38 protein-coding genes and 1 tRNA gene (2 of these 39 cut by a window edge) are annotated in these 57,671 nt (G+C 73.4%); 19 read left to right on the forward strand and 20 right to left on the reverse strand.

The window, feature by feature from the left end:
• On the forward strand, positions 1-804 hold the 3' portion of the coding sequence (locus FXF65_RS06370) for a class I SAM-dependent methyltransferase (protein WP_148348749.1). 9 nt of this gene lie to the left of the window's left edge; the window shows 804 of its 813 coding nt (coding positions 10-813); its start codon lies beyond the left edge, outside the window; the stop codon is at positions 802-804.
• A 1-nt stretch (position 805) separates the two neighbouring features.
• Here FXF65_RS06370 and FXF65_RS06375 read toward each other — a convergent pair whose 3' ends face one another.
• Together FXF65_RS06375 and FXF65_RS06380 are read right to left on the reverse strand one after the other, a co-directional pair.
• Positions 806-10,915 (reverse strand): Tc toxin subunit A-related protein, encoded by a 10,110-nt coding sequence (locus tag FXF65_RS06375; protein WP_148348750.1) that lies wholly within the window; start codon positions 10,913-10,915, stop codon positions 806-808.
• A gap of 11 nt (positions 10,916-10,926) precedes the next feature.
• Positions 10,927-18,675, reverse strand: a complete 7,749-nt coding sequence (locus tag FXF65_RS06380) for a SpvB/TcaC N-terminal domain-containing protein (RefSeq protein WP_222868398.1) — start codon at positions 18,673-18,675, stop codon at positions 10,927-10,929.
• Positions 18,676-19,172: 497 nt separating this feature from the next.
• Between FXF65_RS06380 and FXF65_RS06385 the strand changes: the two genes are divergently transcribed.
• Positions 19,173-21,026, forward strand: coding sequence for a sensor histidine kinase (locus FXF65_RS06385; RefSeq protein ID WP_148348751.1), 1,854 nt, complete (start codon positions 19,173-19,175; stop codon positions 21,024-21,026).
• Here FXF65_RS06385 and FXF65_RS06390 read toward each other — a convergent pair.
• Both FXF65_RS06390 and FXF65_RS06395 read right to left on the reverse strand, forming a co-directional pair.
• Positions 21,008-22,390, reverse strand: a complete 1,383-nt coding sequence (locus tag FXF65_RS06390) for a serine/threonine-protein kinase (RefSeq protein WP_148348752.1) — start codon at positions 22,388-22,390, stop codon at positions 21,008-21,010. The genes FXF65_RS06385 and FXF65_RS06390 overlap by 19 nt on opposite strands.
• 25 nt (positions 22,391-22,415) lie before the next feature.
• Positions 22,416-24,992: a protein kinase domain-containing protein gene (locus FXF65_RS06395; RefSeq protein ID WP_148348753.1), complete on the reverse strand. Its 2,577-nt coding sequence runs from the start codon at positions 24,990-24,992 to the stop codon at positions 22,416-22,418.
• Positions 24,993-25,192: 200 nt separating this feature from the next.
• Between FXF65_RS06395 and FXF65_RS06400 the strand changes: the two genes are divergently transcribed.
• Positions 25,193-25,837: a LuxR C-terminal-related transcriptional regulator gene (locus FXF65_RS06400; RefSeq protein WP_148348754.1), complete on the forward strand. Its 645-nt coding sequence runs from the start codon at positions 25,193-25,195 to the stop codon at positions 25,835-25,837.
• Here the strand turns inward: FXF65_RS06400 and FXF65_RS06405 are convergent.
• The 3 genes from FXF65_RS06405 to FXF65_RS06415 all read right to left on the reverse strand — a co-directional run bounded on the left by FXF65_RS06405 (position 25,834) and on the right by FXF65_RS06415 (position 28,322).
• Positions 25,834-26,265, reverse strand: coding sequence for a universal stress protein (locus FXF65_RS06405; RefSeq protein ID WP_148348755.1), 432 nt, complete (start codon positions 26,263-26,265; stop codon positions 25,834-25,836). The two genes, FXF65_RS06400 and FXF65_RS06405, sit on opposite strands and share 4 nt — an antisense overlap.
• 119 nt (positions 26,266-26,384) lie before the next feature.
• Positions 26,385-27,212, reverse strand: coding sequence for an SAM-dependent methyltransferase (locus tag FXF65_RS06410; protein WP_246198382.1), 828 nt, complete (start codon positions 27,210-27,212; stop codon positions 26,385-26,387).
• Between the two features lie 96 nt (positions 27,213-27,308).
• Positions 27,309-28,322: a DUF5753 domain-containing protein gene (locus tag FXF65_RS06415; RefSeq protein WP_148348757.1), complete on the reverse strand. Its 1,014-nt coding sequence runs from the start codon at positions 28,320-28,322 to the stop codon at positions 27,309-27,311.
• A gap of 502 nt (positions 28,323-28,824) precedes the next feature.
• On the opposite strand from FXF65_RS06415, the gene FXF65_RS06420 reads away from it, so the two are divergent.
• Positions 28,825-29,406, forward strand: coding sequence for a hypothetical protein (locus tag FXF65_RS06420; protein ID WP_148348758.1), 582 nt, complete (start codon positions 28,825-28,827; stop codon positions 29,404-29,406).
• Positions 29,407-29,424: 18 nt separating this feature from the next.
• Here FXF65_RS06420 and FXF65_RS06425 read toward each other — a convergent pair whose 3' ends face one another.
• On the reverse strand, positions 29,425-30,165 hold the full coding sequence (locus FXF65_RS06425) for a DUF2306 domain-containing protein (protein WP_148348759.1): 741 nt from the start codon (positions 30,163-30,165) through the stop codon (positions 29,425-29,427).
• A gap of 104 nt (positions 30,166-30,269) precedes the next feature.
• On the opposite strand from FXF65_RS06425, the gene FXF65_RS06430 reads away from it, so the two are divergent.
• Positions 30,270-31,007 (forward strand): TetR/AcrR family transcriptional regulator, encoded by a 738-nt coding sequence (locus FXF65_RS06430; RefSeq protein ID WP_148348760.1) that lies wholly within the window; start codon positions 30,270-30,272, stop codon positions 31,005-31,007.
• Positions 31,008-31,072: 65 nt separating this feature from the next.
• Positions 31,073-32,065: a zinc-binding dehydrogenase gene (locus tag FXF65_RS06435; protein WP_148348761.1), complete on the forward strand. Its 993-nt coding sequence runs from the start codon at positions 31,073-31,075 to the stop codon at positions 32,063-32,065.
• Between the two features lie 31 nt (positions 32,066-32,096).
• Here the strand turns inward: FXF65_RS06435 and FXF65_RS06440 are convergent, their stop codons facing one another.
• From FXF65_RS06440 to FXF65_RS06450, 3 genes are read right to left on the reverse strand one after another with little or no spacing between them, the layout of a single operon-like run.
• A complete protein-coding gene (locus tag FXF65_RS06440; RefSeq protein ID WP_148348762.1) occupies positions 32,097-32,468 on the reverse strand; it encodes a nuclear transport factor 2 family protein in 372 nt (123 codons plus the stop codon).
• Positions 32,469-32,513: 45 nt separating this feature from the next.
• Positions 32,514-33,161 carry a response regulator gene (locus tag FXF65_RS06445; protein WP_148348763.1) on the reverse strand — a complete coding sequence of 216 codons (648 nt, stop codon included), beginning with the start codon at positions 33,159-33,161 and terminating at the stop codon, positions 32,514-32,516.
• Positions 33,158-35,281, reverse strand: coding sequence for a sensor histidine kinase (locus FXF65_RS06450; protein WP_148348764.1), 2,124 nt, complete (start codon positions 35,279-35,281; stop codon positions 33,158-33,160). The genes FXF65_RS06445 and FXF65_RS06450 overlap by 4 nt, the downstream gene beginning before the upstream one ends.
• A gap of 197 nt (positions 35,282-35,478) precedes the next feature.
• Here FXF65_RS06450 and FXF65_RS06455 point away from each other — a divergent pair, with 197 nt between their 5' ends.
• From FXF65_RS06455 to FXF65_RS06475, 5 genes are all read left to right on the forward strand, one after another.
• Positions 35,479-36,111, forward strand: coding sequence for a hypothetical protein (locus FXF65_RS06455; protein ID WP_148348765.1), 633 nt, complete (start codon positions 35,479-35,481; stop codon positions 36,109-36,111).
• A gap of 350 nt (positions 36,112-36,461) precedes the next feature.
• Positions 36,462-36,773: a hypothetical protein gene (locus FXF65_RS06460; protein ID WP_187412130.1), complete on the forward strand. Its 312-nt coding sequence runs from the start codon at positions 36,462-36,464 to the stop codon at positions 36,771-36,773.
• 14 nt (positions 36,774-36,787) lie between these two features.
• Complete coding sequence (locus FXF65_RS06465; protein ID WP_187412131.1) at positions 36,788-37,741, forward strand: LLM class flavin-dependent oxidoreductase; 954 nt, start codon at positions 36,788-36,790, stop codon at positions 37,739-37,741.
• Entirely contained in the window at positions 37,738-39,123 is a 1,386-nt protein-coding gene (locus FXF65_RS06470; RefSeq protein WP_187412132.1) for a transaminase, read from the forward strand. Before FXF65_RS06465 ends, FXF65_RS06470 begins: the two co-directional genes overlap by 4 nt.
• Positions 39,124-39,125: 2 nt before the next feature.
• On the forward strand, positions 39,126-40,391 hold the full coding sequence (locus FXF65_RS06475) for a hypothetical protein (protein ID WP_148348769.1): 1,266 nt from the start codon (positions 39,126-39,128) through the stop codon (positions 40,389-40,391).
• A 10-nt stretch (positions 40,392-40,401) separates the two neighbouring features.
• Here FXF65_RS06475 and FXF65_RS06480 read toward each other — a convergent pair whose 3' ends face one another.
• The 3 genes from FXF65_RS06480 to FXF65_RS06490 all read right to left on the reverse strand — a co-directional run bounded on the left by FXF65_RS06480 (position 40,402) and on the right by FXF65_RS06490 (position 44,593).
• A complete protein-coding gene (locus FXF65_RS06480; protein ID WP_148348770.1) occupies positions 40,402-40,791 on the reverse strand; it encodes a RidA family protein in 390 nt (129 codons plus the stop codon).
• A 13-nt stretch (positions 40,792-40,804) separates the two neighbouring features.
• Positions 40,805-41,230 carry a VOC family protein gene (locus FXF65_RS06485; protein ID WP_148348771.1) on the reverse strand — a complete coding sequence of 142 codons (426 nt, stop codon included), beginning with the start codon at positions 41,228-41,230 and terminating at the stop codon, positions 40,805-40,807.
• 99 nt (positions 41,231-41,329) lie between these two features.
• Positions 41,330-44,593, reverse strand: a complete 3,264-nt coding sequence (locus tag FXF65_RS06490) for an ATP-binding protein (protein ID WP_148348772.1) — start codon at positions 44,591-44,593, stop codon at positions 41,330-41,332.
• Between the two features lie 106 nt (positions 44,594-44,699).
• Here FXF65_RS06490 and FXF65_RS06495 point away from each other — a divergent pair, with 106 nt between their 5' ends.
• The 7 genes from FXF65_RS06495 to cydC all read left to right on the forward strand — a co-directional run bounded on the left by FXF65_RS06495 (position 44,700) and on the right by cydC (position 53,029).
• Positions 44,700-45,968: an SGNH/GDSL hydrolase family protein gene (locus tag FXF65_RS06495; RefSeq protein WP_148348773.1), complete on the forward strand. Its 1,269-nt coding sequence runs from the start codon at positions 44,700-44,702 to the stop codon at positions 45,966-45,968.
• A gap of 11 nt (positions 45,969-45,979) precedes the next feature.
• On the forward strand, positions 45,980-46,324 hold the full coding sequence (locus FXF65_RS06500) for a DUF1801 domain-containing protein (RefSeq protein WP_148348774.1): 345 nt from the start codon (positions 45,980-45,982) through the stop codon (positions 46,322-46,324).
• Positions 46,325-46,355: 31 nt separating this feature from the next.
• Positions 46,356-46,754 (forward strand): hypothetical protein, encoded by a 399-nt coding sequence (locus FXF65_RS06505; RefSeq protein WP_148348775.1) that lies wholly within the window; start codon positions 46,356-46,358, stop codon positions 46,752-46,754.
• Between the two features lie 317 nt (positions 46,755-47,071).
• Positions 47,072-48,469, forward strand: a complete 1,398-nt coding sequence (locus tag FXF65_RS06510; protein ID WP_148348776.1) for a cytochrome ubiquinol oxidase subunit I — start codon at positions 47,072-47,074, stop codon at positions 48,467-48,469.
• Between the two features lie 21 nt (positions 48,470-48,490).
• A complete protein-coding gene (cydB, locus tag FXF65_RS06515) occupies positions 48,491-49,609 on the forward strand; it encodes a cytochrome d ubiquinol oxidase subunit II (protein WP_148348777.1) in 1,119 nt (372 codons plus the stop codon).
• A 7-nt stretch (positions 49,610-49,616) separates the two neighbouring features.
• A complete protein-coding gene (gene cydD / locus FXF65_RS06520) occupies positions 49,617-51,242 on the forward strand; it encodes a thiol reductant ABC exporter subunit CydD (RefSeq protein ID WP_148348778.1) in 1,626 nt (541 codons plus the stop codon).
• A gap of 56 nt (positions 51,243-51,298) precedes the next feature.
• Entirely contained in the window at positions 51,299-53,029 is a 1,731-nt protein-coding gene (gene cydC, locus FXF65_RS06525) for a thiol reductant ABC exporter subunit CydC (RefSeq protein WP_187412133.1), read from the forward strand.
• Between the two features lie 70 nt (positions 53,030-53,099).
• On the opposite strand, the gene FXF65_RS06530 is transcribed toward cydC, so the two are convergent.
• The 6 genes from FXF65_RS06530 to FXF65_RS06555 all read right to left on the reverse strand — a co-directional run bounded on the left by FXF65_RS06530 (position 53,100) and on the right by FXF65_RS06555 (position 57,275).
• Positions 53,100-53,282, reverse strand: coding sequence for a hypothetical protein (locus FXF65_RS06530; RefSeq protein ID WP_148348780.1), 183 nt, complete (start codon positions 53,280-53,282; stop codon positions 53,100-53,102).
• A 129-nt stretch (positions 53,283-53,411) separates the two neighbouring features.
• Positions 53,412-53,484, reverse strand: a tRNA-Lys gene (locus tag FXF65_RS06535).
• A gap of 74 nt (positions 53,485-53,558) precedes the next feature.
• Positions 53,559-54,128 carry a response regulator transcription factor gene (locus FXF65_RS06540; protein ID WP_148348781.1) on the reverse strand — a complete coding sequence of 190 codons (570 nt, stop codon included), beginning with the start codon at positions 54,126-54,128 and terminating at the stop codon, positions 53,559-53,561.
• 192 nt (positions 54,129-54,320) lie between these two features.
• Positions 54,321-54,518: a hypothetical protein gene (locus FXF65_RS06545; protein ID WP_148348782.1), complete on the reverse strand. Its 198-nt coding sequence runs from the start codon at positions 54,516-54,518 to the stop codon at positions 54,321-54,323.
• A 64-nt stretch (positions 54,519-54,582) separates the two neighbouring features.
• Positions 54,583-55,368, reverse strand: coding sequence for a GTPase family protein (locus FXF65_RS06550; RefSeq protein ID WP_148348783.1), 786 nt, complete (start codon positions 55,366-55,368; stop codon positions 54,583-54,585).
• Positions 55,369-55,670: 302 nt separating this feature from the next.
• Positions 55,671-57,275 carry an MFS transporter gene (locus tag FXF65_RS06555; RefSeq protein WP_148348784.1) on the reverse strand — a complete coding sequence of 535 codons (1,605 nt, stop codon included), beginning with the start codon at positions 57,273-57,275 and terminating at the stop codon, positions 55,671-55,673.
• Positions 57,276-57,543: 268 nt separating this feature from the next.
• Here FXF65_RS06555 and FXF65_RS06560 point away from each other — a divergent pair, with 268 nt between their 5' ends.
• On the forward strand, positions 57,544-57,671 hold the 5' portion of the coding sequence (locus tag FXF65_RS06560; protein ID WP_148348912.1) for an RNA polymerase sigma-70 factor. It continues 787 nt past the right edge of the window; the window shows 128 of its 915 coding nt (coding positions 1-128); it begins with the start codon at positions 57,544-57,546; its stop codon lies beyond the right edge, outside the window.

The following is a 57,671-nucleotide window of genomic DNA, read 5'->3' on the forward strand; positions in this document are numbered from 1 at the left end:
CCCGACCACAATTCCATCAACAAGGCGCTCTGGGACGAGCTGGTCCCCATACACGTCGCCAGCGACTTCTACGACGTGCCCGGCTTCAAGGCGGGCAACCAGACGCTGCGGGACTTCGAGCTGGACGAGGTCGGCGACGTCAAAGGCCGCAGCCTCGTCCACCTGCAATGCCATTTCGGATTGGACACCCTCTCCTGGGCCCGCCAGGGCGCCGAGGTCACCGGGCTGGACTTCTCCGGCAAGGCCGTCGAGGCGGCTCGCGCCGTTGCCGAGGAGGCGGGGCTCCCCGCGCGTTTCGTCACGTCCGACGTCTACGACGCGGCGGCCGCCCTCGGGGAGACCTACGACATCGTCTACACGGGCCTCGGCGCTTTGTGCTGGCTGCCCGACCTCGACCGGTGGGCCGATGTCGTCGCGTCGCTGCTGCGCCCCGGCGGGTTCCTTTATCTCGCCGAATTCCATCCTTTCGCCGACACCCTCGACGACGCGGAAGGCCGGACGGTCGTCCTCGACTATTTCCTCGACGGCCCGCGGATCTGGGACGAGCCCGAGACCGGCAGTTACGCCGACCCGGACACGCCCGTCCAGAACAGCCGGTCGGTCGAGTTCGTCCACGGGCTGGGCGAGGTCGTCTCGGCCCTCACCGGCGCCGGGCTCCGCATCGAATTCCTCCATGAGCACGACTACACGCTCTGGCAGCGGTTCGCCGTGCTGGAACGGCACGGCACCGTTTACCGTCTTCCCGAAGGCCACCCCCGGCTGCCGCTGATGTATTCGATCCGGGCCACGAAACCCTCTCCCTGATCTAGTGCCTCCCGGCGTGTTGCTCGGTCGTGTAGGTGCAGAGGAGGTGAAGGGCGGTGATGCCGCCCGGGACGTCCGGGAAGACCAGTTCGGCGGACGGGTGCGGCCGCACCGGAAGGTCGACGTCGACGACGCCGTGGAAGAGGCACGGCCATTCCGCGCTCGCCACGCAGTCGACCGGGACTCCGGAGCACGAGCACGGCTCGTCCGGACGGTGCCCGTGATGGGCGTGGAACACGGCGGGCAGGAGAGACCGGCAGCCCGGCTCGTCCAGCTCAGCGAACAGCTCGACCCGGGTGACGCGCAGGTCGCAGCCGCCGGGGACGTACGGGAACAGCTCCCTGGTCAGCCGCAGCGGCAGCCGGTGCCCCGGCCGCTGGAGGCGGTACCAGTCGTCGGGCAGGTCGCGCCGGACGTCCACGAGTCGGACCCCGGCGCCGGGGAGTCGGTGCGCGGCGGCGGCGCGGGCGGCGGTGCGCAGGACGTCGCCGCCCTCCCGTGACGTGTAGTTGAGCAGCATGACGACGTCGCTGACGCTGGCGAGCGGGAACCGGTTGTCCTCCGGCGGAAGCTCGACCCGCCACCGGCTGACCGCGCCGCGGAACTCGAACGGCAGGTACCGCTCGTCGCGGAAGTTCAGCTCGAACATCCCCGAGTCGTTCTGCCCGCTGGACGTGGCGATGGCCTCCGTCGCGTCGTAGGCGTGGACGATCCGCGGGTCGTCCGGCCCGGCGTCGTACCCCGCGGCCGGAGCAGGCCCCGAGGCGCAGCACTCCCCGCAGGCGCACGGGCAGGCGCGCGGCGTCCCCCCGCCGGTGCACCGGCACGGGACCGGCGCGCCCGGAGCACGGGCGGCGTCGCAGCACGGGGCGGGCGCGTCGCGCAGGGACGGTTCGACGCGGGTCTGGCTGCTGAGCAGGGTCAGGCGGCAGTTGACGCTCGTGTACGGCCCGACGACGCACGGGATCGTCAGCGTGACGTTCCTGATCCGCCGCATGTAATGGCCGGGATGGTCGAGGTCGAGGAGCCATTCCGGGATCTCGATCTCGCAGTACCCGGTCTGCTGGAGCTGGAGGAACGCCACCGGGAATTCGGCGCGCAGCGACAGATGGCGGGCCAGCTCGTACTCGCGGCAGTTCTCCTCGACGTAGGCGGTCTCGATCTCGCGCAGCGCCAGGTGCAGGCGGTCACCGGCGAGGAGCCCCTCGCGCAGCGTGTCCCAACCGGGGGAGGGCAGCTCGGGCGCCGGGGTGCCGCGCTCGTGGACGAAGGCCCGCCGCGCCCGCCGGGCGAGCCGCAGCGCGAGGTCGTAGTGCCGCCGGTGCAGCGCCGCCGTCTCCCGTTGCAGGTGCAGGTACAGCTCGGCGCTGGAGAACCGGTCGCGCAGGTAGTCCTGGACCTCGCGGGTGTTCTCGATCTGCCGCTCCTGGACCTCCAGGTCGCGGAGCGCCGCGTCGCGGTGCCGCTCGGCCGCGAGGATCTGCCGCTCGATCTGCTGGAGCTCGACGCCGATCACCTGGACCTGGTGGCGCCACTCGTCCTCGCGGCGCTGCCAGCCGCCCTCGGTCAGGCTGAGGCCGCCGGTCGTGTTCGCGTTCTCCGCGACCTGGGCGAGGATCCGCGCGGCCGTGCTGAACCCCGCCGCGAGCTTGTTGCCCAGCGGGAACTGGTTGAACTGGAGCGGGGTGCCCGCGATCCCGGCGACGCCGAGCCAGAAGTCGGGCGTCATGCCGAGGCCCTGCGCGACGGCCTCGGAGACGTTCCCCGCGATCCGCGACGCCGTCGACACCACCGTCATCGCCTCGTACCCCAGCTCGCCCGCGTTGTTGCCCGCCCGCAGCAGCGCCTGGTTGTAGGCCAGCCGGGTCAGCGCGCCCTGCTTCGTCTTCTGCAGCGCCTGCACCTGCCAGTCGGCCTCCCGCCACTGGAGCTGCCGCGTCCGCAGGCCCAGCTCGGCGAGCTGCCGCTCGTGCGCGGTGCGGAGCGAGGCGAGGGCCTCGGCGTCCCCCTTCTCGTAGGCGGTGAGCAGGGACGCGCCGAGCCCGCGGACCTCGCCCGCGAGGTCCAGCGCCTTCTGCATCAGGTAGGTGAACCGGTACGGGCCGATCGGGCCGTGGCAGGCCGTCCCGTCGCAGCCGTCCGCGCACGGGTCGGCCGGGTCGGCGGTCACGTCCGGGCCGCGGCGCAGCCGGTGCGCGTCGATGTCGTGCCGGACGAGCGCGAGCCGGTCGCCGACCCGCTCGTACAGGGCGAGCAGGCGGGGGTTCAGCGGCGCGGGCCGCGGCACGAAGTCCGCGAGCCCGACGTGGGCGCCGCCGGGCTCGCCGGAGATCCGGCGCGGTGACGGGCCGAGCAGCCGGGCCAGCACGTCGAACAGGACGCGGGCCTGCCGCGCGCTCTCCAGGTCGCCGCGCGCGAACGCGGCGTCCGCGGCCTGCGCGAGTGTCTCCGCGAAGGACAGCAGCACGTCCCGGCGGCGCGCCGCTTCGGAGTCGGAGTCGCCCGGACGCCACGTGTTGTCGGCGTCCAGCGGCCGGTGCGCGAGGCCGTACCAGGCGAGCGCCGCCTCGTGCCGGCAGTGCGCGCGCAGCGCGCCCGCGACGGCCGTCGCGACCGGGAACGGCGACAGCGGCAGCAGCGGCGCTCCCGGCGGGCGCATCGTGAAGTACGGGTAGGCGGCCATCCCGCCCGGCAGCGGAATGGGGGGCGTGTCGGGCGCGGTGACCAGGGGCAGGACGACCGCGTCGTCCAGGGGCAGGTCGTAGCGGAAGCCCGGCGCCGTGGGGTCGGTGTGGCCGACCGGCGGCGTGGCGTCGGGGACGGAGAAGCGGAGGGCGTCGTCCGTCCGGCCCTCGAACACGAGCCGCGCGACGCCCCGGCCGGGACGCAGCCGCACCGCCTCGGCGCTGCGCCGGGGCGGCTCGAACCGCCCGTCCCGGACCCGGCACCAGTGCAGGTGCGCGACCCGCGCCGGGGGCCAGCGCAGCAGGGCGGGCAGCTTGTCGCGGCGGTGCCAGTCGGACGTCTGGTCGGCCGGGTGCTCCGGCGTCGAGACGACGACCCCGGCGTCGGCGTCCTGCGCGGCGTCCGCGTCGTCGTACCCGGTGGCGGCGACGAGCCAGAAGTAGTACTCGTCGATCCCCTCCTCGGGACGGTCGTCGGCGCAGTCGCGGCAGCAGCCCGCGGCGTGCCCGTACGGCATGAGGTGCGCCGACGCGGGCGGGATCCCGGCCGCCGCGACCCGGACGAACGCGACGCCGAGCGTCATCGCCGCCGTCAGCCACAGCGGCAGCTCCCGCCCCTGCGCGGCCGGTACGACCTCGGTGGAGACGTCCCGCGCGGGCCCGTCGTCGGTCGCGGCGGCGACGGTCGCGGCGGGCAGCGCGATCGGTGCCAGCCACGACGGCTGCGCGGACGGCACCGGCCTGCCGAGCAGCCCGAGCCCCTCCGGCGCGGGCGTCAGCAGCCGCTCCACGGCGAGCGTCGCGTCCTGGACGAGGGCGAGCGACGGGTGCTCCGGCGGACGGGCCGCGCGCCACCAGGCCAGCCCGCCCGGGACCGGGACGGTCAGCTCGTCCTCGCGGAGCCGCGCGTCCAGCATCCGGAACGCCTCGGACCGGCGTGCCTCGCGCAGGTCGTCCCACTCGATCCAGTTCTCCGGGTACGCCTCGCGCCGCGCGCACGCGCGCCACTGGGCGAAGGTCGCGAACCGGTTCCGCCACAGCTTGCGCAGCCCGTAGGGGATGGTCAGGGACGGTTCGAGGCCGAGCAGCGCGCGCTGCACGAACGCCTGCACGGCGGCCGCGCCGTCCTCGATCCGGGTGACGCGCTGGCCGGGGCCCGCCTCGACGTCCTGGAGGAGCAGGTCGGAAAGGTCGCCGGGCGCGGCGACGAACCGCCCGGGACCGCAAAGGTAGGCGAGCAGGGCGTGGCGGGCGCGGGCGCGGAGCCCGTCGTTCAGGCGCTGGAGGTCGGTGTAGCGGCGCGGCCGTCCGTTCTCGATGAAGGCGTCCTCGACGAACCGGACGAGGTCGGCGGCGCCGGGCCGCGGCGGCGTCCCGACCGGCGCGGCGGGGTCGTCGGCCGCCCACAGGTAGGGGTGGGCGGCGCCGATGTCGCGCGGGACGAGGCGCCCGGTGATCCGGTCCAGGAGCCGCGAGGCGAGCCAGGCGCGGATCGCCCAGCGCTCGTCCTCCAGGTCGTGCGGGCCGAGCCGGTACGGGTCGGGCGGGACGTCGAGGTACACGCTGACGAGGGGCGCGTGCCGGGCGTCGACGCCGAGGTACCGCAGCATGTTGACCGGGTCGTCCGGCTGCTGCTCGGTCACCTCGGCGAACAGGATCCAGGCGGGGCGCTCGCGCGCCGTCCGGGTGTCGCGCCGCAGGTCGCGGTAGTCGTAGAGGCGTTCCCACACGTCGAAGAGCGCGGCCTGCCGGGGGCGTCCGGGATGGCTGCGCTGGTCGACGGCGAAGTCGGTGAGGTACGGGTCGCCGACCGGCAGCAGGTCGTTGGAGAGCCAGGCGTGGTGCGTGCCGAACGCCGCCGCCCCGGTGCGCGGATGGGACGTGCCCGCGAACGTCGCGCCGTGCGCGAGCAGGTACCCGAGCTCGGACTGCCGGTATCCCGCCACCGGTCGCGCGGACAGCCCGAACCGCCGCGCCACCAGCAGAGCCTTGAACGCGCGCTGGTAGGTGCGCCGGATGTCGCGCAGGCTGCTCGTGTAGAGGCCGTTCAGCCACGCGGCGGCGTTCTCGCCGGGGCGGATGGGGGAGAACGTCCGCCCGGCCGCGTCCAGGGTCGGGTTGCGGACCACGCCGTCGCCGAGCGTCGCGTCCTTCGCCGGACGGAACAGCCGGTCGAACGGGAGGGTGGCGACGGCGTCGCCGGTGTCGGGCCCCGCGTAGGCGAACCGGAACCCGGTGCGCGCGGCCTCGGTGTCGGCGCGGTCCGCGAACCGGGGCTTGTCCTGCTTGGCCTCGATCGTGATCTCGTAGGCGCCGCGCCGCAGCCGCAGCGGCCCCGACCGGTGGCCGGGCGCCTCGTCGCCGGGCAGCCCGTGGTTGAGGACGGTCCACACCCGCTGCCCTCGGCGCAGGACGACGCGCCAGCGCCGTCCCTCGCACCAGTCCCCGTGCTCATCGTGCTCGTGCTCATCGTGCTCGTGCCCATCGTGCTCGTGCTCGTCGTTGTCGGGGACGTGGCCCGCGTGGAATCGGTACGTGCCCTCGTGCTCCACCAGCAGGACGCCCTCCCAGCGCGCCGCGAACGGCTCCGCGCCGCCGAGCGGTTCGCCGGTCGCGTCCAGCAGGGCGAGGCCGTTCCGGACGCTGACGTACCGCTCCTGCTCGTCGGTCAGCTCCAGGTCCATCGCCGGGAGGACGGTCGGCACCGGCGCGTTCGTCGCGTTGCGGACGTCCCCGAACGGGTCGAGCGGCCCGCGCACCTCGCGCCAGCGCAGCGCCGCGCGGGGCTCGTCGGGACGGAACTCGCCCACGAGGCCGGTTCCGCGGAGGCCGAGCAGCGCGGCGAACGCGCCCGCGCCCGGACGCCACGGGTAGGCGACGTCCGGTGGGGCGCCGGAGTCGTCCTCCCAGGGGGTGAGGCCGAAGTTCTCGTCCGCCCACAGGCCGCGCAGGATCAGCCACGCCGCCTCGTCCGCGCCCTCGGAGTCGCCGTCGGTCGCGGCGGCGACGTGCCGGGCGAGATGCCCGGCGACGACATGGGCGCGTTGCACGAACAGCGCGTACGCCTTCTGGAACAGCGCGAACCGGGAGTCGTCGTCCCCTTCCTGGACGAGCGACTCGATCGCCTGCACCGGGTTCTCGAACAGCGCGGCGAACGGCGCCCACGCGGCGCGCGGCGCGAAGTACAGGTCGCGGACCGCGCGCCGCTCGGTCGGGTTGAGCGGACGCATCCGCAGCAGCCGTTCGAGGACGTCGGCGTCCCGCAGCGGCAGCAGGCAGTACAGCTCCTCGGTGGCGCGGTCGTAGGCGAAGCCGCCCTCCGGCGGGCCGCCCGCCCACATGTCCGGCGAGGTGTCGGCGGCGGCCAGCGGCACCGCGAACCGGGTCTCGGCGGCGGTCACCGGGATGCCGCGGCGGCGCAGCTCGGCGGCGAGGAAGCGGCGTCCGAGCAGGTCGAGCGGGTCGGGGACGCCGGTCGGCGCGGTGTACCCGAAGTCGGCGCGCAGCGACGCGGCGATCCGCGTCCAGGGCCAGGACGCGGCCTCCTCGTCGGTGACCGCGACGTCGCCGAGGGCGTCGCGGAGCGTCCAGAGCGAGTGCGGGCCCTGGCCGTCGAACGGCTCGGTGTCGCCCAGCATCAGCGGGTCGTCGGCGGCCTCGTTGCGGTCCTGGAGCGGGAACGGGTCGTCGCCGTCGAGATGGTCGCCGGTCGTGAACAGGAACAGCAGCTCCCCGACCGTGAACGGGGACAGGTACACCTTGAGCAGCACCTCGGCGAACCGCAGGGTCGCGGCGGGCCGGGAGTGCCAGGTGTCGGACGGGGTGTCCGGGTCGAACCCGGCCAGCACCGACAGCGGGTCGAGGTTCGCCGCGATGACCTTGAGAAGTTCGGGGCCGGCCTCCAAGGCGGGGTCGGCGCGTTCGGCGGTCTCCTCGACGCCGTCCAGGAGGAGGGCGACGGCGCGCTCCCGCTCGCGGGGCGTGGCGTCGCCGCCCGCCCAGAGGGCGAGCAGCGCGACCCGTCCGAGCGGGCCCGACTCGTCGCCGCCGCCGAGCGGGAGGCGCAGGTCGTCGCACAGGATGAGCAGCGCCGCGAGCTGGCGCGGGAAGTCGGGGTTCACCGCGCCGTCCGCGGTGAACAGGCGCAGGACGGCGTCGACGTCCGCGAGCGTCTGGAACGACAGGCCGCCGCCGCGGCGCGAGCGCAGCGCCCGCCACAGCCGCACGACCAGCATGAGCCGGACGAGCGCCGCCGCCCGGTCGGTGTCGCCCTCGCCGGGGAACCGGGCCCGGTACTCCTCCGGATCGCACGGCGGGCAGACCGGGAGGCGGCCGTCGCCCTCGTCCCGGCGGCGCCGCGCGATCTTCACCACGTCGAACGGGACGATCCCGCTCAGCTGCAGCTCGGCGAGCTCGCAGTACTCCAGGCCGGTGCGGGCGAGCAGCTCGGGCAGCCGCGCCGCGACCCGCGACCAGTGCGTCCGGCCGACGGTGGAGCGCGGGAACCCGTAGAGCCGCCACCCCGCCGGGACGTCCCCGGACGGCTCCTCGCCGGGCGTGCCCGCGAAGAACATCGCGTACTCGTGCGCGGTCAGGCACAGGTATTCGAGCGCCGTCTCCAGCCGGACGGGGTAGCGCCAGCGGTGCGCGGCGAAGCCGTCCGGCTCGTGGGCGGGGTCGAGCGCGAACTCGGTGATCCGCTTCCGGAACCGGCGCATGACCTCGTACCGGCTCGTGCCCGCCGCCCGCAGGTAGGAGCGGACGGTGTCGATGCCCTGGTCGTAGGGCAGCGGCGGCGCCCCGGGCTCGGCCCGCAGCGCGGCGTAGGCGGCGGGCAGCGGCGCGGACGGCGCCGAGTGCTCCGGGACGGCCGCGAGCAGCGTGCCCGCGTCGTGCCCGTCCGGGCCGCCGATCCGGTGCCCGCCGACCTCCTCGGACGCGGTGTCGAACACGACGCCGGACGGCGTCCCGCCCGACGCCACCGCCGCCGCGAGGTGCTCCAGGCTCTCGTTCACCAGGTCGCCGGACGGGACGGGCGTCGCCAGGTTCGCCGCCGACGCGGCCAGCCCGCCGAGCGTCCCGCGCCGGTCGGCGAGGAGGTCGCCGAGGTCCGCCGACTCCTCGGACGGGAACGGGTTCGCGCAGGTGCTCACCGCCGACAGCCGCAGCAGCTCGCTCAGGTACGCGACCAGCCCGAACGGGGACAGGTGCTCGGGCGGCAGGCAGTCGGTGAGCGTCCCGCGGTTGACGGGGGAGAACAGGTCCTCGCCGCCCGGCTCGGAGCCCGACCCGCCCGCCGCCTCCTGGATCTCGGGCGCGAACCGGTGGGCGACCGTCCCCTCCAGGGCGTGCTCGAACGCGTCCGGGGTGAGCCCGGCGACCGCCGCGACCGTGCTGAAGCCGCGCGCGTACAGCGCCTCCATCAGCGAGAACCGCAGCTCCGCGTGCGGCTGGCCCGGCGCGGCGAACGCGGTCAGGACGTGCAGCGCGTCGAGCGCGTCGAGCGCCGCGAGCAGCCACGCCCGCGCGTGCGGGTCGCCGGGGAACACGTCGAGGGCGGCCGACCGCGTCGCGTCCGGGTCGCGCGGCGTGCCCGGCGTGTACGTGCCGCCGCCGTGCGCCGAGTACGCCACCTCGAACGCGGCGAAGATGTTGGGCCTCGGCCGGGGCAGCGCGGACGGCGACTCCTCCTCCGGCGCCTCGCCCGCCGCCGTGGAGAACGGGACGGTCAGGAACTGCCGCAGATGCCGCAGGAACGCGTCGACCCTGTCCTGCGGCGTGCTGGACGTGCCCGCCTCGGTGAACGGCGGCAGCAGGTCGAGGCGCGGCGGCGCGCCCGGCGGCAGGAACAGCGCGCGCCACCGGTCCTCGGTGACCGCCCGCAGCTCGGCCGCCGTGCTCACCCCGAGGTCGGTGGCGACCGCCGCGATGAGCGGCGCGAAGCCGCCGGTCACGGCGTGCAGCAGCAGGCTCAGGTACGCGGCCGCGCCCGGCCCGGACGCCGTCGCGGGCACCCAGAAGTCGGCGTCGACGGTCGCGGTCGGGCCGGTGTGCGCGAGCCACGACACGATGAGCGGGCGGACCGCCGCGTTCACCGCGACCTCCGGTGCGGGCGCCGCCGCCTGCCCGATCGCGCGCAGCCGCCGCGCCGCCTGCGCGGGGACGAGCGCGCCGCCCGTCCCGCCGGGCCCGGTCGCGGGCGGCTCGGCGGCGCCGACCACGCCAGCCTCGACCGCCGTCTCGATCGTCACGAGCACCTTCGACTCGGCGTCGGCGCTCGCCATCGCGAACCGCTGCGCCACGTCCACCTGCGGGGGGAGCTGCGCGCCGAGCGCGTAGAAGTAGGCCGCCGGGACGACGAACGGCGGGTCGAGCACCGCGTGCGCCGGATCGCCGGTGAGCGTGACCGAGACGTGCCGGAGGGTCGTGCCGTCCCCGGCGCCGCGCGGCAGCGGCAGGGTCAGCAGCGCGGCGCGGGCCCCGTCCACCGGTCCCTGCGCGGGGCCGGGGCCGGTGAGGTTCTCGCCCGTGCTGAGCCGCTCGCACATCATCGCGGCCCAGACCGCGTACACGTACCCGCTGAGCCGCAGCGCGTTCCCGTCGTGGGTCGCGTAGTAGCCGTCGAGCTCGGCCTCGAACCGGCGGCGGTCGTTGTCGGCGCGGTCCGCGTCGACCGTGATGTCCGGCTGCGGGGTGGTGTACATCTGCGCGAGCGGGCGCGGCTCGGGCGGCGCCGGGTGGACCTTCCGGTCCCATTCGATCTCCGCCGCGACGTGCTTGGCCTGGGCCCCGCTCAGCGTGGTGCGCTGCGCGATGGTGCCGCCGTCCGCCGGGTCGAGCGCGAGCACCGCGTTCACGGCCTTGACCAGGGACGCGAAGTCCGGCGGGGTGCCGTCCTCCGGCAGTTCCAGGTGCGCGCCCGCGCCGGACGCGGCGGCGGGCAGCACCGCGTACGCGCTCGGCTGGAGCCCCACCACGTCGGTCAGCAGGATGGGCAGCGCGTCCACGGTCGTGACGACGGCGTTGAAGTCGATCCGCCGGTCGGCGATCGGGGCGCCGTCGCGGGTGAGCTTCAACCGCAGGTCGAACGACGTGCCCGTCGGATACTCGGGCCCGGTGGGCGGCGGGTCGACCACGATCACGGCGGTCGCCGCCGCGGCGGGGTTGCGTATGGTCGGCGGGGTCACCGGGCCTCCCCCGGTGTCGATGTAGTGCTGGACGATCGCCGTCCGCGTGAGATCGACGCCGAGTTCCGCGACCGAGACCGAGGTGAACACACCGCTCGCCGTGCCGAGGGACCTGCCCTCGGCGGTCGAGCCGAAGCCGAGGTCGAACGCCTCGACGGTCAGCCCCGACAGCGCGGCCGTGAACGCCTCGCCGCTCACCGGCCTGGTGGGGCGCAGCCTCACGACGATGAGAGTGGGCATGGGTCCTCCCCCTAGTTCCAGTACGACTTGATGAATCCGCCGATGGCGCCTGCGGCCGCTCCGACGACCGCGCCGGTGGCGGTGCCGAGGACCGGCACGACGGAGCCGACGACGGCGCCGATCGCGGCGCCCGTCGCGGCGCCCGCGATGGTGCCCGCGGCGACGCTCCCCTCGCGGCTCCACCCGGCCTCGGACGCCGCGGTCGCGGCCTTCCCGCCGACGAAGCCGCCCGCGACGAGGCCCGCCGCCGCGACACCGGTGACCGGGTTGGCGGACAGCCCCAGCACGCCGCTGGACAGGCCCACCGACGCGTCGGCCTTCTCCCCGGTCGTCTTCGCGGTCGCGGCCTGGTGGACGGCGGCCACCACGGCCACCGGCCCGGCGACCTTCCCCACCACCTTGAGCGCGGGCGCCGCGGCGCGCAGCACCCGGCCGCCGGTCTCGGCCGCGGCGGCGAACGCGCCGGCCTCCTCCGCGGCGGGGGCCACCGCCTCCGCCGCCTTGGCCACCGAGTCCGCCACCCTGACCTTGGCCCCGGCCTGGGCCGCGGCGAGGGCCGACTCGGTCTCCGTCGCGACGCGGACGCCCGCCTCCTCCACGCGCACATACAGCGGGAGCTCCAGTTGCGCGCTCGCCTCGGCCAGCGCCCCGGCCTCGGCGGCCGCCGCGCCGCCCGTCTCGGCGGCGGTCGCCGCCGTCCCGGACGCGCCCGCGCTCGACTTCCACGACTTGAGGAAGGACCTGAACGAGGGGTCGTCCCGCCAGGCGGCGCGGACGGCCCGGCCGAAGCGCGACCCGGCGGACACGCCCTCGTCGACGCCCTCGGCGTTGCGGGCGAACTTCCCGAGCAGCCGCGCGGCGCCCGCCCTGGCCCGTTCGAGGACGCCGAGCGACCGGTTCTCCGCGAGCGGCTGCGCGGCGACGAGCCCGCGCTCGCCCGCGCGCAGCTCCCACTGCGCCTTGCCGACGTGCCCGGCGTCGACCTTGCCCTGCCCGCCCCACCATTCCCAGACGGCCTGGAGGTCGCGGCGCAGGCTCTGGCTGATGCCGCGTCCGGCGCGGGTCGCGACGACCTCCTGCTTGAGCGTCTCGGCCAGGTTGAGCTGGCGCGGCTCGCCCTCGTGGCCGGACGGGTCGACGAGCCGGACCGGGTTCCCCGCGACGTAGACGTACGGGGACGGCGAGTCCTTCGTCCCCGCCGGGTCGGGGCTGGTCCAGCGGCCGAGCCAGGGCGCGTAGAACCGGGCTCCGTGGTACTGGAGGCCGCTCTCCCGGTCGCGTTCGCGTCCGGTGAACCGGTACCGCTTCGGCGCGGCCCGCGCGCCCCGCGACACGGACTCGTAGGCCGTGCTCCCGTACGGGTGGAACTCCTCCTTCGTGAGTATGCGGCCGAGCTGGTCGAGCTCCAGCGTCGGCGAGCCGAGATGGTCGTCGAACTGGTGCCGGACGAGCAGTTCCGGGCCCTTGTCGTCGCCGCGGGTGCGCCGCTCGACGAGCGCGACGCGGCGGTCCTCGTCGACGACGTGGAGGGTCGTCCGCTCGACGGTGGCCTCGCCGTCCGGCGCGTACTCGCGGAACACCTCGAACGGGCCGAGGTAGAGGCGCTCGCGGACGCGGATCCGCTCGCCGTCCGGGCCCGGCCGGTCGGTGACCTTCCGGATCCGGGTGCCGGACGAGTCGTACAGCGACCACGTCGCCTCGCCGAGCCCGGCCGCGTCCGTGTCCGTGTCCGTGTCCGTGTCCGCGTCCGTGTCCGCGTCCGTGTCCGCCTCGGCGGCCGGGTTCGGCGGACGGTGCGCGGTGACGTGCAGGCGGTCCTCCGGGTCCCAGCCGAGATGGGCCAGGCCCGGCAGCGCGGTGACGTTGCCCTGCGGGTCGTGGTCGAAGCGCTCGCCGTCGACCGTCCCGACCCGGTTCCCGACGACGCCCGGTTCGAGCAGGCTCTCCTGGTCGTAGTCGTAGGTCCGGGTCCAGCCCGGCGTAGCGGAGTCGGCCACCGCGTGCACGATTTCGAGGAGGTTCCCGACCGGGTCGTAGGCGTACCGCTCGGTGTACCGGCTCATCGCGCCGCCGTCGTGCGGGTGGTGCGGCGGCGGGCCGCCCCGGCACGGCCCCGGCGGGCGGACGCCGTCGGCCTGCGCGAGGTGTTCGCGCCCGGTCGCCTCGGCCAGCCGGTACAGCGCGTCGTACCGGTACCGCCCGCCCGGACGGACGACCTGGTTGCGGAAGAACAGCGTCTGCTGCGACTCGTCCTGGACGGACGTCACGTTCCCGGACGGGTCGTACACGTGCCGCAGATCCTGCAACCGCTCGCCGTCCCGCACGGTGACGATGCCGCGCAGTAGGAATGTGAACGGGTCGTAGGCGTAGTCGGTGCGCGTCCCGTTGCCGTGCTCGACCGTGACGCGCTGCCCGCGCGCGTTGTAGTCGATCCCGGTCACGACCGGGACGGGATCCTCGCCCGAGGGCTGCGCGTCCAGCCGTTCGAGCAGGCCCGCCGGGTTGTAGAACGCGGTGATCGTCGCCCCGTCCGGCGTGGTGACGCGGACGGGACGCCCCCGCGCGTCGAACACGGACCGTCCCGTGTACCGCTCCGGTTCGAGGTCGACCGGGCCCGCCCAGTCGGGATGCCCCCGGAAGTCGCGGGCGACCTGCCGCGTCGCCTCGGCGAGGTTCCCGTCCGCGTCGTAGCGGTCGTTGGTGACGACGCCCGCCCCGTCGAACGTCCGGTGGACGCGCGTGCGCAGGTTGCGGGCGGCGGCGTCCGGGACGTCCTCCCCGTACTCGACGCGCTGGTGCTCCCGCTCGCCCTCGATGCCGGGACCGGCCACGAACGAGCGGGTCGGGCGGTGCAGCGGGTCGTACTCGGTGCGGAGCGCGTAGCCGCGCGCCGACCAGGACCCGCAGGGCGCGCCGAGCACGTCGCGCAGCACGTGCCCCGGCCCGATGTCGATCGCGGCGTTGCGGACCAGCCCGCCCGCCAGGTCGTAGCCCATCCGGGTGACGGCCCGGCCGAGCGGGTCGCGGACCTCCCGGGTGCGGCCCTGCACGTCCAGCCGGACGAGCGTCCGGTCGTGGCGGTCGCCCGCCGTCCCGTCCGCGCCCCGGTCGTGCCGGACGGTCAGGAACGACCGGCCGAGCGTGTCCGACCAGGCGCGGGACGGGGTGCCCGCGTGCGCGAGGGTCTGCGTCGCGGCGTCCCGCTCCGCCGGGCCGAGTTCGCCTCCGGCGCGCGCCTCGTACCAGGTCCGCCACGGGGTCCCGGCGGCGTCGAGCCCGGCGAGGTAGCGCCCGGCGAGGCCGCGCGCGTCGGGGTCGGTGTCCGGGCGCAGCGCGACCGTGTCGTTGGCGTCCCAGGTGGCGAGCCGCCACGGGTCGAAGACGACCTTGCCGTAGCCGCCGTCCGGGTGCAGCGTGACGACGGCCCGGCCGATCGGGTCGTAGAACACGATGGCGCTCACCCCGGCCACGCGGGCGAACTCGAACGCCGGGGTGGCGCTGAAGAACGGCTCGTACTTGCGGACCGGGAGGCCCTTGTTGTTGTAGATCGTCCAGCCGGTGCCGCTCCAGCGGGGCTTGCCGTCGGCGCCGGGCTCGGCCTGCGCCTTGTGCTGGGCCTCGCGTCCGCTGCCGTCCGAGTAGGTGATGAGCTGCTGCGGGTCGGCGGGACGGCCCGTCGCGACGTGGTCGGTCCGGGTGAGGAGCGCCGTCGCGGGCGGGCGCGGCTCCGCGTCGCCGCGCGTGCGGTAGAACGCGCCGGGGTCGTAGAGGGTGCGGGTGGTCGCCCGGCCGAGCAGGCGTTCCGCGAGGCCGGGCGCGTGCGGGTCGGCGAAGTAGGCGAGGAGGTCGGCGTCGTCCGGGTCGAGGTCGAGGCCGCCGACGGTGTCGCCGAGGTCGTCGCGGGCGTCGCCCGGCTTGCCGCGGACGGCGATCGCGGTGAGCCGTCCGAGCGCGTCGTAGGCCGCCTCGGACAGGTTGCCGTTGGCGTCGCAGGTGACCGCGGGCTGGAGCACCCGGTAGTCGTAGCCGCCCGGCAGGACGCGGTCGCCGTCGCGCGCCCCGACGCTGACGACGTTGCCGACCGCGTCCGTGGAGGACAGGACGAGCAGGTCGTACCGGTCGTAGCGGAGCCGGGTCTTCGCGCCGAACGGATCGACGAAGCCGTGCGGGACGTAGAAGTGCGCCGCGGCCGGGCTCCCGTCCTCGGGCGCGAACAGGACCCGTCCGGACGGCGACCACCAGGCCCCGTCCTCCCGCACGTACCCGGCGGACGCCAGCCGGGCCGCGTCCACCAGGCCGCCGTACTCGGCGGCGATCAGCTCGTCGGTGAGCACCTGCCGGACCGTCTCGTACGGCAGGGCGAGCGGCTCCAGCGCACCGAACGGCAGCGGGCCGCTCAGGTCGTCGCGCAGGAACACCGACCGCTCCAGCTCCAGCAGCCGCCGGGCCGGACCGGACGCGCCCTCGTCGTCCCAGGCCGTGACGGGCAGGTCGGCGGTGACGCCGTCGAGCGCGTCCCGGATCTCGTCCGCGTCGAACCGGAGCCCGGACGGCCGTAGCCCGACGACCTCCGTTGAGCGCTTCTCGCACTGCATCGGCGTCCGGTACGCGGTGTCGGTGTCGACCGGTTGGGTGTACCGGCTCTCGGTGACCACGACGCGGATGCGCGACTGCTCGGCGCGGTCGGCGGCGGTCAGCACCGGGTCGGGGTCGGGGAACCGCCGCCCGTACGCGATGTCGACCGTCCGCAGGACGTCGCCGAACTCGTCGACGTCGAGGACGAAGTCGTCCGTGACGCGCGGGTCAGGGACCTCGCGCCCGTCCACGTTGTAGAGGGCCCGCTCGTGGTGCTCCCCATGGGACCCGGTCCGGTAGGACGTGAAGACGGCGGGAAGGAAGCCGTCCTCGCGCGGGGAGCCGTGGCCCGCCTGCCGCAGCTCCACCGTGTAGGCGTGCTCGGTGACGGCGTAGGGCCGCACGCTCTCGGGAGTGTCGTCGAGCCCGTACGTCTCCTGGCGCAGCAGGCTTCCGCGCAGGACGCGGGCGGCCTGCCGCTCCTCGTCGGCGGTGAGCCGCGCCGGGCGCGTCTCCGCGTGCCCGGGGTCGCGCGCCACGACCCGCGCTGTGTCCCGCTCCGTGTCCCCGCCGGGGACTCCGGTGTGGAACCAGGACCGGCTGAGGACGGGGGCGAGGAACGTCGCCGGGTCGTGGTTCGCGGCGGACGCGGCCAGCGCGCCGATCTCCTGCGTGTCCCACTGCTCGACCACGCCGAACCCGCCGAACTCGCGCTCGACGCCGTCGTAGTGGCCGTCGTGGTAGGCGTACCGGGTGGTGAACACGTTCCGCGAGACGGCGTCGCGGGCCTCCACCTCCTCCACCACGTGGACGGGGAACGGGATCTTCGTGGGCCACGGCCGCCCGGCCGCCCGGTCGGCCGCGTAGAACTTCGTGGACGTCGTGTAGCGGACCGACGTCTCCGCCCCCAGGTTGTTGCGCATCCGGGTGAGCAGGTACGGCTTGCCCGCGCGCATCAGGTCGACGTACCGCAGCGGCGAGGAGGCGTCGTCCGGGAGGGGCGACGACCAGACGAGGCACAGCGTCCCGGTGCCGAGCAGGTCGATCGCGCTCACCTGGATCGCCGAGTCGATGTGCGGGAACCGGACGGGCAGTTCCCCGGCGTGCGCCCACCCGTTGCCCGACCGGTTCGCGTACATGGTCACGCCGTCCGCGCCGAGGTAGACCAGGTCGCTCGTGCCGGACCCGTCCACGTCGGCGAGGATCACCCGGCGGACGTCGAACTCGTCGGGGCCCGCCGGGAGGGGGCCGCCGTCCATCACGACGCGGCGGCCGAAGCGCCCGTGCCCGAGGCTCGGCCAGTAGCTGACCTCGCCCCGCCTGATACGGACCAGGTCGGCCAGGCCGTCCCCGGTCATGTCGGCGAACTGGACGCTCTCGGCGGGGTCGCCCGTCCGGACCCACGCGTCCGCGCGGGTCGGACCCAGCGGAGGCGGCGCGGGCCGGGTCGCCTCGTCGAAGCCCTCCTCGCCCAGCGACCGGTACCAGGTGAGGTCGTCGTCGCCGAGGACGAGGACGTCGGCGAGGCCGTCGCCGGAGAGGTCGACCAGCCGGGTGCGCGCGTCCTGCCAGTCGATGACGGGACGGGACCCGAACGTCCGCCATGACGTCCAGGCGCCGTCCGTACGCTCGCTGAACCCCGGGACCGGGCCGTCGAGGGCGACCAGGTCGAGGTTGCCGTCGCCGTCGAGGTCGAGCAGCTCGCGCCGCCCGCCCCCGCCGCTCAGGCCGGACGGCACGGGCCGCGTCCCGACGAGGCGGGTCGGGCCGAACCGGCCGGAGCCGAGGTTGGGCTTGTAGAACAGCTCCCCGGCCTGCTCGGTGAGGACGCCCGGCAGCCCCTCGCCGTCGAGGTCCGTCCAGCGGTAGGCGGGCGAGGTGAGCCCGGCGGGGAGGTTCTCGACGTCGTCCAGGCGGCGCACCTCGCGGTCGAGTAGCGCGGGCGCGTAGCCGAACTCGATCGGCGGCATGGCGCGGGAGGTCAGCGTTCCGCCGGGCGCGCGGCGGAACCCGCGCTTCGTCACCGCCGCCAGCGTGGACAGCCCGGACGGCCGCTGCACGTCGTAGGCCAGGTCGAGCGACTGGACGAGGCAGTCGGCGCCGGTCTCGGGCTCGTCCGGGAAATGGTGCAGCAGCATGATGCGGCGGCAGAGCCGGTACGTGCGGACCTCGAACCCGGAGCGGTACGTCGAGAACGGGTCGGAGCGGCACGTCCAGGGGCGCTCCTCCGCGCTCCCGTCGCCGTGCTCCCCGTAGTCGAGGACCAGCTCGAACATCCATCCGGAGGGGTGCGGAGCGTCGTCCGGGCCCTGCGGCGCCAGGTTGCCGTAGCGGACGCGCTTGAGGTGGCGCGCCGTCGTCCGGGCGGCCGGGTCGCGGCCGTGCTCGTGCGGCGCGGTCAGGTCGACGCCCGCCGCGTCCTCGGCCTTGTACTCGTAGCGGATCGCGTTGCCGCGCCCGTCGAAGCTCGCGTCCGCCAGCCAGGTGAACACGCGGGACGGGTCGTCCGGGTCGGCGATCCGGTCGGCGGGCGCGCGGCCGAGGACGGTGGTGACGTTCTCGCGGTCGGTGATGCGCCAGTGGATGTCGCCGTGCGCGCCGGGGGTCTCGTCCGTCCAGCGCTCGATCCGGGAGAAGGCGTGGTCGGCCCGGGGGCGGTAGCGGCGGACGGTGTAGCGGCGGCCCGCGCGGCGCGCCCGCCGCGTCCCGGGGACGGGGACCAGGTCGTCGCCGCCGACCAGGTGGAAGGTGTCCTCGTCGGCGGGCGGGCCGTGGTCGCGGTAGCGGGGGACGCCCCGGTCGGCCCGCCGGGTGACGGCCGGGACGTCGAGGTGCCAGCCGAGCCCGAACGCGCCGCCGCCGGTGCCCGAGTCGTAGCCGAGCGCGAGCGACGGGCCGAAACCCTGCCGCCCCGGGCTGGCCGGGACGGGCACCGTCAGCGTCCCGGTCCCGTTGGCGGGGTTGGCGGCGAACATCTCGCCCATGTCGCGGACGGCCCCGCCGCCCTTCGGCACGGAGAGCACCGGCGCCTGCCCCGCGCCGCTCGGTCCGGCCGCCCGCTCCGGCGGCCCGGACGGTGCGGCCGGTGGCGCGGCCGTCTCGGCTCCCGGGCCGCCGGCGCCGGTGCGGCTCGCGCCGGATTCCTTCGGATCGGCCCCGTTCGGACTGGTCTGCCACGGCATCATCGCCGGCCCCCCGCGTGGACAGGGCGCTGCGCGGCGGCGTGCCAGGCCGACGTGTCAGCGCGCACCAATAACGATCTGCTGGCCGACCGACCCTTGACCGTCCGTGTAACAGCAAAGCAGAGCCGCTGTTATTTGTGACCAGGATTCTTTGGCCGGTTCATGTCCGCTTATGGCCGTCCCAGGAAAGAATCAGCACCCGGCAAAGCGCTGGTAGATCAGGCAAAGATGATCGTTCGCGGGCGCGGCGTGCCTTGTTTGCTATGAATAGCCGATTTGTCCGCCGCTGGTCAGCGCCTCGAAGATCCAGATCCGGCCCCGAAAGAATGATCTACTCCAACCCTTTGCCGGGTTGCCGAATCCGGCCTCCGATACCCCGGGAGAATCGCATGGATCCGAGTTCTCCCGCTGTTACGCTGGGCGCGGCTCCGGTGGGGATATCAATGGATTCCGCCCGGAATTCGGCTGCTCCGAAATCGTGCTGTCCAGAATGGTGCCGCGTGGACGAACACGGCGACGACTCCGTACGCCCGGGCCACCGGGCGCTGTTGGCGGCGGGCGCGGCCCTGGTCGCGCTCGACGTCGGGCTCGCCGTCGAATGGGGGACGTTCGGCCCGCTCTTCTACACCAAGGAACTGACGCAGATCGGGGCGTGGCTGCTCGCCGGGTTCCTGGTCGTCAGGGTGCGTCCGCGGCGGCCCATGGGCACCCTGATGCTCTCGCTCGGGCTGCTGCTCGGCTGCACCGCTCCGGCCGCGTTCGCGCTCGTCTCCGACTCGGCGGCGCTGCGGCTGCTGGTGACGGTGTCGTCCTGGCTGAACGCCTTCCAGCTTCCGCTGGGCGCGCACATCTTCCTCGCCTACCCGACCGGCCGGGTGCGCGACACGGCCGGACGGCGCGTCGTCGCCGGGGGCTACGCGTTCGGCGTGGTCAACGCCGCCGTCCTCGCCCTGGTCGGCGTGCCGCGGCCGGACGGCCGGTGCCGCGACGTGTGCGCGCCGGTCGCCCCGATCCACGATCCCGGCCTCGCCGACGTCGCCGGGCTCGCGCTGTCGGCGGGCGGCGGCGTGCTGGCGGTGGTCGGCGGGGCGGTGATCGTCCGGCGGTACCGGCCCGCGGGCTGGCGGGAGCGGCGGGTGCTCGCCTTCCCCACCGTCGCGATGATCGTCACGGCCGGGCTGTGGACGGTGGTGAGCGTGCAGGGCGCGCTGCTGCCGTGGTTCTACTACCCGGTGTTCGACGGGACGCTCGCGGCGGCGCAGTTCGTCGCGGTCGCGTCCATCCCGGCGGCGTTCTTCATGGGCCTGCTGCGCGAGCGGCTGGACGAGGCGCGCGTGTCCGACCTCGTCCGGGAGATCGCCGAGCTGCCGCCGGGCCTCCTGGAGGCCAAGCTCGCCGCGACGCTGCACGACCCCGGCCTGCGGATCGCGTTCCCGCTGGACGGCGCCTACGTCAGCGCCGACGGCACGCCCGCCGAACCGCCCGCCCCGGGCGCGGGCGCCGCGATCACGGTCATCGGGGACCCAGCCGACCCGGTCGCGGTGCTGAGCCACGACCCGTCGCTGCACGCCGCGCCCCGGCTGCTGGAGGCGGTGACCGAGGCGACCCGGCTCGTCCTGGAGAACACGCGGTTGCAGGTGACGGCGCGGGCGCACCTCGCCCAGGTCCGGGCGCTGCTCGCGCGGATCGTCGCGGCCGAGGACGCCGCCCGCCACCGGCTCCAGCGCGACCTGCACGACGGGGCGCAGCCGCAGCTCGTCTGGGTCGGCCTGGAGCTCGCCCGGGTGCGCGAGGCCGCCGCCCGGACCGTCCCGGCCGGGTGCCGCGCCGACCTCGACAAGGCGATCGACGAGGCGGAGGCGCGGCTGCGCGCCGCGCTCCGCTCGCTGCGCGAGCTGGCCCGGGGCATCCACCCGGCGGTGCTGACCACCGAGGGGCTGCGGGCCGCGCTGCGCGAGCTGGTCCGGCGCGCGGACGGGCCCGTCCGGCTGCACATGGACCGCGCGCTCCGCGACCTGCCGCAGCCGATCGCGCTCACCGCGTACTTCGTCGTCAGCGAGGCGCTGACCAACGCGCTGCGGCACGCCGACGCCGAACGGGTGGACGTCACCGCCGACCTGGCGGACGGGCGGGTGACCGTCCGCGTCGCCGACGACGGGGCGGGCGGGGCCGCCGCCCGCCCCGGCTCCGGCCTCGCCGGGCTCCGCGACCGGGTGACCGCCGTCGACGGCGTCCTGGAGCTGCGCTCCGAGCCGGGGGAGGGGACCGTCCTGACGGCCGTGATCCCCTGCCCCGGCCGCTTCGCGCGCGGCCCCGACGCCGCGCCGGGGCGGGATCAGCTCGCGCAGGAGTAGGTGAAGGACGCGGTGTCCTGCATCGCGTGGTCGCCGAGGACGGTCAGCGTCGCGGTGAACCGGTGCCGTCCCGTCCCGTGGACCTTCCAGAGGAGGTGGACGGTCGTGCGGGTGCGGCCCTCGTCCACGGGCTGGCGGAGGGGAGGCTCTGGGGCGTCCTCGTCGCTGCGCCACCACTGGTAGGAGATCTCGCCGGGCTTGCCGTCGGTGGTGAGGGTGCCGGTGACGTTGACCTCGTCCCCGCAGCCGGGACGCGAATGGTCGACCTTGACGTCGACGGCGGTCACGACCGGGTCCCCGGCGGGCCGGTGCGTCCAGGCGAACAGGCCGCCCGCCAGCACGAGGGGGATCAGCAGCGCCCACAGGAGGCGGGCGCTTCCGCGCCGCCTTCGCCGAGGCTTCGGCGGGACGTAGGTCGACGTCCGGTACTCGTCCGGTACTTGGGATACGGCGGTCGCGTCGGTCGTGGTCTGCTCGGCGGCACGGCGATCCGGAGCGCGGACCGGGGGAGGGGCGGGCGTCGTGTCGTCCGCGGCGTCCAGCATCTCCAGGAGGCGCGCGGCGGTCGGACGGGCGCCCGGGTCCTTGCGCATCGCGGCGGAGACCGCCGCGCGCAGGCTGCCCGGCAGCCCGCCGAGATCGGGTTCGTCGTTCATGATCTGCCCGACCATGCGCTGCATGGTGTCGCCGCCGAACGGCCGGCGCCCGGTCGCCGCGAACACGATCACGCCGCCCCAGGCGAAGACGTCGGACGCCGGGCGCGGGTCGTTGAGGAGCTGCTCCGGGGCCATGTAGGACGGCGTGCCCACGGCCTGGCCGTCGCCGGTCATGCGGGTGGCGTCCGGCGTCCGCGCGATGCCGAAGTCGATCACCCGCGGCCCGAACCTGGACAGCAGCACGTTGCCGGGCTTGAGGTCGCGGTGCATGATCCCCGCCCCGTGCACGCCCTTCAGCGCCGTCGCCACCGCGACCGCCAGCTGGTGCAGCTCGGCGCCGCGCAGCGGGCCGCCGTCCGCCACGAGCGCGTGCAGGGTGGGGCCGTCGATGTACTCGGTGACCAGGTAGGGGACGGGCGCGTCCGGGTCGGCGGCGAGCACCTCGGCGGTCGCGTACGCGGGGACCCGCATGGCGCTCTCCGCCTCGCGCCGGAACCGGGCGCGGAAGCCCTCGTCCCGCGCCAGCTCCGCGCGGATCGCCTTGATCGCGACCGGCCGCCCGTCGCGGGCGCGGCCGGCGTAGACCCGTCCCATGCCGCCCTCGCCGAGGACGCCGGTGGTGCGGAACTCGCCGAACCAGCGCGGGTCGCGCGGCGCGAGCGGCGTGGCGCGGCCCGGCGGACCGTCCGTGTTCAGGGGTGCCGTCATCGGGGCTCCTCGGTTCGGTCGGGCGCTAGCGGGCCGGGACGGCGCGGGTGCGGCCCGAGCCGGTCGGTCCGGTGGAGGGCGGCGCGGTGGACGGATCCGGATGCGGCAGCGCGGGCGTGTCAGGCTTCTCCGGCTCCTTCTTCTCCGGCTCCTTCTTCTTTGGCTGCTCCGACTGCTCCGGCTTCTTCGGGGCGTCCGGGCCGGGCTTCGCGGACGGCGTCACGGTCTTCGTACCGCCGTCCGACGCGCCCGGGCTCACCTCGGGCCTCACAACGCCCGGCACCGCCCTGACACTCGTCGGCGTGTCACTCGTCGGCGTGTCACTCGGCGGCGTCGACGGCGGCTCGGACGGCGTACCGCTCGACGGCTCCGAAGGCGGAACCGCGACCCCTGAGGGGCAGCCGTCCGGATCGGGATCGCAGCGCTCCTCGACGGCCGTCGCGGTGACGCGGACGCTGACGCCCGGCCCGCCGTCGCGGTCGCGCACCACCAGCGTCGTGACGTACGTCCCCGGCTCCCCGGGCTCGAAGCTCACCAGCGCGTCGCAGGACGAGACCTCCGACGGCGGGCAGGACGTGCGCACCAGCCGGAACGCGGACGTGTCGGTCAGGCTTATCGTCCCGGCGTCGTAGCACCAGTCCCAGGGGATCGGAACGGGCTCCTTGATCCGCCCATCGCCTTCGAGTTCCCGGCTGAATCGGTAGTCCGGGCCGTTCACGCCCCTCTTGCAGGACGGGACCGTCCGCGTCCCGGCGGCGGTGACCGGGACCGTCACCGCGGCCTCGCCCGTCCGGTCCGGGACGACCAGCGTCGCCGACCTGGCGCCCGCGTCCGTGGGGGAGAAGGTGACCGTGACCTGGCAGGCCGCGCCGCCGCAGCGCGTCCCGTCCAGGGCGAACGACGGGTCGCCGTCGAGCCTGATCGCCGAGGTGTCGTAGCAGGCGTTCAACGGGACGTCGAGCACGCGGCTGACGGTCTGTCCCGCCTCGACCGAGCCCAGGTTCCGCACGGGCAGGGCCTGCCGCGGGCACGTCTGGACGGGAGTCGCGGCCGTGCCGGACACCCGCAGGGCCACGGCCGTCCCGCCCCCGGTCGAGGGCACCACGACGGACGCGCTGTAGAGCCGCCCGCGCTCGGCCGGACGGAACGTCACCCGGAACCGGCACTCTGCTCCCGGCGGCGGGCAGGAGACGAGAGCCCCGAACCCACCGGCACCCGGCCCCCGGACGGACATCGCCCCGACGTCGTCGCACGTCCGGCGCGGGAACGTGAAGTCTCGCGTCACCGCCTGGCCGACCTGGACGGAGCCGAAGCTGTAGGGCGCGATGGCGTAAGCCGGGCACGGCGTCCCCAGCCGCTCGGGAGGCCGGTCGAACGGCCCGCCGGGATGATCCTTGGCGGCGACCTCCCTGGGCCCGCCGCCGTCTGACCCTCCGTCCCCGCCTTTCTTGGGGTGGCTTGGAGTGGGGGACGGCCGCTCGGGCGCGGACGTCCCGGGCGGCGGCGGATTGCGTTCCGCTATATGCCGCGTGGTCGCGTGGTCCCGCAGGATGTAGAGGCTCGTCCCGATCAGGACCAGCAGGGCGGCGCAGAGGACGAGCAACCCGGTCCGCGTCGAACGACGGGCCTGGTCCTTAACGACGTCCTTCGCGGACGACCCGGCCGCGGGCGTGGCGGGCACGGGCACCGCGCCCAACGCCTGACCGCTGCCGACCGTCGAGTCGGCGGTGCTCGTCCCGGCCTGCGCGGGCCCGCCGCGCGGCATCAGCGCCAGCGCGGCGGCGGCCAGCGCGATCAGCCCGCGGCGCTCCCAGTCGTCGCCGTACTCCTCGACGGCGACCGCCTCCAGCTCCGCGACGAACTCGGCCGCGCCCGGCGGACGCTCGGCCGCGCTCTTTGCCATCCCGTGCGCCACCAGCCCGCGCAGCGGCGCGGGCACCAGTTCCGCCGGGATCGGCCCGTGCAGGTGCTGGGCCATCAGCACCGCGTCCCGGTCGCCCCGGTAGGGCGGTCGTCCGGCCACGCACTCCACGAACACGCAGGTGGCGGCGTAGACGTCGGCGGCGGGCCCGGCGGGGTCGCCGTTGCACTGCTCCGGCGCCATGTACGCGGCGGTGCCCGCGACGGAGCTCTCGCCGGACACCGACGCCACCCCGAAGTCGATCAGCTTGCTGACACCGCCGTCTCCGACGATGACGTTGTCCGGCTTGTAGTCGCGGTGCACCACCCCGGCGTCGTGCGCGGCGGCCAGCCCCAGCAGCGACCCCTTGAGGACGGCCAGCGCCGCCTCCGGTTCGAGGGCGCCGAGCCCGCGCAGCAGCCGGTTCAGCGAGACGCCCCGCACGGCCTCCATGACCAGCGCGACGCCGGTGTCCCCGCGGACCAGCGCGTGCAGCCGGACGACGTTCGGGTGCCGCACCGACGCCATGATCCGCGCCTCGCGCTCGGACGGCACGCGCGGCGCCGTCCGCTCCCCGGTGCCGACGTACTTGATCGCGACGAGCGCGCCCTCGTCGCCGTGCCGGGCCAGCACGACCCGCCCGTGCGCGCCCGCGCCGAGCTCGCCCAGCTCGGTGTATCCGGGCACCCGCCAACCGCTCATCCCCGGCTCCCCCAGTCGAGCACCGATTCCGCATCGGTGAGGCGGTTCAATCTATGGCGGGCTTTCTTGATCACGCATCGTCGATTGTCAGGAACAGCCCCTAGTGAGAAATGATGAAATCGCGAGCGTGCGAAAGATCGGCGGCATTCCCCGGCCTAGGATGTCGGTGCGCCAAACGCCGGGCGCCGAGGGGAGGCGTCATGCGCGTGCTCGTGGTCGACGACCAGCTCATCACCCGCGCGGGCCTGCACCAACTCCTCACCGGGGAAGGGCACCAGGTGGTCGGCGTGCTGGAGCACCCCGACGAGGTCGCCCCGGCCGTCGCCGCCCTCCGTCCGGACGCGGTGATCCTCGATCTCGTCATGCCTCCGGATTTCAGCGACGAAGGCGTTCAGGTCGCGCTCGCCCTGCGCAGGGAGCACGCCGGCCTCGGGATTCTGGTCCTCTCCGAACACGCCATTCCGGAATGCGCGGAACGGCTCCTCAAGGGCGGCGAGAAAGGCACCGGCTATCTGCTCAAGGAACGCATCATGGTGCCGCCGCAGCTCAGCCGCGCGCTCCGGCACCTGGCCGACGGCGGCACCGTCATGGAGCCGGAGCTGATCGGCGACCTGATGAAGGCCCGCGGCCGCGACAAACGGCTCGCCGCCCTGAGCGCCAGCGAACGCGAGGTGCTCCGCCTCCTCGCCGAGGGCCTGACCGACCGCGGCATTGCCGAGCGCCTCCACGTCTCGAAGAACACAGTGAGCACCCACGTCAGCCACGTCTTCGACAAACTCGACCTACCCCGCAGCTCCCTCGACAACAGACGAGTAAGAGCGATCCTCACCTACCTCCAGCACTAGGAGGGCGCGTCGGTGGTCTGGTCGGCGCAGATCACCAGGGGGCAGCGGGTGCGTTCGCGTACGGCGGGGACGGTGTCGCCGCCGAGGGGGTTGCCGCGCTCGGAGTGGAACCGGGCGCCGATGACCAGGAGTTCGGCGTGTTCGGCGGCGCGGGGGAGGGCCTCGCTGGGCGTCCCGCGCACGACGCGAAGCCGGGTCGTGAGGTGCTGGACGCGCGGGATCGCGTCCGCCACCAGGCGGCGGAGCCGCAGCCACTCCCGCGCCGTGCCCATCGGCCGTGGCGCCGCACTCGGCTCCAGGACGCGCACCACGTCCAGCCGGGCGCGGCGCTCGACGGCCTCCCGCGCCGCGCGCCGCAGCGCGGCCATGGAGTTGGGGGAGCCGTCCACCCCGACGACGACGGAACGGTGCTCGGGCGTGATCCACATCTGTGGCCTCCTTGCTCCCTTCCACGGTGGCAGGCGGAGCGCGCGACCGGTCAGAGCCGAGCGTCCCTCCAGGAGGGGACTTTCGGCCCTTTTTCATGGAAGAGGAGTCATGGGCCGCGTCAGCCGTTCTTGCGCGCTATTCCGGCCAGGGGCTGGATGCCGGGCGGAGGGCCGACGGGCGTGACCTCGGGACGCCATTCGAGGCAGGGCACCACCCCCGGCTCAAGGAGTTCCAGGCCCGAGAAGAACCGGCGGACCTGGCCCGCCGAGCGGAGCTTGTAGGGCACCGATCCGCCCTCGTCGTAATTGCGCTGCGCTTCGGCGAACTCGTCCGAGATGGTGTTGGCGCCGTCCGCGATGGCGAGGTAGCTGCCCGGGGCCAGGCCGTCCATCAGCCGGGTGACGGTGGAGGCGGCCTCGTCGTCGTCCTGGACGTGGCCGAGCACGCCCATGAAGGTCAGGCCGACCGGCTCGGCGAGGTTCAGGGTGCGCTCCGCGCCTTCGAGGATCGCCCCCGGGTCGTGCATGTCGGCCTCGACGTAGTCGGTCGCGCCCTGCGGCGTGCTGGTGAGCAGGACGTGGGCGTGCAGCAGGACGAGAGGGTCGTTGTCGACGTAGACGACGCGGGCCGCGGGCACGATTCCCTGGGCGACCTCATGGGTGTTGTCGACGGTGGGGAGGCCGGTTCCGACATCGAGGAACTGGCGTATCCCGGCGTCCGCGAGAAACCGGATGGAGCGCTTGAGGAAGTGCCGGGTGAGGCGCGCGACGTCGACGATGCCGGGGAACGTCTGCACGTATTGATCGCCCGCCGCCCGGTCGACCGGGAAATTGTCCTTGCCGCCGAGCCAGTAGTTCCAAATGCGCGCCGAATGCGGGACGGACGTGTCGATACCGGCGGCGTGCTCCCGCTCGGCGATGTTGAAGAACTCTTCGTCGCTGCTCACGTGGGCTCCCCCGGTTCGGCACGGACGCGGTATGCCCCCATACTGGGATTTTCCGAAGGGCCGGGCAACCCCATTCGAACGGTGCATGCCGAATTTTCAGATTTCGGCTTCGAGGCGACGCAGCAGCGTCCTGGAAGGATCCGGCATCAGCGCGGCGAGCCCGAGCTTCTGGACCGCGTGCAGATAATGCGCCAGATCTTCTTCACTGGACGGATACAGGGCGCTGTCCGCGTGTTCGAGGAACACCAGATCCTGGAACTGGCTCGACGGGAATCGCAAGAGGGTGATGGGGCCGTCGGTGGCGTCGTGAGCCGGGTGGCCGGCGGGAATGACCTGCACCTGGACGTGCCGTCCGAGCGAGCGCAGGTGCCGGATCTGGGCGCGCATCGTCTCCCCGCCCACCGGCCCGTCCCGGAGCGCGCCCTCGTTGATGATCGCCCACATGCAGGGCCGTTCGCCGACGCGCTCCAGGTGCCGTTGCCGCAGCATCCGCAATTCCACCCGGCGCGCGATCCGTTCCTCGGGTTCGTCACCGTGCCCGAGCCTGATCACCGCGGCCGCGTATTCGGGCGTCTGAAGCAGGCCCGGCACATAAACGGGCTCGTAACTGGTGATGCGGTGGGAAAGAGGCTCGTGGTTCAGGTAGCGTTCGGACCAGGCGGGAACGACGTCGGCATAGGCGCGCCACCAGGTCTGGGGGCCGTCCGAGAAAGCGGCGGGAACGGCGGCCGCCATCGCCGGAATCCGAGACGCGGCCGCTTTCTTCGCGGCCCAGAATCTCGCCGAAGCGGCCTCGTATTTCGCCTTCCATTGCTCCATGGTTCCGACCGAGTCGGGGGCGATGCCCCGGTCCGCCGCCTCCGCCCGGAAAACGCGGACGAACTGGGCGACCTGATCCCAGGTCGGCAGTCGCTCGCGCTTGCCGGTGAGGGTCTTGTAGGCCGCTGACCGGCTCACGAAAGTATGCTTTCCGGTGTCCGAGTGCATTGCTCGGTTGATTTTGGTCGACCGGGCGGCGAAAGCCTCGTAACTGCGGACTCCGGCCTTGTGGTAAGCGGCGTGCAGCTCCTGCGAAAACGCTTCGACGATGCGTTTGGGTTCGTCCGGCATCGAGGAACCCTTTCCTGGGCTCGGGGCGACGACCAGCTTGGTCGGGCAAACGATACCCCGTGCCCCCATACCGGCGGTAACTGTGGAAAAATTCACACAACGCCCGCCGGTCGGGCCGACCGAGTGCTACTCGGTTTGTGACCGGGAAGTCATGATTGTAATCAAGATCTATTCGGCCGCGCTCACGCCGTCGTTCTTCTTTGTCCACGGTTGACTGACTCGCCCCTCCTTGTCCCCGCGCATCGACATGATCTCTCCTGACGGCCGATCCGCCCGAGGAGAAGTTTCAGCCGATGCTGCGCACGCTGCCGATTCCGACGTTCGACGCGACCGAGACCGTCTGGTGTGAGGTGGCGCAGGCGCTGTACGTGGTCTGGGCGGCCCGGACCGGCAGGGGGCTCCGCCCGGTCCCCGTCACGGAGCTGAGCGTCCGGGAACTGGAGGACTTCTGGGCGGACGACCAACTCGAGCAGCTGTTTCCCGAGAACGAGAGTCGATCACCATGCACAAGTCTTTGGTCGCCGTCGACATCATTGCTTTCGGTGACCTGCACCGGGACACCGAGCACCAGGTCAGGCTCCGCAACAACATGTACGAGCTGGTGGCGCGCGCGCTCGACGTCACCGGCCTGGCCCTCTCCGACTGCCATCACGAGGACCGCGGGGACGGGGCCCTCATCGTCGCGCCGAGCGACGTCGACCCCTGCCATCTCATGGACCCGCTCGCCCACCACCTGGCCGCCCTCCTCCGGCGGGAGAACCGGTACGTCGCCCCGAACCACCGGCTCCGTCTCCGCGCCGCCGTCCACTTCGGGCACGTCGACCGGGACGACCACGGCGTCGTGGGCCGCGCGCCGGTGGACCTGTTCCGCCATCTGGAGGCCCCGGCCTTCAAGCGCGCCATGGCCAGGACTCCGAGCGCCGACCTCGGACTGATCGTCAGCGACTCGCTCTTCCGCGACGCCGTCCAGCGCGGCGGGCTCGTCGACCACGACGCCTACCAGTCCATTCGCGTCACCATGAAGGAGACGCGGACGAAGGCGTGGCTCTGGCTCCCGCCGCGTCCCGAACGGCGTCTCAACTGAATTCACCGGTACGCCCGGCTACGGGGCGTCGAGTGCGGGCCGCGCGCCGATCGCGGGTTCGCCGTTTCCGGTGGCGGGACGGCCGCCGGGTCGGCGACGGGCTAGCGGGGCCAACGTCTTCTGGACGATGAGGTACTCCGTCACGAGCACGTTTCCGAGAATGGACGCCCATACGCAGGCCGTGTAAAGCTCGTCGAAGTCGATCGAGGGGAAGAGCGTCTTCTTCAGCACCACCCCGATGAGCAGATAACTGCGCAGCGTGACCGCCGCGAAGGTCAGGGCGTAATTGCGGATCATCCAGATCCGGTGCAGTTGCACCTCGCCCCGGCGGATGTGCCGGTAAGCCTTCGCCGCCGTGTACAGCCAGGCCGCCACGAGCAGGTAGAACGCGACCTGGACCGCCAGGCCGCCGAGGGTGGCGGCCGCGGCGAACACGGCCGCGGCGGCGGCGATCAGGATGCAGATCATGTAGATCCGTCCCGCGACGCGATGCAGCCGGGGCCGGCGGACGCGGAGCCGCGACACGAACTGGAACGGCCCGAGGACCAATGCGAGCCCGGCGGGGACGGCGTGTATTCCGAGCGACAGGTAGTGCCACGCGACGTCCGCGTCGATCGGCACGTTGCTGTCGGCCGGGTTCCCGGTCAGGTACGGCGGGACGGCGAAGCCCGCGATGCCGAGCGCCGACACGGCCAGCAGCGTCCAGAGCGTCCACCACCAGCGACGGCGGGCGGCGCGCGACAAGGATCCGGTGGTCATGGGAGGACTCCAGTCCGAAGGCGGGTGGTTCCTGAGACGCTAACGAGGCGCAAGGAAATCTGGCAGTGTTAGATTTTTCTGACGGCCCGCCGTACGGTGACCTCATGCCGCTGCCCTCCGAAACCGTTGCGGCGAGGCCGTCGCTACGCGAGCGGCGTCGGGCCGTCGCCGTTCAGGAGATCGTCGGAACCGCCGAGCGCCATATCGCCGAGAACGGGCCGCACGCCCTTTCGCTGCGCGCGGTCGCGCGCAGCCTCGGAATGACCGTGCAGGCGCTCTACCATTACTTTCCGAGCCGGGACGACCTCGTCACCGCACTCATCGCCAAGGCGTACGGCGACCTGACCGACGCCGTGCGTTCGGCCGTCGACGACGCGCCGGACGACCCGTCCGTCCCGCGCATGGTGCTGGCGGCCGAGGGCTACCGCGAATGGGCCGTCGCCAATCCCGAGCGTTTCCAGCTCGTCTACGGAGCCCCGCTGCGCCATTACCGGGCGCCCGCCGACGGGCCCACCACCCGGGCGGTCCGCCGGATGAGCGCGGTCTTCCAGCGGGAACTGCTCGGCGGATTCACACAGGCGCAACTTGAGGCCGCCGACATCCCGGCACTCTCGCCTTCATTCCGCGACCATCTGCGGCACCTGTCGCCGGACGGCCTCGGAGCCCTCCCGCCCCCCGCGACCGCGCTCCTCCTGAACGCCTGGGGACACATGCACGGCCTCGTCGCCCTGGAGGTGTTCGGCCACACGACCTTCGTCGGTCCCCACCGGGCCGAACTGTTCCGCATGGCGATGCGGAACATGGTCGAGGACGTCCACGCCCGAATCCCTCCCGCAGTCTGAACGCTGTCGTGGGCCTCCGTTAGCGTCGTCGGGGGAATTCCCGACGACGCTAACGGAGGACTGAGATGGGCAGGACGATGCGCGCGGCGGTCTGCGTCAAGGCGGGCGGCCCGGACGTGCTGGAGGTCCGCGACGTACCGGTCCCGGAAGTCCGGGACGGCTGGAGCCTGGTGCAAGTGAAGGGCACCGGTCTGAACCGTTCGGAACTGAGGACGCGCCAAGGGCATTCCCCGAGCGTCAAGTTCCCGCGCGTGCTCGGAATCGAATGCGTGGGAATCGTCGCCGCCTCGACCGATTCCGCCTTGCCAGAGGGGACGACCGTCGCCGCGGTGATGGGCGAGATGGGACGGGAATTCGACGGCGGATACGCGGAATTCGCCCTGCTGCCGAACCCGCTGCTCATGCCGGTCACCACGACGCTCGCCTGGGACGTCCTGGCCGCGCTGCCCGAGACGTACCTGACCGCGCAGGGCTCCCTCGACACGCTGGACCTCGCGCCGGGCGGGCGGCTCCTGATCCGGGGCGGGACGTCGTCAGTGGGAATGGCCGCCGCGTCGATCGCGTCCGGCCACGGCGTGGAGACCGCCGCGACGACCCGCCGCCCGGACAAGGCCGACGCCCTGTCCGCCGCGGGCGTCGACCACGTGCTCATCGACCACGTGCTCATCGACGACGGCGCGCCGCTGGGCGAGAGCCTGCAAGCGGTCTGGCCCGAAGGCCCGGACCATGTCCTCGACCTCGTCGGCGCGAGCACGGTCCCGGAGTCGCTTCGCCTCGTCCGCCGAGGCGGGACGGTCTGCATGGCGGGCTCGCTCAGCGGCTGGATTCTCCAGGATTTCCAGCCGATCGCGATGATCCCGTCCGGGACCAGGCTCACCGCCTTCCACAGTGACGACGCCAAGGGCAGCGCCGACGTGTTGCAGCGGGTCGTCCAGGAGGTCGAGGCCGGTGTCTACCGGCCCAACGTCGACCGCGTCTTCGCCCTCGACGACGTCGTCGCCGCGCACCAGTACATGGAGAACGACCAGGCCATCGGAAAGCTCGTCATGATCCCCTGACCGGCGGCGCCGCGGCGCGGAACGGCGGCGGCTATTCGAGGGAGCCCGCGAAGACCACGAAGTGGTCGATGCCGCCGCCGGGGGCGACGTGCACCATGTCAACACCGGACAGCAGGCTGCGGCCGTCGCTCGCCTCGTAGCGCCAGCCGAACCGGGCCCATTCCTCCGGGGCGTCCACCCGCGTCGTGCGGACGAGCCGGCACGGCGCCGCCGGGTGCCGCTGGACCACCTCGGTGAGGAAGCCCTCGACCGCCTCGCGGCCGACCCTCCGGCCGAGCGGTCCCCAGAACACGATGTCGGGCGTGACCGCGCGGTCGAGCAGGCCCGCCCGCCGGTCGCCGTCGCTCTCGTTGGCCGCTTCGATGAAGGCGTCGACGGCGCGGGTGTGCAGATCGTCCCTCATCGTCGCAGCCTATCCCGGCGCTCGGGCCCCGGTCAGCGGCCCCGGTCAGCGGCCGAGGCCCGCGTCGTGGGCGCGGACGATCGCCTCCGCGCGGTCGGCGACCTGCAGTTTGGCGAACACGTTCGACACGTTGTTGCGGACGGTCTTCGGCGAAAGCCCGAGCCGCTCGGCGATCGCCGGGTTCGACAGGCCGAGCGCGATCAGTTCGAGGACGTCCCGCTCCCGCGCGGTGAGCTGCGGGAACGGCTCCCCGGCCGGACGGGCCGCCGCGATCCGCGCGAAGTAGTCCGTGACGCGCCCCGCCAGCGCCGGGCCGAAGATCACCTCGCCGCCCGCGACCGCCGACACCGCGCGCATGATCTCGTCCTGGTCGGCGCCCTTCACCAGGTAGCCGCGGGCTCCGGCGAGCATCGCGGCGAACACGCTCTCGTCGTCCTCGTGCATGGTCAGCACGAGGACGCCGGTCTCCGGGCGGGCCGCGAGGATCCGGCGGGTCGCGTCGACCCCGCCGAGCCGCGGCATCTGCAGGTCCATGACGACGACGTCGGGGTGCAGGCGTCCGGCCATCTCGACGGCGACCGCGCCGTCCGGTGCGGTCCCCACGACCTCGACCTCGCCGGTGGACTCCAGCATCAGCCGCAGGCCGTCCCGGTACACGGGATGGTCGTCGGCGAGCAGCACCCGGGGCGTCACTGCGCGCTCCGCGCGAGCGGCAGCGGCTCCGGCGCGGCGGCCGGGCGCGGCTCCAGCGGCAGCACGGCGCGGACGCGCGTCCCCCCGCCGGTCCGCGGCGTCACCGCGCAGTGCCCGCCGAGCTCCTCGGCCCGTTCCCGCATCCCGACCAGGCCGACGCCCGCGAGCGCGCCCGGCGGGACGCCCCGCCCGTCGTCGATGACCTCCACCTCCAGCGTGTCCCCGGCCGCCTCCAGCCGGACGTCGCAGCGCGCCGCCGCCGCGTGCCGCGAGACGTTCGCGAGCGCCTCGCCCACGATCCGGTACGCCGCCTCCTCGGCGGCGGCGGGCAGCGCCGCCAGCTCGCCCGCGCAGGTCAGCCGTACCCGCAGCGTCCGGCCCTGGAACCGCTCGGTGAGCTGCTCCACCGCGCCGACCAGGCCGAACTGGTCCAGCGACGGCGGACGCAGGTCGTGCACGAGGCGCCGCACGTCCGACAGCACCGCCGACAGGTCGGCGCGGACCGACTGGAGCGTCGCGTCGGCGGCGTCGCCGTCGCGCGGCGCGAGGTTGCGGGCCGCCTCGATCTTCAGCGCCGCCGCCGCGAGCGACGGGCCGAGGCCGTCGTGCAGGTCGCGGCGCAGCCGCCGGCGCTCCTCGGCGATGCCCGTCACGAGCTGCTCCCGGCTGCGCTGCAGCTCCTCGGTGAGCGCGGTGGCGCGGGCGGCGGCCGCCGCCTGCCGGACCACGTCCGCGAGGAGGCGCTGGTCGGCGGCCGGGAGCCGCGAGCCCGTCCGGGGCACCAGCGCCAGGCGGCCGATCGCCGCGCCCCGGTAGCCGAACGGCAGGACGACGACGTCGTCGCGGGGCGTCCCGTGCTCGACCACGGAGGTGCGGCCGTCGGCGCGGTCGAGCTCCACCCGCACGTAGGGGGACCGGAACGACTCCGCCACCACCCGCGCCACTTCGAGCAGCAACTCGTCCGGCTCCATGGACCGCTCCAACCGGCGCGCCAGCGCGGACACCACGTCGTAGGGCTCGGCGCGTCCCGTCACGATCCGGTTCACCCACCGCTGGAGCCGCAGCCGCAGCGGCGCGTACAGGACGGCCACCACCCCGGCGGCGGCCACGGCGGCGAGCGGCTCGTCGATGAACGTCCCCACGCCGACGAACACCGCGACGTCGATGCCGATCACGGCGGCCGCGAGGGCGGCGTACAGGAGCGTCCAGCCGAGCAGGAGGTCCGCGTCGTAGAGGCGGTAGCGGGCGACCGCGACCAGCACGGCAGCCGCGATCGCCGCGTGCATGAGGACCAGGGAGACGTCGCCGATCCACCAGTCCACCGACGGCGGCGTCACCTCCGTGAGCACCATGCCCGACGCGATCAGGACGACGTTGGCGACCAGCGCCAGGAGCATCCACCGCAGTTGCGCCCGCCGCACCGGGTCCGACCGGCGGAACCGGACGGTGAACGCGGCGATCGACACCCCGAAGGACAGGAGGAAGCCGATCCAGAACGCGAGGCCCGACACGGGCCAGATGCCGTGGGGGAGCGGCGGCGTCAGCGGGTCCAGCGGAACGTCCCGCAGCCCCGGCGCGAGCGGCTCGCCCTTGGAGAAGACGTCCCACGGCACCATCAGCAGCGCCACGACCCCGATGGCCTGCGCGGTGATCGCCACCCCCACCGGCCACCGCCAGCGGCGCGACGGCAGCCGGCCGTCCGGGAAGAACATCAGCGTCAGCGGCACGATCATGTTGATCATGGGCCCGAAGCGGCCGCCCGCGTACACCGCGAACGCCGTCAGCGGCAGGTCGCCGCCGTGCTCCAGCACCGACAGCGACGCGTACGCGGCGCCGACCCCGTCCAGGACCGCGATGGTCCCGCCCGCCAGCATCAGCCAGGTCAGCGGGTGCCGCGGCAGCCGCGTCGCGAGGACGCCGCCCGCGACCGCCACCGGCAGGCCGGACAGCGACGACCCCCAGTGCGCCCAGTCCAGCGGGTCCGGCGGCCGGGCGCCGCCCGCCAGCAGGACGTCCAGCCAGACGGTCGCGACGCTCGCCGCCGCGCACAGCACGGCGACCGCGATGGCGGGCGGCCTCAGGAGCCGCTCGCCCCGAGGCGCCGGGCGGGCGCTCCTCATCGGCCCAGCTTGACCCGTGGGACGTCCCGCCTGCCTGGGGCCGGTGTCCCGGCGCGCTGGGACACCGGTCACCGCCGGGAAGGGCGCCGGACGGGGCGCGTCCGCCGGACCTGTCACTGGGCGCCCGGGACATCGGGCACGGAGCGTCATGGTCACCGGCGGCGCGCCCCTGCGCCGCCCAGTCCCGGGAGAGACCGATGACCACGCACGCCCAGCCCGGCTCCATTTACTCGCCGGATCCCCACGACTCCGCGCCCGGCGGACTCCTGCTCCGCGCCCGCCTCACCGGCATCGCCGTCGCCGCGGGGGCCACCACCTGGATCTCCGCCCTGCTCTACACCGGGAACCGGATGAAGGAGGAGGTCATCCCGGTCGAGATCTGGGGCAGCATGGCGTTCATGCTGGGCGCGCTGTCGCTGGTCGCGCTCGTGCTGTCCACGAACGCCACCGGGCGTCGCAAGGGCCGCTACATCGCCAAGGTGGAGCTGGTCCTGATGGCGGCCGCGGTGGTCTGGTGCCCGCTCGTGATCGCCTACCCCGACGACACTCCCGCCTGGGTGATCCCCTTCGACATGTGCTGGCCGCTGTCGATGATCGGCATGTTCGTCATCGGCGTCGCCGTCGTCCGGGTCGGCCGCTTCCGGGGCCTGCTGCGCTGGCAGTTCCTGCTCTGCGGGCTGTGGCTGCTCGTCGCCGGGGTGGGGCAGGGCGTGCTCGGCGACGACGGCGGCTCGTATCCGGGGACGGTCTGGCTCGGCCTCTCCTACGGGGTCCTCGGCCTGCGCCTCGCGGTGACGCCCCGTGTCGTGCTGCCCGCCGCCGACCGCTGACCGGGGTCGGGCGGAGACGCCGATGAGCTCGCCGGTGGGTTGCATCGAAGCCCGTCCGCACGGGGACGGGCGGTCTTCGACGGGAGCGGGGGCCCCGAACCCACCGGCGCACCGCTAGGTGTTGAGGTTGTCAACACTTTCGTCGACCTATCTGTCTCGGCCTGCGGGCCTTGGTAAGTGACTTTCAGAGAAAGCGCAGTTCAGAAGCGATATTCGGGAGATACTCCAGGGTGTCAAGGGCTTGTTTGTGTTGACAAATACAACAGAACTCTCCATGCTTGGAGCCGCTCCGGAGTGGCGGTGCGCCTCCGGAGCCGGTCCCGGCGGCGAGGCGAAACGGAGAGAAACGCGTGCAGAAGGTCTACGCCCTGTACAAGCTGAAGCCCGGTGTGACGGCCGAGGAGTACGTCGAGTGGTCCAAGACCGTCGACCAGGAGATCACCCGGCGGCAGCCCTGCGTGCGCAGCTTCCGCGTGTTCCAGCTCGCCGGGTCCCGCGGCGGCCCGTCCCCGTGGGACGTCGTCGAGGACATCGAGGTCGAGTCCTGGGACGCCTGGCAGGAGTGCCTGACGACGCCCGAGATGGCCGACGTCGTCGCGGGCTTCCGCAAGATGGTCGACCGCGAGTCGGCCATCACCGTGTTCGGCAGCGAGATCGCCTGACCGGGATGGGAACGATGTCTTCCACGCCGCCGCCGTCCAGGCTGTCGGTCGGGGCGCCGAACGCCCCGGACATGCTCGTCCCGTTCGCCCGCCGCGCCGAGGAGCTCGGCTTCGGCGGGATCTGGACGCAGGACACGCTCAGCGCCGCCAACTTCTCGCTCGACGGGCTGCACGTCCTGTCGTACCTGGCCGCCGTCACCGAGCGGCTCCGGCTCGGCATCGGCGTGCTGTACTCCGGACGGCGGAACCCGGCCGTCCAGGCCCGCGAACTCGCCACCATCGACCAGCTCTCCGGCGGGCGGCTCACCGTCGGCATCGGCGTCGGCCTCGCCTACCACCGGGAGAACCTCGCCGCGCTGGGCATCCGGACGGACCGGCCGGTCCAGCGGCTGATCGAGGGGATCGGCGTGATGCGGGCGCTGTGGAGCCAGTCCCAGGCGGCGTCCTACGACGGCGAGATCTACTCCTTCTCCGGCATCGGGACGCAGCCGGCGCCGGTGCAGGTTCCCGGCCCGCCGATCTGGATCGGGGCGCGGGCCGAGCCCGCGCTGCGCCGCGCCGTCCGCATCGCCGACGGATGGACCGGCGCCGCTCCCGTCGCGACCGACGACTTCCTCCAGCAGCTCGCGTTCGTCCAACGGGAGATGGACGAGCAGGGCCGCGACCCGTCTAGCTTCACCATCTCCAAGAGCGTCTACGTCGCGGTCGAGAAGGACGAGGAGGAGGCGCGGCGGCGTCTGATCCCCGCGTTCGAGCGCGCGTTCGGCGGCAACCCGGTCTACGACGCGGCGAGCATGACCGACCGGGTCGCCGTGTTCGGCCCGCCGGACCGCTGCGCCGAGCAACTGGCCAAGCTGCTCGACGCGGGCGCGGACGAGCTGATCCTCTACCCGCTGTACGACTCGGCGGAGCAACTGGAGGCGTTCGGCCAGCTGGTTCCGGCGCTGGCGGGGGCTTCACGCCCGTGACGCTGCCCGGGACGCCTTCCGCGGCGCCGGGCATCGACGCCGACCGGCTCTCCACGCTGCTGAACGCGGAGCGGATGAGGTGGATCGAGGCCCGTCCGCGCTCGGCGGCGCTGCGCGAGCGGGCCCGACGCTCCCAGCTCCACGGCACGCCGCTGCACTGGATCGGCCAGTTCCCGCCGCCCGTGCCGCTGACCGTGGAACGCGCGGCGGGCGCCCGCCTGTACGACGTCGACGGGCACGAGTACGCCGACTTCGGGCTCGCCGCGACGGCCGCGCTGTGGGGCCACGACCACCCCGCGGTCGTCGCGGCGCTCCGGGACCAGCTCGACCGCGGCGCCGTCACCCTCTGGTCGCACGAGGACCACGTGGCGGTGACGGAGGAGCTGGGCCGCCGGTTCGGGCTGCCGTTCTGGCAGTTCACCGTGTCCGCGACGGACGCCAACCGGTTCGCCCTCCTGCTCGCCCGCGCCGTGACCGGACGGCGTCGGATCCTCGTGTTCAACCGCGCCTACCACGGGTCGCTGGAGCAGACCGCCGCCGTCCTGACGTCGGACGGGACGGTGCCCGCGCCCGGCGTCGAGCCCAACGGCGTGGACGTCCGCGAGTCGGCGAAGGTCGTGGAGTTCAACGATCTCGACGCGCTCGAACGGGCCCTCGTGCCCGGCGACGTCGCGGCCGTGCTCGCCGAACCGGTGATGACGAACGGCGGCGCGGTGATCCGCCCGGAGCCGGGCTTCCACGCCGCGCTGCGGGAGCTGACCCGCCGCACCGGCACGCTGCTGGTCATCGACGAGACGCAGACGATCCCCGCCGGGCCCGGCGGCTGCACCCGCGAACTCGGCCTGGAACCCGACCTGATCACGATGGGCAAGTGGGTCGCGGGCGGCGTCCCGGCCGGACTGTACGGGATGTCGGACGAGGTCGCCGCTGCCGCCGCCCGCTACACCGAGGCGGGCGACGGCGGCCTCGGCAGCACCGTGGCGGGCGGGCCGCTGGCCGTCCGCGCCATGCGGGCCGTGCTCACCGAGGTCATGACCGACGAGACCTACGCCCACATGAACCGCCTGGCGGAGCGGTACGAACGCGACGTCGCGGCGGTGATCGACCGGCACCGGCTGCCCTGGCACGTCGGACGGCTCGGCGGGCGCGTGTCGTACGCGTTCACGCCCGTCCCGCCGCGCAACGCCGGGGAGCTCTACCCGCGCGTCGGCTCGTCCCTGCGCGACGCGCTGTGGCTGTATCTCGCCAACCGGGGCGTCGTGCTCAACGCGATGAGCGGCGCGGCGCTGATGTCCCCGATGACGGACGAGGCCGACGTCGAACTGCACGGCGCGCTATTTGCTGAGGCGATCGCCGCGCTCGCCGTCCCAGGAGGAGCCTGACCGTGGACGACCGCATCGAACGGTTCCGCGCGGACATCGGGCGGGCGCGGACGCCCGGCGCCTACGTCCCGGGCCGCTGGTCGGTCGCTTCCGCGAACCGCGACGCCGCCGTGACCGGGGCGCTGCCCGAACACGTCCGGCTGCGCGACACGTCGATGCGCGCGATCGAGTCCATGCCCGGCGTGGCGGGCGCGGGGGAGGCGAAGGCGGAGTTCCTGCGCTCGCTGGCCCGCTCGGGCGTGCCGGAGATCGTGACGGCGGGGCCCGGCGGCCGCGACCCGGACGCCGTCCGCGCCGAGCTGGCGCTGATCAAGGCGGAACGGCCGGACTGCGTGGTGTCCTGCCCGTTCGTGTCGACCGCCGAGGGCGCCGACCTCGCGCGGGACCTCGGATACGACGCCGTGCAGGTGGCCGTGCCCGGGTTCGGGCCCGCGTCCGGGATGTTCGGCGGGCCCGTCCCGGCGTCCCGGGACGAGGTCGTCGCGCGGGCCGCAGCCGTCGTCGGCCACGCGCGGGCGAGAGGGCTCCGGGTCGCCGCCGCGCTGACGCTGGTGTCCTACCTGACGGACGAGGACCTGGCCGGGACGGCGGCGGAGATGGCCCGCGCGGGCGCGGACGAGATCGTCCTGTTCGACGGGCCGGGCGCGGTCGGGCCCGAGGCGTTCGCCCGGCTGGTCGAGGCGACGGTGTCGGCCGCGCCCGGCGTCGAGGTCGGGATCCACCCGCACAACACGTTCGGGCTCGGCGTCGCGTGCGCCGTCGCGGCGGTGCGGGCGGGCGCGGTCGCCGTCGAGTCGTCGGTGAACGGCTACTGCGGCGGCCCCGGGAACGCCGACCTCGCCGCCACCGCCGCCGCGTTCGAGGCGCTGTACGGGGTCCGCACGGGCCTTCGGCTGGACGCGCTGACCGGGCTCGCCCGCGCCGGCGCCGAGCTGACCGGCCACCCGGCGGCCGCGAACCAGCCGATCACCGGCCGGGACGCGTTCTCCTGGGGCGGCGGCGACTGGGTCGTCGCCGAGCGCGACGTGGACCCGCTGATCCACAACTCCGTCGAACCCGCCTTGTTCGGCAACGAGCGCCGGATTCCGCTGACCACGCAGAGCGGCCCGCTCGTAATGGCGGACATCCTGCGGCGGCTCGGCATCAGCGTCGACCCGGCATCGATCCCGGCCATCGTGGACGTGTGCCACGCGGAATTGACCCGGCTGGAACGTCCGCTCACCGATGAGGAGATCCGGGCTCTCGTTGATTCCGTCCTGGCGAGCTGAGGCCGCGAATTCAGACGACGGCGACGGCGTCGATCTCCACCAGGAATCCGGGGCCGAGACCGGCGACGACGTGGACGGTGATGGCCGGCGGCGCGTCGGCCGGGTCCCACGCCTGCTGGAACGCGGCGAGACCCTCGTTGAAGGCGTGGCCGTCCACGACGGCGATCCTCCAGTGGACGATGTTCGCCAGGGTCGCTCCCTCGCTTTCGAGAATGGTCGCGAGGTTGCGGAGCGCCTGGGCGGTCTGCTCGCTGACCGTGGGGCCGACGACCTTCCCTTCGGCGTTCACGCCGTTCTGCCCGCCGATGTATATCGTCTTCGCCGGATGCTCGACCACCACGGCCTGGCTGAACGCCGGATTGTGGGAGAGCCCTTCGGGATTGATATGACGAACGCTCATTTCTTTTGCTCCTTTATAGGGTGACCGAGCCGTCGTCGTGGACGGTCCAAACCGGGTTGTGGGCGATCTCCCAGGGATGGCCGTCCGGATCGACGAACACGCCGGAGTAGCCGCCCCAGAACATCGCTTGCGCCGGACGGGTGATGGCCGCCCCTGCCGCCTCCGCCGCCGCGAGGACCTCGTCCACCTCCCGCGGCGAGCCGAGGTTGTGGCCCAGCGTCGCGCCGCCCCATCCGCCGCCGTCGACCACACCGCCGTCGGCGGCGAGCTTCGCGCGGTCCCACAGCGAGACGATCACCCCTCCGGCCTGGAAGAAGGCGATCTGGTCGGACTCGTCGTCCACGGCGGCGTCCACCCGCCAACCGAGCGCCTCGTAGAAGGCGGTCGCGCGGCGGACGTCCGCCACGCCGAGGGTGATCACGCTCAGCCGCTGTCTCATCGGTGCTCTCCTGGGTGGGGTTCGTGGCGTGCCCGTGCGCGTGCGTATGACCGTGCGTATGACCGTGCGCGTTGCCCGGCCGATCATGCCGGGGCGCGATTACCGAATGCTTATCTCCGCGCCGTCCTGCCCCTCGGCCAGGGCTTTCATCTCGGCCGGGCCTAGCGTGCGGCCCCGCGCGGACGCCTTGTCGAACGCCTCGCCGCCGAGCGCGGCCCGGACGGCCGCCGCCGTCCCGTCGATCTCGCTCCGGTCGGACGGGGCGACGAGCGTGTCCGTCGATTCGCGGGCGCTCGCGGCGGCGCCGAGCAGGAGCGCCGCGTCGTCCGGACGTCCCGCCGCGACCGCGACGGCGGCCAGCCCGTCCAGCGCGGCGGCCGTGTCGCGGACGGCGCCGAGCCGCGCCGCCGCGGCGAACGCCTCGCGGAGCCGCCGCCCGGCCGCCGCCGCGTCGCCCCGGCTCAGCGCGACCCGGCCCAGCTCGATCAGCGCGCCGGGCAGGTAGAGGGGGAGGCCGGGGCCGTCGTCCCGCCGGTCCGCGGTGGCGATGATGGTCCGCAACTCGCGTTCGGCGGTGTCGAGATCGCCCTGGCGGCGGGCCGCGAACGCCACGCCGAGCCGCGCGAACACCACGGTCAGCGGCGCGTCCTGCCGGACGGCGAGCCGCAGGCCCCGGCCGCTGAGGTCGAGCGCCGCCGCGAGGTCGCCGCGCTGCATGGCGTTCCAGCCGAGCCAGGCGAGCTGGCCCGCCGCCTCCGTCCACAGGCCGAGTTCCTCGGCGATCGCGAGCGACTCGCGGTGGATCGCGGCGGCCCGGTCGTGGTCGCCGCGCAGCGCGGCCGACGCGGCGAGCCATTCCGTCGCCTGGAGCAGGCCCCACCGGTCGCCGAGGCGGCGGAACAGGTCGGCGGCGCGTTCGCCCGCCTCGTCCAGGGCCGGGAAGTCCCCGACGATGTGGGCGTGCTTGGCGCGGAGGGCGAGCGCGGCGGCCTGCGTCCAGGCGTCTCCGGCCGTCTCGGCGGCGGCGAGGACGCGGTCGATCCGCTCTCCGACCGCGGCGACGTCACCGAGGTCGATCTCCGCGTAGGCGAGCAGCCATTCGGCCCGGCCGCGACGCACCGGATCGGCATCGTCCGCGGCGTCGAGCGCGCTGATGACGGCGGCGTGCCGCTCGCACCATCCGCCGACGTCGCCGAGGAGGAAGGAGGCGGCCGTCCGCCAGGCCAGGGCCGTCGCGCGGGCGGACGGCGGGACGTCCCCCGGCAGGCCCAGCGCCGCCTGCGCCGACCGGTCCAGCTCGGCCAGGCGTCCACGCAGGAACCAGTGCCTGGCCAGCGCGTTGACCATCCGGAGGGCCGTCGCCGCCGCGCCTTCTTGGATGGAGCCGTCGAGCGCGGCCCGCAGGTTGGCGCCGTCCGCGTCGAGCCGGGTCAGCCAGTCGCGCTGCCCGTGCCCGTAGAGGTGGTCCTCGGCCCGTTCGGCGAGATCGGCGTAGTACTCGCGGTGGCGGCGGCGGACCGCGTCCAGCTCACCGGCGTCCGCCATGCGCGCGACGCAGAACGCCGCCACGGACTCCAGCAGCCGGAAGCGGGGCCCGTCCGGTCCGTGGTCGGCGACGACGAGTGACCGGTCCACCAGCCGGGACAGGACGTCGAGCACGTCGTCGTCCGTCGCGCAGACCGCGGCGGCGGCCTCGGAGGTGCAGCCGTCGGCGTGGGCCGCGAGGCGGCGCAGCACGAGCCGCTCGGGTTCGGTGAGCAGCCGCCAGCTCCAGTCGATCACGGCGAGGAGGGTCCGCTGCCGGGGCGGCGCGTCCCGGTAGCCGTGGCCGAGTGTGCGGAACCGGTCGTCCAGGCCCGCGACGAGACCGCCCACGCCGAGGGCCCGGACGCGGGTCGCGGCCAGCTCCAGCGCCAGCGGCAGCCCGTCGAGCCGCCTGCACAGCTCCGCGACCGCGTCCGCGTTCTCCTCGGACAGCGCGAAACCGCGCATCGCCGCCGACGCCCGCGCCGCGAACAGCCGCACCGCGCCGTACCGCTCCAGCCCGGCCGCACCCGCCCCGGCCTCGGCTCCTGGTTCGGGGACGTCGAGCGGCGGCACCGACCACACGACCTCGCCCGCCAGCCCGAGCGGCTCCCGCCCCGTCGCGAGGACGCTCAGCCCCGGCACGGCGGCCAGCAGCCCGCTGACCAGCTCGGCGACCGGTTCGACCACGTGCTCGCAGTTGTCCAGGACGAGCAGCAGCCGCCGGACGCGCAGCGCCCGCGCGAGCCGCTCCGCGGCCGATGCTGCGTCGCCGGGCGCGGCGGCGTCCCGGATCCCGAGCACCGCCATGATCGTGTCGGCCAGGCAGTCGGCCGCGTCCGGGTCGTCCGCCCGGTCGAACGAGGCCAGCTCGACAAGCCACACGCCGTCCGCGAACGCGCCGGTCCGGCCCGCGGCAGCGGCCTCCGCCAGCCGCGTCTTGCCGACCCCGCCGACGCCGGTCAGCGTGACGAGCCGTCCGGCCTCGACCAGGGCGCCGACCTCGGCGACGGCCTCGTCCCGGCCGATCAGCGGGGTGAGCGCCGCCGGGAGGTTCGTCGTCGGCGGCGCCACCGCGACGGACGGCGGCGGCGGGTCGAGTGCGGCGTCCTGCCGGAGGATCGCCGCGCGCAGGGCCGTGAGCTCCGCGCCCGGGTCAAGGCCCAGCTCGTCGGCGAGCCGCGCGCGGGTCGCGTCGAACCCGGCCAGCGCGTCCGCCTGCCGTCCGGACCGGTAGAGCGCCAGCATGTGCAGCGCGCGGGCGCGCTCGCGCAGCGGGTGCCCGGCGAGCAGGGCGTCCAGCTCGGCCACCGCCGCGGCGTGCTCGCCCAGCGCGAGCCGCGCCTCCGCGAGATCCTCCACGGCGGTGAGCCGCTGCTCGGTCAGCTTCGCGATCACCGGTCCGGCGAAGGGCTCGTCGGCGACGTCGGCGTAGGCCGGGCCCCGCCACAGGGCCAGCGCGCCGGACAGCAGGGCCGCCTTCGGCTCCGGTCCGGCGGCCCGCCCCGCTTCGGCGACGAGCCGCGCGAACTCGCGGGCGTCGACGGCGGCGGCGTCCAGGCGGTAGCCGGGCGGCGGCGACCGGACGAGCGCCCGGCCGCCCGGCTCCGCGTCCGCCAGCGCACGGCGGAGCTGGGACACCTTCACCGCCAGCGCGGCGGCGGGCCCGGCGGGCGGCGCGTCGCCCCACAGCCAGTCGATCAGCCGGTCGCCGGACACCGGATCGCCCTCGTGGACGAGCAGCGCCGCCAGCAGCGCGCGGACCTTGACGCCCGGGACCCTGACGGTCCGGCCGTCGTCCGTCCACACGGAGACCGTCCCGAGCACCCCGAAACGCATGGCGGCACTATAGGACCGGGGGTGGACGGCGGGACGGGCGTAAACAAAATGTAAGGGGGGCACTGGAGAGTCTTCGGGGTCAGCCCGACCGCCCGGAAGGTTCTCCATGATCCGTCGCCCGCACCGCCGCCTGCTCGCCGTCGCCCTGGTCGGCGCGCTCGCCGTCCCGCCCGGAGTCGCCTCGGCGTCAGAGCGTCCGCCCGGCGCCTGGTACGGGGCGTGGAGCGCCGCGCCGCACCATCCCGTGCCGGGCAACGAGTGGGACGGGCCGAACTGGTCGCTCGACGGGTTCGCCGCGCAGTCCGTCCGGCAGGTGGTCCGGATCAGCGCGGGCGGCTCGCGCGTTCGGATCCGCCTGTCCAACGCCTACGGGACGTCCCCGCTCCGCGTGACCGGCGCGACCGTCGCCAAGAGCGGCGGCGGCGCGGCGCTCCGTCCCGGCACCCTGCGGACGCTGCGCTTCGGCCACCGCGCGGCGACCGTCGTCCCGGCGGGCGGCTCCACCACCTCCGACCCGGCCGCGCTGCCCGTCGCACCCCTGGAATCCCTAACGGTGACGCTCTACTTCGCCGGGCCAACGGGCCCCGCGACCTTCCACGAGGGCGGCCTGACCACCACCTACCGCGCCGCCGGGAACCGCCTGTCCGACCCTGGGCCGGGCGCGTTCGCGGGCGAGACCAGCCACTCGCGGTACTTCCTGACCGGCGTCGACGTCACCGGAACCGCACCGCCCCTTCGCGGGACCGTGGTCGCGTTCGGCGACTCCATCACCGACGGCCACGGCTCAACCCCCGACACGGACCGCCGCTACCCGGACCGCCTCGCCGAACGCCTCACCTCCTCCGGCCGACGCCTGACCGTCGTCAACGCCGGGATCAACGGCAACAAACTCCTGGCCGACTCGCCCTGCTACGGCGAGAAGGGCCTCGGCCGCTTCCGCCGCGACGTCCTCGACCGGCCCGGCGTGCGGACCGTGATCGTCCTCGAAGGGCTCAACGACATCGGCGGCGGCGGGTTTCCGGACTTCGGCTGCGGCGCCTCGCCGAAGGTGACGGCGCGGCAGGTCATCGCCGCGCACCAGACGCTGATCCGCGCCGCGCACGCCCGCGGCGTCCGGATCGTCGGCGCCACGATCACGCCGATGAAGGGCGCCGAGGGCTACGACACACCGGCCAACGAGCGGATCCGCGACGCGGTGAACCACTGGATCCGCACCAGCGGCGCCTACGACGCCGTGGCCGACTTCGACCGCGCGCTGGCCGACCCGCACGTCCCGGACGCGCTCCGTCCGGCCTTCGACTTCGGCGACCACCTCCACCCGAACGACGCGGGCGCCGCCGCCCTGGCCGCCACCATCGACCTGACGACACTCTGAGGGGGACACCCATGAACGAGATCGACGAATACATGCAGAAACACCTCCCGCCCCACCACCAGGAGATCGTGACGATCGTCCGAACCTTGATGCGAGAGGAGGCCCCCGAAGCCCAGGAGACCATCAGCCGCGGCTCCCCGGCTTGGAAGGCCGCCAAACTCCTGGCCATCATCAGCCGCAGCAAGACCCACATCACCCTCGCCTTCACCCGAGGCGCCGAATTCACCGACCCACACGGCCTCCTGGAAGGCAAGGGCAAAACAACCAGACACGTCCGCCTAAAAGACCCCACTAAAATAGACAAAGAAGCCCTACGCGCCTACATTCACCAGGCCCTAACCTTGGACCACGAGTAAACCATTGTCTGGCAGCCGAGAGTTGCGGGAGTTGCTGCAGTCGCTTCAATCCGCGGATCAGGAGTCGGCCGAGGAGGCGCTGTTCCACCTTCGGATGAAAATCTGCCACCAGGGTGTGGCGGTAAGCAGGGAGACCGCCATCGCCCTGCCGACGCTGCTCGATATCGTCGAGGCCAGGAAGACTACCCTCCGGATAGAAGTGCTCCGTCTGGTGGCTGACATATCTCGTTCTTCGCACGCCTGGCGAAGATCGGCGAAAAACGCTCAGCCGCAGTATGCGGGAAACTACACCGACAAGATCGAATGGGAAACTGCGGTAGACCGCGCATTCGAGGATGCGTTGCCTTGCCTTGGACGCCTTGAGTCGGACGCCGATCCCGAGATCGCCGCCCTTGCGCATGGCCTGGCTGAGCGTCATTGGGAAGCTTGAACGAAGCTCACCGGAGTTCAAGCCTCCTGATCAGTGTTCCGTTCTTTGAGTTCGCGTGCGAGGTCAACTAGATGCTCGACCTGTCCTTGGGCGAGCCGACTGGCGGCGACCAGGTGACCGATTTCAATGGTCGCTCGATACGGTGCCGGTCGATCTGGTGCGGGCTCTGCTGGGCGGGCGACCAGGGGTTTGGCGGGTATAGGTGGGGTTTGGGGTGGGGGCTTGGTTGAGATTTGACGGGGGGTTCTTTTGGTGAGGCGGGGGGTGGGGAATCCTGGGTGGGCCGGTGTGGGGCCGGTTCGTTCGGAGGGGTGTTCGTGGGGGCGACCGCTGCGCTGGATCGGTGGCAGTTCGCGGTCACCATTGTCTATCACTTTCTCTTTGTCCCGGTCACGATTGGTCTGGCGTGGTTCGTGGCAGGGATGCAGACTGCGTGGCATCGTACCGGGAAAGAGCACTATCTGCGGATGACGCGGTTCTTTGGGAAGCTCTTCCTGATTAACTTCGCGTTGGGTGTCGTGACGGGGATCGTCCAGGAGTTCCAGTTTGGAATGAACTGGTCGGTGTATTCGCGGTTCGTGGGGTCGGTGTTCGGGGCGCCGCTCGCGATCGAGGGCGTGGTGGCGTTCTTCCTGGAGTCCACGTTTCTTGGGCTTTGGCTCTTCGGGTGGGATCGGCTTCGTCCGCGCGTCCATCTGGCGATGATCTGGATGGTGGTGGCGGGGACGACGTCGTCCGCCTACTTCATCCTCGCGGCGAACTCGTGGATGCAGCATCCGGTCGGGCACGTCCTGAAGGACGGGCGCGCCGAGATGGATTCGCTGGGGGACGTGCTTCTGCAGCCGTTGCAGCTCACGCACTTCTTCCACACGATCGCGGCGTCGCTGGTGACGGCCGGGCTGCTCGTCATCGCCGTGTCCGCGTACTGGCTGCGCAAAGGGGAGAACGTCGTGTTGTTCCGGGCGGCCGTCCGGGGCGCGCTGTGGGTGACGGTCGCGGCGGCCGTCGTGGTGATCGGCGTGGGACATTACCAGGCGCAGATCATCGCGCGGGTGCAGCCGATGAAGATGGCCGCGGCGGAGGCGCTGTACGAGACGAAATCGCCAGCGCCGCTGTCCCTGCTGGCGATCGGGCCCTGGGAGAAGCACCCCGAGCGGACGGACGTCGACATCGTCCTGCCGCACGGCCTGTCGTTGCTGGCCACCAACAGTTGGAACGGCGAGATCCGCGGCATCGACGACGTCCAGCGGGAGTACGAGCGGCGCTACGGGCCGGGCGGGTACACGCCGATCGTGGGAAGCGTCTACTGGTCGTGGCGCGTGATGGTCACGATCGGGTTCCTGGCCCTCCTGTACGGCCTCGTGTGGTTGTGGCTCGGACGGTGGCGGGGGCGCGGCCTCGACCGGTCCCGCTGGTTCGCGTGGTCGGCGTACCTGTTCCTGCTGCTGCCGTTCCTCGCCAACACCGCCGGATGGCTTTTCACCGAAATGGGACGCCAACCGTGGATCGTCCAGGGGCTGCTGCGGACGCACGACGGAATCTCCCCGCTCGTCGGCACCGGCGAGGTGATCGCGACGCTGAGCGGGTTCGCCGTCGTGTACGGGATTCTCGCGGTGGTCGAGGGGTGGCTGATGCTGCGCGCCGTCCGGACGGGCCCGGAGCGCCCCGCCCCCGAGATCACCCGCGAGGACGCGCTCCCGCCGATGCTGTACTGACCGTCGAAAGGCGCACCATCCATGGGCACCACGTCAGGGCACCTCGACCTCCAGACGTTGTGGTTCGCGTTGATAGCGGTGCTGTGGATCGGGTTCTTCCTGCTGGACGGGATCGACTTCGGCGTCGGGATGCTCTACCCGTTCCTCGGCCGCGACGACCCGGAGCGGCACGCGCTGCTCGCCACGATCCTGCCCGTCTGGGACAGCTACGAGGTGTGGATCATCGTCGCGGGCGGCGCCACGTTCGCCGCCTTCCCCGGCTGGTACGCGAGCATGTTCTCCGGCTTCTACCTGGTCTTCTTCGCGACGCTCGTCGCGCTGATCGTGCGCGGCGTCGCGATCGAGTACCGCAACAAGCACGACGATCCGGGCTGGCGCCGCCGCTGGGACGTCGCACTGCCCGTGTCGAGCGCCGCGATCCCGTTCCTGCTCGGCGTCGTCTTCGCCAAGATCACCCGGGGCGTGCCGATGGACGCGCGCGGTGAGCTGACCGGCGGCGAGCTCGGCATGTTCGATCTCTACTCGGTACTCGCCGGGATCGCGCTCGTCGCGGCGTTCGCGCTGCACGGGGCCCTGTTCCTGGCGTTCCGCACCCGGGACGGCCTCGCCCGCCGGGCGCGCCGGACCGCGCTCGCGCTGTGGCCCGCCGCCGCAGCGCTGCTGATCGCGTTCGTGGTGTGGACGGCCGTCCAGACGTGGTCGTCCGCGCCATACCGGACACCGGCGCTCGTGCTGATCGGGCTGAGCCTGGCCGCCGCGGCGGCGTCCGGACCGCTGGCCCTGGCCGGACGACCCCTGGCCGCGTTCGCGGGCACCTCGGCGGCGGTGGTACTGCTGGTAGCGGCCCTGTTCGCCCGCCTGTACCCGCGTGTCGTCGTCTCGTCCACGGCGGGCTCGCCCAGCCTGACGATCTACGGCACCGCGTCCAACCACTACTCGCTGGTCGCGATGACGATCATCACGGCGGTCTTCCTGCCGGTCGTCCTCGCCTACCAGGTCTGGGCGCTCTGGGTGTTCCGCGCCCGATTGTCGCGGGACGACTTCGCGCGTCCGCCCAGCCCGCTGCACGCGATCACCCGAGGCGGCGCCAAGCGGCGGGACGGCGACGAGCGGCCCGGCGGGGCCTCGGCCGCGGAGTAGCCGGACGATGCGCGCGACCGACTCGTGGCTGCCCCGGCACGTCCCGGGCGTCCATCGCCTCCTGGCGGTGGCGGGCCTGTCGGCGGCGTGCGCGGCGGTGCTCACGATCGTCCAGGTGGTCCTGTTCGCGCACGTCGTGGTCGCGGGCTTCCTCCAACATCGCGGCGTCCGGGAACTGGCGCCGTCGCTGCTGTGCCTCGCCGCCGTGGCCGTCGCCCGCGCGGCGGTCGGTTGGGCGCGGGACGTCGGATGCCGCGTCATGGCGAACCGCATGGTGCGCGAGTTGCGCGGCCGGGTGCTGCGGCGGCTCGTCCGGGTCCGGCCGGGACGGGTGACCGCCGCCGAGGCCGTGACCGCCGCGGTCGACGGCGGTGAGGCGCTGGAGATCTACCTCGCCCGGTTCCTGCCGCAGGTGATGACGGCGGTGCTGGTCCCGCCCGCGATCCTCGGCTGGGTCGCCTTCCATGACGTCCTGTCGGCGCTGGTCATGCTGGTGACGCTGCCGCTGATCCCGCTGTTCGGGGCGCTGATCGGACGCGCCACCCAGGCCCGCACGAGGGCCCGCCTGCGCGCCCTCACCCGGATGAGCGGACACTTCCTGGACGTCGTCACCGGCCTGCCCACCCTGCGCGCCTATCGCCGGGGACGCGCCCAGGCCGAGACGGTCGCCGACAACACCGAGCGCTACCGCCGGGAGACGATGGGGGTCCTGCGGGTCGCGTTCCTGTCGGCGTTCGTCCTGGAACTGGCCGCCACGCTCGGGACGGCGCTGGTCGCGGTGGGGATCGGGCTCCGGCTCGTCACCGGCGGCCTCGGACTGGACGCGGGCCTAGCGATCCTCGTCCTCGCGCCCGAGCTGTACGGGCCGTTGCGCGGTCTCGCGGCCGAGTACCACGCGGGCGCGGACGGGATGGCCGCGGCGCGGCGGATCGGCGACCTTCTCGCGCTGCCGCCCGCCGTCCCGCCGCCTGGCGGCCCGCCTCGCCCGGTGCGGTTCGGGGTCGTCCGGTTGGAGGACGTCACCGTCCGCTACGACGGCGGCCCGCCCGTGCTGGAGGACGTCTCCCTGGAGATCCGTCCGGGGGAGCGCACGGTCGTCCTCGGGGAGAGCGGCGCGGGCAAGAGCACCCTGCTGGCCGTGCTGCTGCGGTTCGTCGCGCCGTCGTCCGGGCTGATCACCGTGGACGGAGCCGACCTCTCCGCCGTCGACCCGGACGAGTGGCGGCGGCTCGTGGCGTGGCTGCCGCAGCGTCCCCGGCTGCGTCCCGGCCCGGCGCTCCAAGCCATCGGCTCCGCCGATTCCCGCAGCCCGGTCGCCGCCGCCGAGCTGGTCGGGGCCGGGGCACTGCTTCACCGGACGGTGGGAGAGAACGGCGCCGGGCTCTCCGCCGGAGAGGTGCGCCGCCTCGCGCTGGCACGGGCGCTGGCCCGTCCGGCGCCGCTCCTCCTCCTGGACGAGCCCACCGCCCATCTCGACGCGGCCGCCGCACGGCTCGCGATCGACGCCCTCCGCACCCTCCCCGGCCGGACGGTCGTCGTCGCCACCCACGACGCCCGGCTAGCTGAGGGCGCCGACCAGGTGGTCGAACTGGCGTCGGGCCGCGCCCAACGAGGCGCGGACGCGATGACATGACCAAACCCCCGCCGCCCGAACGCTTGCGGCCCGAACGCTTGCGGCCCGAACGTGCCATGCGCGGACGACTGCGGCCCGGACGCCCACTGCCCGAGCGTCGGCTGCCCGGACGTCCGCTGGCCGCGCTGCTGGCGGCGGCGCGGCCGTCGGCGCACCGGTTCGCCGCCGCCGCGCTCTGCGGCGCACTCGCCCTCGGCGCGGGCGTCGCGCTGATGGGCACGTCCGGCTACCTCATCTCGCGAGCGGCGCTCCGCCCCGAGCTCGTCACGCTCGCCATGGTGATCACGGCGGTGCGGGCGCTCAGCTTGGCGCGGGCGGTGTTCCGCTACGCCGAGCGGCTCGTCGCGCACGACGCGAGCCTGCGGCTGCTCGCCGCGCTGCGGGTGCGCTGGTTCCGGCGGCTGGAGCCGCTCGTCCCGGCCGGGCTGCCGGGAGCCCGCAGCGGCGACCTGCTCACCGGATTCGTCGCCGACGTCGACGCGACCCAGCACCTCTACCTGCGCGGACTCGTCCCGCCGCTGATCGCGCTCACCGTCGGCGCGGGCTCGGCCGCCGCGCTGGCCGGGCTCCTCCCCATCGCCGGGCTCTGGCTGGCGCTCGGACTGCTGCCCGCCGCGCTGCTGATCCCCGCCGTGACCGTCGCGCTCACCCGCGCCACCGCCCGCCGCCGCGCCGACGCCCGGGGCACGCTCGACGCCGAGACCGTCGAACTCGTCCACGCCGCGCCCGACCTGGTCGCGTTCGACGTGGTGGACGGCCAACTCGCCCGGATCGCCGCCGCCGACACCGTGCTGGAGCGGGTCGCGCGCCGGGACGCCCGCGTCGCCGCGTCCGGCACCGCCGCGACGGTCCTGCTCACCTCGGCCACGATCCTCGCCGTGCTGGTCGCCGGGCTGTCCGCCGTCCAGCAGGGGGCGCTACCAGGCGTGCTACTCGCGGCGCTTGCGCTGGTCACGATGGCCGCGTTCGACGCCGTCCGGCCGCTGCCCGACGCGGCCCGCGACCTCCTCACCGCGCACGGCGCGGCCGTCCGGCTGGCCGTGCTCACCGCTCCGACGCCACCCGCCGCCGACCCACCTTCCCCGCTACCCGCGCCGCGCGGCGACCTGCTGCGGGTCCAGGACGTTCACGTTCGCTACGGCCCCGACTCACCCTGGGTGCTGGCCGGCGTCGATCTCGACCTGCGCCCCGGCCGCCGGATCGCGCTGCTCGGACCGAGCGGCAGCGGGAAGACGACCCTTGCCCACCTGCTCGTCCGCTTCCGCGACCCAGACCACGGCCGCGTCACCCTGGACGGCCACGACCTCCGGGACTACGCGCAGGACGACGTCCGGCGGGTCGTCGTCCTGGTCGACCAGGACGCGCACCTGTTCACCACCACCATCCGCGCCAACGTCCAGTTGGCCAGACCGGACGCTTCCGAACCCGACATCGTCGCCGCGCTGCGCCGCGCCCGCGTATGGGACTGGATCGCGAGCCTGCCCGAGGGTCTCGACACCGAGGTGGGGGAGCACGGCGTCCGCGTCTCCGGCGGCCAGCGGCAGCGCATCGCGCTCGCCCGAGCGTTCCTGACCGGCGCGCGGATCCTCGTGCTGGACGAGCCCACCGCCCACCTAGATCCCGGTACTGCTCACGAACTCGTCACCGACATCCTCAACGACGCCGCCTCCGGCCCCGGCATCCTCCTGATCACCCACACGCCCCCGCCACCCGGCACCGTGGACGAAATCGTGAACCTGACCCCCGACACAGCCGACGCGCCGCCCTACCGAGACCGACGTGGGTGAGAGCGACGGCCAGACCTGGTACGCCCACCGAAACTGGCCCGTGACCCGGATGCCCGGCCGACGCGGCCGGTCAGCCCGCTTGGGGCCGCCGCACCGGCGGCAGGCCGACCTCGTCGTTCGGCGTCCGCAACAACGCGACGGTCGCGGACGCCAAGCCCACGGCGTTCAGCACCCAGGCGACGCCGGGCTGGAGGTCGCCGCCGAGCACGTTGACGAACTCGACCGGCGCGGTCACGCCCGCGGCGACCGCCATCCAGCAGGGCACTCACCAACGTGGCTCGGCACTCCACCGCCGCCTTGGCGACCCTCATACCGGCGTCCGGGCCCATCGAAAAGGGCGTTCTTCGCAACGAAGAACGCCCTGTCAGAGAAGAGTCACGGGTGCGCCGTCAGGGACTTGAACCCCGAACCCGCGGATTAAGAGTCCGCTGCTCTGCCAATTGAGCTAACGGCGCCTGTCGGCGGGCCTCCGGGGGCCCTTGCGACAGGAGGAACAGTATCAGGAGCTGCGGACCTAGTGCGAATCGGTTTAGTCCCGCGCGGGGAGGACGCTGACCATGCCGCGCCAGAGGGCGATGGCGGTGGCGCGGGAGCTGACGCCGAGCTTGGCGTAGATGCGGTTGACGTGGTTCTTGACCGTCTTCTCGCTGAGGAAGAGCTGGCGGGCGATCTCGCCGTTGGAGCGACCGGTGGCGATGAGGTCCATGACCTCCGACTCGCGGGCGGACAGGCCGAGCGAGGTCCGGGACGCGTCCCGGACGCTGCGCATGAGCTCGGGGATGGTGAAGTCGCCGGGTACGAGGTGCCCGCACGCGCCGGCGCTGAGGGCTTCCTGGACGGCGGGGCTGTCCCGCTGGGCGAGGACGAAGACCCGCGAGGTGTGGCTGAGCGGGCCCGCGTGGTCGGCGGACGCGGCGTCCAGCAGGACGATGTCAGGCCGCAGCTGACCTGCGAGCGAGCGGACCGCGCCGGGGTCGGGCGTCTCGGCGACGACCTGGAGTTCGTCGCTGGAGTCGAGCAGGGAGGTCACGTCAGCTCGGACATTGGGGTCGCCGTCCACCACGAGGACGCGAAGTGGGGCCGTCTCGTCGACACTCATCCGTTGCCCTTGGGGTGTCGTTGGCATTTATAGGGTCGGAGCATAACCGGCCGGTCTTCCCGAGTCGATGGACCGCGCCGATGGGACAACCCCCAGGCTGGACGGCTGCGCCTACAGCAGGCGGGGACGGCACGAGCCCTGGCCGCCTTGCGGTGGCCAGGGCTCGTGGTGGTTCCGGCGTGGGCGGAGCCGCTACCGGCGGTTGTGCCGGTCCAGCATCTCCAGGATCTCCTTCATGATCTTGGCGACGTTGACCATGACTCCGGTGATCTCCTTGATGGTCCTCGCCCATTTCTCCAGGGAGGACTCCGTGCGGGCGAGCTGCTGCTGCTCGCTCTGGCTGTACATGCCCATCTGCCTGATGATCTTCGCCCGGTCGGCGGCGTCCATGAACTGCCCCCTGCTCGTTCACTTGGTGAAACTCGATCGTTGGGGTGAATCGTCGCGCGCTTCGTCAGTCGCGCTTCTTGCGGAACAGCCCGGAGAATCCGCTCTGGCCCGCGCTCCGCGAGGATTCGGATCGGCCTTCGCGAAAGCCCTCGGGGATCCAGTCGTCCACGGTGAAGGCTTTCAAGAGGGCGATCATCCAGGCCCGCTCGTCTGGAGACCTCTCCAAAAGCTCCGTGAAGAGGGGCTGCAGGTTGTACCGCTTGCCCGACGAGACCGGGATGAAGGCGACGTCTTCTCCGAGAGCATCGGAAAACTTCGCGGCGCGGTCCTGGCAGATCTCGCGGATGTTCCGTTCCTGGGTCTCGGAAGGGAGATTCACCGTGGAATCCCAGTCGAGCGGATCCACGAGATCGGCCTGGCTCAGCCCGAAGACCGTGCGGTCACCGAACTCGGCCAACTCCTGGAGATACCGCTGCTCCAGCGCGACGGCGCGGTTCCTGGCCGCGCTGAGCCAGAGGACGACGTCGCATTTCGGCAGCTCCGAGCGGTACATCGCGAGGTACTCGGGGTCCTTGTCGACGCTCTCCCCGAGCCCCGGAGCGTCGACGATCCTGAGCTTCGCGCGGTAATCCCGGACCGAGCCGTCCTGTGCGTTCAGGACGACGTCCTGCGCCTCGAACTCCTTCGTGCAGGCGACGGTCGCGCTCGTCGGCAAGTCGGTATTGCAAATGGTGTTGACCAAGGTCGACTTTCCCACCCCGGAGACGCCGACGACCCCGATCGTCAGCGGCCTGGCGGACAGCTCCTTTTGCAGTTCGGCGAGAACTCGTTCATTTTCGTCGTCCGCCATCTTCCCCCCGAACGACTCTGGCGAGTCGATAACAACCCCTACCCCGTTGGAGGCAAAAATTACCAACCCCCCGCGCGCCCGCACAACCTGCCCTATTGACCTTATGCGGCCACCGCTTTCCGGTGAACTTCATATATGGGCAACCGTCGACATCCGGAATTGATCAAGAAGGTTCCGCTCGCGACTTCAGGGGGTTTTTCAATTTCGGTCGCACCATTAAGGGCCGAGCCGCGGAGCCCCTGCCCCAAGACGCGGGCCTTGGCACAGGGGCTCGACTCCACATGCTCGGAGTCCGTCGATCGCTATCCCGCGCTGATCGGCGTGTCGAGGACCCCGGCCTCGCGGTCGGCGCCCGTCCGGTCGGCCGCCGCCGCGCCGACCTGACGTCCTGGCGCCTTGGCGTTGATGAGGACGCCCGCGATCACCGCGGCCAGCAGCATGATGCCCGCGGAGGTCCACGTCGCCACCGAGTAGCCGTGCACCGTCGCCTCCGCCAGTGCCGCCCTCACCTGCGGCGTCCGCTCGACGGGAATGATCCGGTGGCTCGCCAGCCAGTCCGTGGTGGCCCCGGCGGCGATCGTGTTGAGCAGCGCGGTGCCGACCGACCCGCCCACCTGCTGCATGGTGTTGAGGGTGGCGGAGGCCGCCCCCTGCTCGTGCGGGGCGACGCGGCCGGTGGCCGTGGCGATGGCCGCCATGAAGGTGGTGCCCATGCCGAGGCCCATCAGGCAGACGCCGGGCAGGACGTGGCCGAGGTAGGTGCTGTCGACGTCCATCGAGGCCAGGAAGGCGAGCCCGCAGACGCCCAGCGCCAGGCCCGGCACGATCAGCGCCCGCGCCGGCGCCCGCCGCAGGAGCCGCGCCGAGATCTGGGTGGAACCGATGATCATGCAGGCGGTCATCGGCAGGTAGGCCACGCCGGTCTTCAGCGGCGACCAGCCCTTGATGCCCTGCATGTAGTAGGTCAGGAACAGGAAGACGCCGAACATGGCGACGGTCACCAGGCCCATCGTCAGGTAGGCGCCCGCCCGCTGGCGGTCCTTGACGATGTGCAGGGGCAGCAGCGGCGTCCGGGCGCGGGTCTGCCACAGGGCGAAGACCCCGAGGAGCGCCACGCCGCCGACCAGCAGGGCCGAGACCCTGGGGTCGCCCCAGTCGCGCGACTCGGCCTCGCTGAAGCCGTAGACGATGGACAGCGCACCGGCGGAGCCGAGCACGGCGCCGAGGACGTCCAGCCGGGACCCGGCCCTGCGGCCCGGCTCCTTGAGCATCACGACCGCGCCCAGTACCGCGATGGCGGCGACCGGGACGTTGACGTACAGGCACCAGCGCCAGTCCAGGTACTCGGTCAGGGATCCGCCGACCAGCATGCCGACGGCGCTCCCGGCGCCGGCGATGGCGCCGAACACGCCGAACGCCTTGCCGCGGTCGCGCGGGTCGGTGAACGTCGTGGTCATCAGGGACAGCGCGGCGGGGGCCAGCAGCGCGGCGAAGACGCCCTGGAGGGCGCGGGCCGCGAAGAGCATGCCGGGTCCGGTGGCGGCGCCCCCGAGCGCGGACGCCGCGGCGAATCCGGTCAGGCCGACGATGAAGGCGCGCTTCCGTCCGAACAGGTCGCCGACGCGGCCGCCGACCAGCAGCAGGCCGCCGAAGGCCAGGGTGTAGGCGGTGATGGCCCACTGCCGGTTGCCGTCGGTCATGCCGAGGTCCCGCTGCGCGGACGGCAGGGCGATGTTGACGATGGTCATGTCCAGCATCACGACCAGCTGGGCGAGGGCGATGACCGCCAAGGCCCACCAGCGGCGAGGATCGGGCCGCGGCGAGCCGTCCCCTCCTCCTCCGGGGACGGGGCCATTCGGGTTGACGTGACTTCCGGGGACGTTCTCGGGCAGGGCTTTGTCGGCCATGTTCGTCTTACCTTCTAGGTGGTGCGGCGGCGCGCCGGACTTGCGGTTCGGGTGTTGCGCGCAGGGTTCTGACGAGACGGCGGCGCCCCGGCCCCCGTAACGGCCGATGACATGTGACGTAGGCCACCTGGCCGCGGGTGTTACGAATTGGCGGGGGCCGACGTCCAGTGTGTGCAAGGGGCTGAGAACCAGCGGCTAGGAGCCGGGTATGAGCGAGCGCAGCGAACGAACGCCGGGCACGGCCGAGCCGCTCGACCGCGCCGACCGGATGGACGCGCCGGAAGTGGCGGACGCGCCGGAAGTGGTGGACGAGGCGACCGAGGTGTTCGTCGCCCACCGCAACCTGCTCTTCACCGTCGCCTACGAGATGCTCGGTTCGGCCGCCGACGCCGAGGA

The sequence above is a fragment of the Actinomadura syzygii genome, assembly GCF_008085905.1.
Taxonomy (GTDB): Bacteria; Actinomycetota; Actinomycetes; order Streptosporangiales; family Streptosporangiaceae; genus Spirillospora; species Spirillospora syzygii.

What these genes read in the sequence shown, in the direction of transcription:
- FXF65_RS06465 (WP_187412131.1), top strand. Translation starts at nt 36,788, where the DNA reads ATGTCTTCCACGCCGCCGCCGTCCAGGCTGTCGGTCGGGGCGCCGAAC.
- cydB (WP_148348777.1), top strand. Translation starts at nt 48,491, where the DNA reads ATGGGCACCACGTCAGGGCACCTCGACCTCCAGACGTTGTGGTTCGCG.
- FXF65_RS06400 (WP_148348754.1), top strand. Translation starts at nt 25,193, where the DNA reads ATGCGCGTGCTCGTGGTCGACGACCAGCTCATCACCCGCGCGGGCCTG.
- FXF65_RS06485 (WP_148348771.1), bottom strand. Translation starts at nt 41,230, where the DNA reads ATGAGACAGCGGCTGAGCGTGATCACCCTCGGCGTGGCGGACGTCCGC.
- FXF65_RS06550 (WP_148348783.1), bottom strand. Translation starts at nt 55,368, where the DNA reads ATGGCGGACGACGAAAATGAACGAGTTCTCGCCGAACTGCAAAAGGAG.
- cydD (WP_148348778.1), top strand. Translation starts at nt 49,617, where the DNA reads ATGCGCGCGACCGACTCGTGGCTGCCCCGGCACGTCCCGGGCGTCCAT.
- FXF65_RS06420 (WP_148348758.1), top strand. Translation starts at nt 28,825, where the DNA reads ATGCACAAGTCTTTGGTCGCCGTCGACATCATTGCTTTCGGTGACCTG.
- FXF65_RS06500 (WP_148348774.1), top strand. Translation starts at nt 45,980, where the DNA reads ATGAACGAGATCGACGAATACATGCAGAAACACCTCCCGCCCCACCAC.
- FXF65_RS06540 (WP_148348781.1), bottom strand. Translation starts at nt 54,128, where the DNA reads ATGAGTGTCGACGAGACGGCCCCACTTCGCGTCCTCGTGGTGGACGGC.
- FXF65_RS06480 (WP_148348770.1), bottom strand. Translation starts at nt 40,791, where the DNA reads ATGAGCGTTCGTCATATCAATCCCGAAGGGCTCTCCCACAATCCGGCG.
- FXF65_RS06440 (WP_148348762.1), bottom strand. Translation starts at nt 32,468, where the DNA reads ATGAGGGACGATCTGCACACCCGCGCCGTCGACGCCTTCATCGAAGCG.
- FXF65_RS06430 (WP_148348760.1), top strand. Translation starts at nt 30,270, where the DNA reads ATGCCGCTGCCCTCCGAAACCGTTGCGGCGAGGCCGTCGCTACGCGAG.
- FXF65_RS06390 (WP_148348752.1), bottom strand. Translation starts at nt 22,390, where the DNA reads ATGACGGCACCCCTGAACACGGACGGTCCGCCGGGCCGCGCCACGCCG.
- FXF65_RS06435 (WP_148348761.1), top strand. Translation starts at nt 31,073, where the DNA reads ATGGGCAGGACGATGCGCGCGGCGGTCTGCGTCAAGGCGGGCGGCCCG.
- FXF65_RS06415 (WP_148348757.1), bottom strand. Translation starts at nt 28,322, where the DNA reads ATGCCGGACGAACCCAAACGCATCGTCGAAGCGTTTTCGCAGGAGCTG.
- cydC (WP_187412133.1), top strand. Translation starts at nt 51,299, where the DNA reads ATGCGCGGACGACTGCGGCCCGGACGCCCACTGCCCGAGCGTCGGCTG.
- FXF65_RS06455 (WP_148348765.1), top strand. Translation starts at nt 35,479, where the DNA reads ATGACCACGCACGCCCAGCCCGGCTCCATTTACTCGCCGGATCCCCAC.
- FXF65_RS06375 (WP_148348750.1), bottom strand. Translation starts at nt 10,915, where the DNA reads ATGCCCACTCTCATCGTCGTGAGGCTGCGCCCCACCAGGCCGGTGAGC.
- FXF65_RS06395 (WP_148348753.1), bottom strand. Translation starts at nt 24,992, where the DNA reads ATGAGCGGTTGGCGGGTGCCCGGATACACCGAGCTGGGCGAGCTCGGC.
- FXF65_RS06405 (WP_148348755.1), bottom strand. Translation starts at nt 26,265, where the DNA reads ATGTGGATCACGCCCGAGCACCGTTCCGTCGTCGTCGGGGTGGACGGC.
- FXF65_RS06450 (WP_148348764.1), bottom strand. Translation starts at nt 35,281, where the DNA reads ATGAGGAGCGCCCGCCCGGCGCCTCGGGGCGAGCGGCTCCTGAGGCCG.
- FXF65_RS06495 (WP_148348773.1), top strand. Translation starts at nt 44,700, where the DNA reads ATGATCCGTCGCCCGCACCGCCGCCTGCTCGCCGTCGCCCTGGTCGGC.
- FXF65_RS06490 (WP_148348772.1), bottom strand. Translation starts at nt 44,593, where the DNA reads ATGCGTTTCGGGGTGCTCGGGACGGTCTCCGTGTGGACGGACGACGGC.
- FXF65_RS06530 (WP_148348780.1), bottom strand. Translation starts at nt 53,282, where the DNA reads ATGGCGGTCGCCGCGGGCGTGACCGCGCCGGTCGAGTTCGTCAACGTG.
- FXF65_RS06425 (WP_148348759.1), bottom strand. Translation starts at nt 30,165, where the DNA reads ATGACCACCGGATCCTTGTCGCGCGCCGCCCGCCGTCGCTGGTGGTGG.
- FXF65_RS06555 (WP_148348784.1), bottom strand. Translation starts at nt 57,275, where the DNA reads ATGGCCGACAAAGCCCTGCCCGAGAACGTCCCCGGAAGTCACGTCAAC.
- FXF65_RS06380 (WP_222868398.1), bottom strand. Translation starts at nt 18,675, where the DNA reads ATGATGCCGTGGCAGACCAGTCCGAACGGGGCCGATCCGAAGGAATCC.
- FXF65_RS06545 (WP_148348782.1), bottom strand. Translation starts at nt 54,518, where the DNA reads ATGGACGCCGCCGACCGGGCGAAGATCATCAGGCAGATGGGCATGTAC.